The sequence below is a fragment of the Sphingobacterium sp. SGL-16 genome (assembly GCF_011043515.1).
Taxonomy (GTDB): Bacteria; Bacteroidota; Bacteroidia; order Sphingobacteriales; family Sphingobacteriaceae; genus Sphingobacterium; species Sphingobacterium litopenaei.
Map to the genome: position 1 here is coordinate 1 of NZ_JAAKGQ010000019.1, position 57,671 is coordinate 57,671.

The following is a 57,671-nucleotide window of genomic DNA, read 5'->3' on the forward strand; positions in this document are numbered from 1 at the left end:
GATGTGTAAATGATGAATTAAAGAATATATGCAAACTACAACACACTAGACACAGGTCTGTAAATAACTTCTTATTGAATATTTTGGGAGCTTTAGCTGCCTATGCTTTCTTCCCTAAAAAACCTTCTCTAAATATTCAGTTTCAACAGCAAGAAAAGCAATTATTCCTTGCTGCTTAAACCGAACTCACGTTAAAATAAAAGCGTTCAGGAGTCAGTTTAGAGGGGTTGGTGATATTAATTTTTTCCTATTCAGATTGACTAAATTATTTGCTTAGTCCACAACTTTTGTACATGATCCTAAATCGAACCCTGCGGGTTCTCATCCCTTGGGTCTGCTAATTAGAAAATGTTGTGAAATATATTTCTGAGGTGGTGTATAACAAAAAAGCTCAATCTTTCGATTAAGCTTTTCAAAGTCTTGGCGGAAGGGGCGGGATTCGAACCCGCGGTACCGTTTCCAGTACGACAGTTTAGCAAACTGTTCCTTTCGGCCTCTCAGGCACCCTTCCGTGTTTCGACATTGCAAACATAAAGCAAAAAATCGATTCTACAAACTTTAAAGCGAGTTTTTTTAATATTTTTTTGTCGTTTCTTATTAACAATCTGAGAGTCAATAATAATGCTTTTTGGCTTGTTTAATCTTTTCTTTTGTTGATATCGTAATCGATGCGCACATGATAGATACTCATCAACATATTTTTAAATATTGTACTCACATCGCTAATATCTTTCAGCGTAATATTCGCATTGCTGAACTGTTTCTGCGCTAATTTATGGTCTACAATCTTGTCCACAAGGTTGCTGATGGAATCTTTTGTAGGCTCTTTCAACGATCTTGCGGCTGCTTCTACCGAATCGGCAATCATCAATACCGCTGTTTCTTTGGAAAATGGGATAGGACCAGGGTAGTGGAAAAGTGTTTCATCCACCAGCTTATCTGGATTATTCTGAATAAACTCATTGTAGAAATAATCCACACGCGTCGTACCGTGATGTGTCTTTATGAAATCAATAATAACCTCAGGCAATTGATGACGCTTGGCAATCTCAATACCTTTAAGCACATGCGAAATAATAATCTGCGCGCTTTGTTCTGACGTCAGTTCTTGATGCGGGTTGGTACCAGTCTTTTGATTTTCGATAAAATATAGCGGATTGACGATTTTTCCAATATCATGGTATAAAGCGCCCGCGCGAACCAATAGGGAGTTTCCGCCAATTTTGTAAATCGCAGCTTCCGCTAAATTGGCTACTTGCAAAGAGTGCTGGAATGTTCCAGGAGCTTTTAAAGATAGCTCACGCAATAATTTGGAGTTGGAATTGGTTAATTCCATTAAGGTCAAATCGGACACTATACCAAATAACTTTTCGAAAGCATAAATTAATGGATACGCCAATAAAGTTAAACCTACACTGACAAAAAAAGGTAAAATATCGCCCCAATAAATGCTGGTGAATGAACCGTTACGCGTCAATACCAAACCAATATGTCCGATGATATAAGTCGCTAAGATCAGTAAACTGGAAATAAGGAACTGTTCGCGCTTTACCATAGTCTTGATACTGTAAATCGCCACTAACCCAGACATAAATTGTAAAAACACAAAGTCGTAACTGTTTGGAACAAACAATGCCGTAATCAACACCATTAAGAGGTGAATATTTAAGGCAACACGCGTATCAAAAAGAATACGGAAGATGATCGGAACACCACAATACGGAATAAAATACAGACTGGACACACGAAGATGCAATGCCCAAGAAAATACCCCAAGCATTCCGATAATTACGATATAGATAATGGCCAATAAACGGTTGTTGTTGTAAATGTTTTTTCGGAAGAAAAACAAAAACACCATCAATAAGCTCATCGCTAAACCTACAACTAAGAATTGTCCCAAGGAGACATAAGTCTTATTACCCGAAATGCGAGCTTCATCTTCAAAGACTTTACGTAAGGATTCCAATTTTTGATAGGTGTCGTTGTTGACAATTTTATCTTTTTCAGCGATTAATTCACCTTTTTGAACCATACCACGCGTGGTGGAAATATTACTTAGCGCTGTTTGTTCAATTTTATTCGTTAAAGACTCGTTAAAGATATAATTAACTGTAATGTAGTTTTTCAGGACTTCTTCCAACCAACGTTTCTTACTGATCGTGGCATCTTTCTCCAATGCATGATGCGCGTATTCTATAGCGGATTCTATCGTAAAACAGTCCGCTGTATTTTTCTGTGTAGCAAGGTTATTATCAATTAAAGTAAAGTTATAGTTTGCTTCAGTTTCACTCACTTTTTCAGAATCCTCACCTTTATTTTGGTACCTGTTATTTAGCGAAAGAATACCGCGAGTGTACACGTAAGACAGGATATCTACACCTTTTTGCTTATACTTTTGAATATCCAAAGAAGGAACGGTATCCATTTGGCTGCTTTGCCATTTTTCGGCGATATCCGTCGTAAAAAGATCGATTTGTTCTTTGCTAACGGAAGATTGCAGATTATATACGGGCTGTACCGTCTTCAAAATATGCTGACGGTCACGGTCCAGCTCTTCTTTAGTTTTGTTGATAGCAAAATTGTAAGGAGAAACTAGATTCTCATGATTCCAGGCTTTTCCTTTTTGGAATTCATACTCAAATCGAGGTTGTTTGGGAAGAAACAGACAAATTAAAAATACGGTAAGTACAAGCATCCCATATTTCAGCACAGGGGAATCGTTCTTCCATTTATTATCTATATAGTTGATCTTAAGTTTTGCCACGCACTATAAAAATTGAGTAGTATACAATGATATAAACAAAAGTAATTAATTCTGTCCTTAATCTTGTAGTCTCGCAGATTATTAAGGAAATGTCAATAAGTAGATTTTGTTTGATAACGGAAAATTTTCGAAGTATCTTTGTGCAAAATTTTAATAAAAGATATTCATGTCAAATAATAAACATTTAATTGCTCCTTCGGTTTTAGCGGCAGACTTCGGGAATTTAGCGAGAGATGTTCAGATGGTTAATGCGAGTGAAGCAGACTGGTTTCACATCGATATTATGGACGGTGTTTTTGTTCCAAATATTTCTTTTGGCTTTCCGGTGATGAGCGCTATTGCGAAACACGCACAAAAACCTTTGGATGTGCACCTGATGATTGTAGATCCAGATCGTTACTTGAAAACGTGTAAAGATAATGGTGCTGAAGTGATTACGGTTCATTATGAGGCATGTACACATTTGCACCGCACGCTAGCGGCAATCAAAGAATTAGGTTGTAAAGCAGGGGTAGCATTGAACCCGCATACACCAGTTCAATTATTGAAAGATGTGATCCAAGATATTGACTTGGTATGTATCATGTCTGTAAACCCTGGTTTCGGCGGTCAAAAATTCATTTCACATACCTACACTAAAATCAAAGAATTGCGTGCACTTGCTTCAGGTGTTAATGATGATTTATTGATTGAAATTGATGGTGGAGTGACTACAGCAAATGCTGCTCAATTATTAGAAGCTGGAGCCGATGTATTGGTGGCTGGTTCTTTTGTATTTACTGCCGAAGATCCTATAGCAACTATAGCATCCTTGAAAGCGGTGGATATAACATTAAAACAAGCATAAACGAAATAAAGGCGGCAAATCGAAGGAAATGCCGCCTTTGTTTTTTAAAGGAATTAAATCGTCAAATTCTAATTTGTTTAGAATAATTCCAAATTAAGTTTGCCGTATTGACGACTTGTTATTAGCTGTTGATTTTTAGTATTTTTGTGCGCGAATTGACTTGCTGATAAATAATAAAACGTACAGCAAACGAGGGAAGTAAGGGGCTAGAAAATGCTGGATAGTGGGTAATCGTTATTCAATTTTTGTTTTAGCTTATTTTGTAACACATCAGGTAGTTTGAGGAATTTGACTTTTCAAACTGCTTTAAATTTTAGAAGACTAAATATATGAGTATTTACAACGATTACGTACAAGAGGTTGTAGAACGAAAAGGTCAAGGATTACATCCTAAACCAATTGACGGAGCAGAACTTTTGAGCGAAGTTATTGCCCAAATCAAAGACACAAACAATGAACACAGAGAAGAGTCTCTACGTTTGTTCATTTACAACACATTGCCTGGTACTACTCCTGCGGCAGCTGTGAAAGCTCAATTCTTAAAAGAAATTATTTTAGGTCAAGAAGTAGTTGCGGAGATCACACCAACTTTCGCATTTGAGTTATTGTCTCATATGAAAGGTGGTCCTTCCATCAAAGTATTATTAGACATCGCATTAGGTGCTGATGAGGCTGTTGCAAAACAAGCTGCTGAAGTATTGAAAACACAAGTTTTCTTGTACGATGCCGATACTAATCGTTTGAAAGTTGCTTACGAAACGGGTAATGCTATCGCAAAAGATATCTTAGAGAGCTATGCGAAAGCAGAATTCTTTACCAAATTACCTGAAGTTCCAGAAGAAATTAAAGTAGTTACTTACATTGCTGCTGAAGGTGATATCTCTACGGATTTATTGTCTCCAGGTAACCAAGCGCACTCTCGTTCTGACCGTGAATTGCATGGTAAATGTATGATTACTCCTGCTGCACAAGAGGAAATCAAGGCATTACAAGCTTTACATCCTGATGCTAGCGTGATGTTGATCGCTGAAAAAGGTACTATGGGTGTAGGTTCTTCACGTATGTCGGGTGTAAATAACGTAGCACTTTGGACAGGTAAACAAGCTTCTCCATACATTCCTTTCGTCAATATCGCACCTATCGTAGCGGGTACAAATGGTATTTCACCTATTTTCTTAACTACAGTTGATGTAACGGGTGGTATCGGTATCGACTTACAAAACTGGGTGAAGAAAACTGACGAAAACGGTAACGTAGTTCGTGATGAAAACGGTGATGTAATTTTAGAACAAGCTTACTCTGTAGCTACAGGTACAGTATTGACTATTAATACAAAAACTAAAAAATTATACAACGGTGATGTTGAATTAAAAGATATTTCTAAATCATTCACACCACAAAAATTAGAGTTTATCAAAGCAGGTGGTTCTTACGCTATCGTATTTGGTAAAAAAATCCAAACTTTCGCTGCTCAAACTTTAGGTATTGAAGCTCCTCAAGTATTTGCGCCAGCAAAAGAAATCACTAAAGAAGGTGTAGGCTTAACTGCTGTGGAGAAAATTTTCAACAAAAATGCAGTAGGTGTTGCTCCAGGTAAAACATTACACGCTGGTTCTGACGTTCGTGTGAAAGTGAACATTGTAGGTTCGCAAGATACTACAGGTTTAATGACAGCACAAGAGTTAGAAGCGATGGCTGCTACAGTTATTGCGCCTAGCGTAGACGGTGCTTACCAATCAGGTTGTCACACAGCATCAGTATGGGATAAAAAAGCGCAAGCTAATATTCCTAAATTGATGAAATTCATGAATGAATTTGGTGTAATCACAGCGCGTGACCCTAAAGGTGAATATCACTCTATGACTGACGTTATTCACAAAGTATTGAATGATATTACAGTGGACGAATGGGCTATCATCATCGGTGGTGACTCGCACACGCGTATGTCTAAAGGTGTAGCATTCGGTGCTGACTCTGGTACTGTAGCTTTAGCTTTAGCGACTGGTGAAGCTTCTATGCCAATTCCTGAGTCTGTGAAAGTGACTTTCAAAGGTCAAATGAAAGAGCACATGGACTTCCGTGACGTGGTGCATGCTACACAATTACAAATGTTGCAACAATTCGATGGTGAGAATGTATTCCAAGGTCGTATCATCGAGGTTCATATCGGTACTTTATTAGCGGATCAAGCGTTCACATTTACAGACTGGACTGCAGAAATGAAAGCGAAAGCTTCTATCTGTATTTCTCAAGATGAGACTTTAATCCAATCGTTAGAAATTGCTAAGTCACGTATCCAAATCATGATTGATAAAGGTATGGACAACAAAAACCAAGTATTACAAGGTTTAATTGACAAAGCAAACAAACGTATCGCAGAAATCCGTTCTGGTGAGAAACCAGCTTTACAACCTGATGCTAATGCTTCTTATTATGCTGAGGTGGTAGTGGATTTGGACATTATCGATGAGCCAATGATCGCTGACCCAGATGTAAACAATGCTGATGTTTCTAAACGTTATACACACGACGTAATTCGTGGATTATCATACTACGGAGCTGATAAAAAAGTAGATTTAGGTTTCGTTGGTTCTTGTATGGTACACAAAGATGACTTAAAAATCGTTTCTCAAATTCTTAAGAATGTAGAAGCGGAAAAAGGTTATGTATCATTCAATGCACCGTTAGTAGTTGCTGCGCCAACTTACAATATCATTGATGAGTTGAAAGCGGAAGGTGACTGGGAATTCTTACAAAAATACTCTGGTTTCGAATTCAACGATGCATTGCCAAAAACTGCAGCCCGTACAGAATACGAAAACATTATGTACTTAGAGCGTCCTGGTTGTAACTTATGTATGGGTAACCAAGAGAAAGCGGCTAAAGGTGATACCGTATTAGCTACTTCGACTCGTCTTTTCCAAGGCCGTGTAGTAGAAGATAGAGATGGTAAAAAAGGTGAATCTTTATTAGCTTCTACTCCAGTAGTTGTATTATCAGCTATCTTAGGTCGTATCCCTACTGTAGAAGAGTACAAATCAGCTGTGAAAGGTATCAACTTAACGAAGTTCGCCCCAATCCCGACTAAATAGTTCGTTCTTAGAAATTTACTATATAAAGCGAGGTTTCCCGATAGACGAACCTCGCTTTTTTGTTGTGTACACTTAAGAGTATATATATATTTATTCCTTTAATTGGTAATTTCTAATTATAATTCCCTTATCAGGAACTTTGTCTCCTTTTGTTTGTTAAAGAATAAATAACCTAATTTAATTAGAATTATTTTAAATTCAGTAAATGACAATTTCTAAACTAAACTTATTAAAAAATAATAGTAAATTGTCTTGTCAATTTTAGAATTAAATTATAATAAGAGATATGGCTTTTGATATAGACATGATCAAAAAAGTTTATTCTCAATACGATGAGCGCATTGCTGCTGCTCGTCAAGTTGTGAATAAACCCTTGACACTTTCAGAGAAAATTTTGTACGCACACCTTTGGGATGGTAGTGCTACTGAGGCGTACGAGCGCGGAAAATCTTATGTGGATTTCGCTCCAGACCGTGTGGCGATGCAAGATGCAACAGCGCAAATGGCACTATTGCAATTTATGCAAGCTGGACGCGCTAAAGTTGCTGTTCCTTCAACGGTACACTGTGATCACTTAATCCAAGCGAAAGAAGGTGCGGAAAAGGATTTGACTCGTGCTAAGAACGAAAGTTCCGAAGTATTTAATTTCTTGAGTTCTGTTTCCAACAAATATGGTATCGGTTTCTGGAAACCAGGTGCTGGTATTATTCACCAAGTAGTATTGGAAAACTACGCTTTCCCAGGTGGTATGATGATCGGTACGGATTCACACACGGTGAATGCTGGCGGTCTAGGTATGGTGGCAATCGGTGTTGGTGGTGCTGATGCTTGTGACGTGATGGCGGGTTTACCGTGGGAACTTAAATTTCCAAAATTAATCGGTGTTAAATTAACTGGTAAATTATCGGGATGGGCAGCACCAAAAGATGTAATTTTGAAAGTAGCGGGTATCTTAACTGTAAAAGGTGGTACTGGTGCTATCGTAGAATATTTTGGTGAGGGTGCTGAATCTTTGTCTTGTACAGGTAAAGGTACTATCTGTAATATGGGTGCAGAGATTGGTGCTACGACATCTACTTTCGGATATGACGAATCGATGGAACGTTATTTACGTGCTACAGGTCGTGCCGAAGTTGCGGATGCAGCAAATGCTATCAAACAACATTTGACAGCTGACCCTGAAGTTTATGCGGATCCAGAACAATATTTCGATCAAATTATTGAAATCAATTTATCGGAGTTAGAGCCATCATTGAATGGTCCTTTTACACCAGATTTATATACTCCAGTGTCACGCATGCGTGAAGAGGCACAAAAGAACGGTTGGCCTTTGAAAGTAGAATGGGGCTTAATCGGTTCTTGTACGAACTCTTCTTATGAGGATTTGACACGTGCGGCTTCAATCGCAAAACAAGCTATTGACAAAGGTTTGGTAACAAAAGCAGAATTTGGTATCAATCCAGGTTCGGAGCAAGTACGTTACACAGCAGATCGTGATGGTTTATTGAAAACCTTCGAAGATTTGAATGCGACAATCTTTACAAATGCATGTGGACCATGTATTGGTATGTGGGATCGTGCAGGAGCGGAGAAACAAGAGAAAAACACTATTGTACACTCATTCAACCGTAACTTTGCGAAGCGTGCCGATGGTAACCCAAATACTTATGCATTCGTAACTTCACCAGAAATGGTAGCAGCTATTGCTATTTCAGGGGATTTAGGTTTTAACCCTGTTACGGATACATTGACTAATAGAAATGGTGAGCAAGTGAAATTAGATCCACCTACCGGTGAAGAATTACCAGCATTAGGCTTTGATGTAGAGGATGCAGGTTACCAAGCGCCAGCGGAAGATGGTTCTTCGGTAGTGGTAGAGGTGTCTCCAACTTCAGACCGTTTGCAATTATTAGCGCCATTTGCTGCTTGGGAAGGAACAGACTTAACTGGTTTGAAATTATTAATCAAAACTAAAGGTAAAACAACGACTGACCACATTTCTATGGCAGGTCCTTGGTTGAAATATCGTGGTCACTTGGATAATATCTCGAACAACTTGTTAATTGGTGCCGTTAACTTCTTCAATGATAAAACAGACAATGTTAAAAATCAATTGACAGGCGAGTACGGTGCTGTACCAGCTACACAACGTGCATATAAAGCTGCTGGAATTGGTTCTATCATCGTGGGTGATGAAAACTATGGTGAAGGTTCTTCACGTGAGCATGCGGCTATGGAGCCTCGTCACCTTGGTGTGCGTTCGGTATTGGTAAAATCTTTTGCACGTATTCACGAAACGAACTTGAAAAAACAAGGTATGTTGGCTTTGACATTCTTGAATAAAGATGATTATGATAAAGTGCAAGAAAACGATAACATCGATATTGTGGGCTTGACTACTTTCGCTCCAAATACACCATTGACTATAGTGTTGAATCATGAAGACGGCTCAAAAGATGAAATCTTGGCGAACCATACGTATAATGCACAACAAATCGAATGGTTTAAAGCTGGTGGCGCATTGAATATTATTCGCGCGAACCAAGCGAAATAGTTATTTATAACATCTTAAAAAGCAAACCCCGACAGATTTTTTCTGTCGGGGTTTGCTTTTTAAGAAGATTATTATTGTAAATACGGCATTATTTATGAGTAGAGTTAATAGCTAACTATTGCGATTATGAACTTCAGATTATTACTCATCATAATTTTGATTCCATTTTATACCTTCGGGCAAGAAGTTATTACTTCTGGTGATGCCTTATACAGAACCACTTTCAGTTTGATAAATGGCTCCATTATGGAAGCAACTATCAAAAATTCCAAAACATCAAAGAGTAAAACGTCAAAAACCAAAGCTAAAATCAAAGATCTGACTTTTGAACGCTCAGAAAATCTGAGTAAAGAAATCCAAAAAAAAATTATTGCGAGTATGATTAGAATACAGCCTGAGCTAAAAGGTCCATTGGTTAAATCTTTTGAGAATAATAAGCTTCGAAATCAGTTTGATAGGCTATTAGCCGGATATAATTATTCAGCAACTGATATGGCCGACGTGGTAACAGCCTATTTAGTAATTTCTTGGCAAATCGTGCATAACAAGAATTTTGACGATAAAAATGGATTTAATGCAGTTCGAACTTGGGTAAGAGATATTCTCTTGAAAAGTGAGCAACTAGCCGTAATGGATAATGCTACGAAACAACTCTACGCAAAGGCATATGGCTACCAAACCATGTTGTGTTTTAACTCGTACAAAACTTTAATTGCCAAAAGTGATCAAAAAGGATTAGATCATTTAAGGAACAATTTGTATAAAAGTGTAAGAGATAGCTTTATCGATCTTAAATCTGTAAAATTAACCCACACAGGATTCGTCAAAATTTAATTTATCATTCTGTCTATTTTCTTATATTTAAGTATTATAAACTTAAATAAAAAAGCTAATGGGCCTTTTTGATAAATTAAGAAATGAATTTATTGATATCATTGAATGGGTAGACAACAGCCAGGACACCATCGTATGGAAATTTCCTAGATATCAGAACGAAATAAAAATGGGGGCACAGTTGACTGTTCGTGAAGGTCAAGCTGTTGTATTCATGAATGAAGGTGTGATTGCTGATGTATTTAGCGCAGGAAGATACGAACTCAGCACACAGAATATGCCTATCCTTACCACTTTAAGAGGTTGGAAATATGGTTTCAATAGCCCTTTCAAAGCGGATGTATTTTTTGTTAGCTTACGCCAATTCACAAATCAGAAGTGGGGAACGAAAAATCCGATTATGTTGCGTGATGCGGAATTTGGTCCAGTCCGTCTACGTGCTTTTGGAACCTATTCATTTAGTGTAAAAGATCCAGCAGTATTTTTGAAAGAAATAGCAGCTACAAATCCTGATTTTTCGGTTGAAAACATCAACGAGCAGCTGCGTAATTTAGCGGTATCACGGGGTATGGATGCTATCGCGGAATCTAAAATTCCAGTTCTGGATTTGGCATCCAATTACGATGAAGTTTCAAAAGTTATTCAAGACAAAATATCTCCTGAATTTAATGAAATAGGACTTAACCTGAACAAATTCCTAATTGAGAATATTTCCTTGCCAGAAGAAGTAGAGAAAATTTTGGACAAACGTAGCAGTATGGGAATAGTGGGAGATATGGGGGCTTTTGCGCAATTCCAAGCTGCAAATGCAATGGAAAAGGCTGCTGAAAATCCAAACGGGGGCGGAATTATGGGCGCTGGCATGGGAGCAGGTATGGGAATGGGCATGATGGGGCAGATGGGTAATGTCTTTCAGGAACGTAAGTTCGAAGGCAATCCTCAACAGCAGGCTTCTTCTGCACCACCGCCAATTCCTGGTCAGACACAAGTAAGTTTTTATTACGTCAGTCAGGGACAACAACAAGGGCCTGTCTCATTAGTTGAATTACAAAATTTGGTTTCCACTGGAGCTGTTCAGAAAGATACATTAGTATGGTATGCAGGTCTAGCAGCTTGGGAAAAAGCCGGAGATAACGCCGAAGTAGCTTCTTTATTCCAAAATACACCTCCTCCAATTCCAGGAGTTTAATTCGTTTGGGAAACTATGTCTTTTGAAGATAAAACTGCGGAGATTAAGAAAAATTTGCAATGTGCTGGCTGTGGTGCGCCTTTGCATTACTTGCCAGGCACTTCATTTATGTTGTGTTCGTATTGTGGTGCTAAGAATGAGATCCCTCAAATGGATGTCACACAGCTTACGCTCAATTTGACACCAATTCCAATAGAAGACTATTCAGCTGCTTTAGCCAACAAAAAGGTTGATGTGCTGCATCAAGAAACAGAAATAGCAAGTTGTACGAATTGTGGTGCAAGTACGACTTTAGATTCTCACATTGTATCTACTAATTGTCCATTTTGTGCTTCGCCTTTGGTAATTGATCATCATACCGAGCGAGTTATTCGCCCTAACGCACTATTGCCTTTCGGAATAGATTATAAAATCGCTTTAGCCAATCTTAAAAAGTGGGGAAAGACACTTTGGTTTGCTCCAAATGATTTGAAATACGTGCTGGATGCGCATTCGGTCAATGGATTAAAAGGCTTATATATACCGTATTGGAGTTATAATGCTTTCGTAGAATCAGAATACGAAGGGGAAAGGGGGGATTATTATTATGAAAATCGAACAGTGCGCGATAATGATGGTAAAACCCGTACCATCCAAGAGCGAAGAACTAGATGGCGCCGTACCTCTGGTGTAGTTTCAGGTCAGTTAGAAGATATTTTGATTAGTGCGTCTACATCATTGTCTCAGTCTGATGCTAACAAAGTTAATTCTTGGAATTTAGAAAAATTAGTTCCTTTTGACGAGAAATATTTATCAGGTTTTCTGGCGCAAACTTTCCAAAAGAATCATCAGGATGGTTTTGAGCTGGCGAAAGAAGTGATTGATCAAGAAGTGCAATATTGGATTCGTCGGGATATTGGTGGGGATGAGCAACGAATACGAGATTATGATATGGAGCTCAGTGATGTCACCTTACGCTATATTTTATTGCCCTTATATATGTCTTCCTATCAATATAAAAATAAGACTTATAGTGTACTAATCAATGCGTTCTCTGGTAGAGTGTATGGTGCTCGACCATATAGTTTTTGGAAAATATTCTTCTTAGTTGTCACTATCTTAATTGTATTAGCTATATATTTTGCCACTACTGGATCTTAACTTTAGTCCTTTTGTCAGATATACCACTTTGGCGCGGTTATTGTTGTATATATAACAAATGATTAAAAGAAAGGTAAAATATGATCAAAAAACAAAAGGAAAAACAACACCTCGTGACAAGAAGCCCGTACATGTATTATGTAACTAACTGGGGATTCGTAGAACAACCAACCAAACCAGAACAAAAACAAAATCAGAAACGTTAACAACGGAGTTAACTTTCTGATGAAAGTTAAAAATGATGTGCTTTTCCATACGAAAGCATTTTTTTGTTTATAGACCTTCCTAATTCCCTTTTTTTCTTCTTAACAATTTTTAACTAAACCCAGATTAAACAATTTGATTGTTTTCGCATCTATTGTGATATAAAGTTTATAATTAAAAAAGAAGGGAGAACATTAAAATGAAAAAGTTTTTATCTATTGCAATACTATTATCAGGAATTACATTTGGTGCATTTGCTCAAGAGGGAGCTCGCAAACCTGTAGATAAAAAATCATATGTACGCAAGGAGTTTGTTCGCAAGGACATGGTAAAAATGACACCAGAACAAATTGCTAAAAAACGTACAGATCAGCTTGAAAAAGAATTGAAATTGACTTCAAAACAACGTAATGAAGTGTACAAATTACAATTGGATCAAGCTAAGAAATTTAAAAAACAACAAGACGCTCGTGTTAAAGATCGTGAGAAAGCACGTAAAGAGCATTTAGCACAACGTGAGAAATTTGAAAAAATTCTTACACAAGAGCAACGCTCAATATTAAAAAATAAAATGGCGAAACGTTCGGAGCATAACTTCAAAAGAGGGGATGAGCGCAAAAAAAACTTCGATCGTCGCGATGATTCAAAACGTAGAATAGAAGGTAAAAGAACAGACCGTGATCGTAGAGTAGGTTAGTTTAATATAGTTTATTAGTTGGTTAGTTAATGAAAAGCCTTAATCGAAAGATTAAGGCTTTTGTATGTTATTAAGATTTTTGTTCTTCTTTAAAGTAAGCTCGAATCTTGAGTTCGTCTTCTTTGATTTGATGTTGTAATGCTTCTAAACTATCAAAACGCTCATCTTCGCGAATAAATTTCTTGAATCGAATACGAACAGTTCTGCTGTAAAGATCTTCGTCAAAATCTAGTAGATTGACTTCAATCTTGCGGTTCATACCGTCAACAGTCGGTCTTGTTCCAATATAACACATACCTATCCCTCGTTTAAGGATTTCAGTTTCCTGAAAATCGCCAGAAACAACATGAGGTACATGGGGATAAATATCCACTTCCACAGCATAAATTCCATAAGCTGGAATCAATTTATGTGATTCATGAACATTTAGATTCGCTGTTGGGAAACCAATTTGGCGACCTATTTGGTCACCTTTTTCTACAGTTCCAGTCAATTCAAAAGGATAACCTAAATAGCGATTAGCAATATCAATATCCCCTTTAATTAATGCTTCACGAATACGCGTTGAAGATACAGCTACATCTTCTATATCTTGTTTAGCAATTTCTTGCACCTGAAAATCAAAAATATGCGAGAAGTGAACTAAATCTTTGATGGAACCTTTGCGATCTTTGCCAAAATGATGGTCATAACCGATGATTATCGTTTTTGTACCTAATTTTTCTATCAGTACATTGCGAATGTATTCTTCTGGGGACATATTAGAAAAATCGCGAGTAAAAGGTGTTATAATCAAATGATCTAATCCACACAAGGCTAATTGATGTGCTTTCTCCTCGATATCATTGATCAGACGAAGGCTGTCATCACTTGGATTGATAATCAAACGAGGGTGAGGAAAAAAAGTTAATAATACTGTTTCGCCACCTGTCTCTTTTGCACAATCTACCAATTGCTTTAGTATCTTTTGATGACCAATATGCACACCATCAAAAGTACCAATCGTTACAATGGCATTTTTTAGGGGCTCAAACTCTTCTAAGCTTCTATATATTTTCATCGGATATACTATACAGTTTGTGTTGTTTCAGCCTTTTGAGCTCGGATAGCGGCGATTAATTCTTCTAAATTCCATGCCTTATCCACATGAAAATCGCCACTCATCGTACGGCGCAAACTCGATAAATGAGAACCATTATTTAAAGCTTTTCCAAAATCGTGTGCTATCGAGCGGATATATGTTCCTTTAGAACATTTGATTTTGAAATATACTAAAGGTAATTCTATCTTTTCTATTTCAAATTTTTGAATAGTAACTTGTCTTATTTTTAAAGCTACTTCTTCGCCACGTCTCGCTTTCTCGTACGCACGTTCACCATCAATCTGAACAGCAGAATGTGCTGGAGGATATTGTTCAATATCACCTTCAAAAGATTTTGCCGCAGCGTAGATTTGTTCTTTGGTGATACCCGAAATATCGAAAGTTTGATCAATTTCAGTTTCTAGGTCGTAAGATGGAGTAGTGGCACCCAATGTAATAGTTCCTGTATATTCTTTATCTTCCGCCTGGAATGAATCGATTTGTTTTGTTAATTTACCTGTACAGACAATCAACAAACCTGACGCTAAGGGATCTAAAGTTCCGGCATGGCCTACTTTCAATTTTAGTGGTTTCATCGTATTACGAAGTTTGCCCACTACATCAAAACTTGTCCACGTTATTGGTTTGTCGACCAATAAAACTTCTCCTTCAGCGAAAGCGAATACTTTGTCTGTTTTTTGAATTTCTTCCATTAAATAATCTGTAAGCTATGACCACTTAAAAGCATAGCTATAATCACTAACCCAACCACAATTCTATACCAACCAAACATTTTGAATCCATATTTGGTCAATAAATCTATAAATGTCTTGATGGCAATAATGGCAACCACAAAGCCAACAAGGTTTCCTACAATAAGTAAGTTAATTTCTTCTCCAGTGAACGTATGTCCTTCCTTGAAGAATTTGTACAATTTAACGACAGAAGCCCCCAACATCATGGGAATAGCCAAAAAGAATGAAAATTCTGCAGCTGCTTTGCGTGTTAATTTTTGTGTCATACCACCCACAATCGTACTCGCCGAACGAGATGTGCCTGGTATTAAGGCCAAACATTGATAGCATCCGATAATAAAAGCTTGTTTGAAAGAAATATCATCCGACGATTCTGTAGTAGGTTTATTAAACCATTTGTCTACGAATAATAAGATCACACCACCAATAACTAGCATAACACCAACCATCAATGGGCTTTCTAATAAAGAATCAATAAAATCATTAAATACTAAACCTAAAATGGAAGCTGGAATAGCTGCCACAACAAGTTTGTAATAGAAATCCATTGATTTGAAAAATCTTTTCCAGTATAATACTAAAACGGAAAGAATAGTACCTAATTGTATAACGATAGTAAATAACTTGACAAATGCTGATGGTTCTAATCCCATCAACGCAGTGCCAATAATCATATGTCCAGTGGAAGAAACAGGTAAAAATTCGGTAAGGCCTTCTATTATTGCTAATATAATAGCTTCAAAATAACTCATTAGGTAAAAAAGAAAATTTATTTTTTGGGTTTATACAATATTGCTACGAATCCGATGGCAAATCCTAAAACGACAACTAGTGGTGCTAAAGTGATTTTAGTAAAACTATAAATGTCTTTAGTACCCATCATTAGTAAGAAACCAATTGCCACGACGATAATGCTAGCAATAAAGATGAGATAATTTACTTTTTGGAATACAAAAACCGAAGTCTTTTTATCCGAATTTGAAATTGTTTTATTTTCTGCCATAATTTTAAATCACAAAGGATTAATTTTTGATTTGATATTAACGATAAAGGCTATGCGATTTAGCTTTTAAATATTTCGTTACCGCAAAGTAAGTACTCAATGCTGAGATTAAAATACCTAATCCCACTACGACAATAAAGATAGCCACAAATTGTCCCCAGTTTTGTAAGAAAATTAATTCTGGAACTTGTTTTTGCGCAAACTGTAATGTGAAAATCAATAGTAAAATAGCAATTAATGCACCAATTAAGCCATGAATAATACCATAAATGATGTAGGGCTTGCGGATGAAACCTTTAGTTGCCCCAATTAATTGCATACTTTTAATCAAGAAACGTTGCGAATAAATCGCTAAACGAATGGTATTATTAATCAATGCTATTGCAATAACCAATAAAATAACCGTGAAAGCTAATACCACGATGGAGATAATGCGAATGTTTTTGTTCACCATATCAATCAAAGATTCCTGATAAACAATCTCTTTTACGCGACTATTTTTAGCAACTTTATCAATAAAAGGCTGAATACTGTCTGCATTTGCATATTGCTCTTTCAAGTAAATATCGATAGATGGTAATAGGGGATTTGTGCCCAAATATTCGACGAAATCTTCACCCAAATCTTCTTTTAGGTTTTTCGCAGCCAACTCTTTGGATACATATTCCGTACGCAAGACGTATTCTTCTTTTTCCAAATCTTTCTGTAAGGATAGTACATCGCCCTCATTGACATTATCATTTACGATTACATTCAATACGATGTTTTCTTTTACATACTTCGAAAGATTCTTTGCATGCACTAAGATTAACCCTAAAAGTCCTGTCATTAGCAATACCAATGCAATACTAATTACAGTTGAAATGTATACTGATTTTGTTTTTTTTCTTGGAGAGCCTTGTTCTATTACTGACATAAAGCTTGTGTTTTTAATTAGTGCGAAAGTAACGATTTCTGATGATTTTCGGGGAATAAATGTCAACTAATATGCGACGTTATGTTATAATTTAACATTTATTTACTTTTTATGGATGCGGGGAGTGACTCCATATCTCAAAATAATCCGTTTGTCGAAAAGTAATATTCAAAATTTGCCTTAAAATCGCTATTTTCGCAATTCTTTTATAAGGTACTAGAAATGGATTATTCGCATAAATCAATTGAGCAAAAGTGGCAAAAATTCTGGGCTGAAAACGGTACATTCAAAACCGCGGAGTCTACAGAAAAGCCTAAATATTATGTTTTGGATATGTTCCCTTATCCATCTGGAGCAGGGTTGCACGTAGGGCACCCACTGGGTTACATCGCTTCAGATATTTTTTCACGTTACAAAAGATTAAAAGGTTTCAACGTATTGCACCCAATGGGCTATGACTCATTCGGACTTCCAGCTGAACAATACGCTATCCAAACTGGACAGCACCCAGCGATCACGACGGAAACAAACATTAATCGTTATCGTGAGCAATTAGATAATATTGGTTTTTCGTACGATTGGTCTCGTGAAGTGCGTACTTCAGATCCTTCTTACTACAAGTGGACGCAATGGATTTTTATGCAATTGTTCAATGCTTGGTACAACAAAGAAACGGATAAAGCAGAGTCAATTGAAACTTTAATTGCGAAGTTTGAAACTGCTGGTTCACAAAATATTAATGCGGAATCAGATGAAGATGTGTTGACTTTCACAGCTGAGGAGTGGAAAGCATTTTCGGAAGAAGAACAACAAAGAGAATTATTAAAATATAGATTAGCTTATCTACGCGAATCTACTGTAAACTGGTGCGCTGCATTGGGTACAGTATTGGCAAATGATGAGGTCATCAATGGGGTATCTGAGCGTGGTGGTTATCCAGTAGAGCAAAAGAAAATGATGCAATGGTCTATGCGAATCACCGCATATGCTGACCGTTTGTTGCGTGGTTTGGATACTATCGATTGGCCCGAGCCTTTGATTGAGATGCAACGCAACTGGATTGGTAAATCTGTAGGTGCATCTGTTAAGTTTTCAGTTCCTCAATTGGATACGAATATTGAAGTTTTCACGACTCGTGTTGATACTATTTTTGGTGTTTCATTTATTGTATTAGCGCCCGAACATGAGTTAGTTTCTGCTTTAACTACTGATGCTCAAAAAGCTGAAATAGAGTTTTATATCGATAAAACTTCGAAGAAATCGGAATTGGATCGTATGGCTGATACGAAGACAGTTTCAGGTGCTTTCACAGGCTCTTATGCGAAACATCCAATCACAGGTGAAGACGTACAAATCTGGATTGCGGATTATGTATTAGCTGGATACGGAACAGGTGCTGTTATGGCGGTTCCTTCAGGTGACCAACGTGATTATGTATTCGCAAAACATTTCAATTTGCCTATTATTCCGATTTCGGATTCTCAAAATATTGAAGATGAAGCTGATCCAAATAAGGGTGGAAAATACATCAATTCGGGATTTATCAATGGCATGACTTACCAAGAAGCTGTTCCTGCTTTGATTGCGAAGTTGGAGGAGTTGAAATTGGGTAAAGCAAAAATCAACTTCCGTATGCGTGATGCGATCTTTGGTCGTCAACGCTATTGGGGAGAGCCAGTTCCGGTTTATTTCAAAAATGGTTTGCCTTATTTGATTAAAGAAGAGGAATTGCCTTTATTGCTTCCTGAAGTGGATAAATATTTGCCAACTGAAACAGGTGAGCCACCTCTAGGTCGTGCCGAAAACTGGAAATACCAAGATCAGTATGAGTATGAATTGAGTACGATGCCAGGATGGGCAGGTTCGTCATGGTATTGGTTCCGCTATATGGATCCTAAAAATGCGGAGAGCTTTGCTTCTAAAGAGGCTACTAATTATTGGAAAGCTGTGGATTTATACATTGGTGGTTCTGAGCACGCTACAGGTCACTTGTTGTACTCGCGCTTCTGGAACAAATTCTTGAAAGATTTAGGTTTCCACAATGAAGAAGAGCCTTTCAAAAAATTAATCAACCAAGGTATGATTCAAGGTCGTTCGAACTTTGTGTACCGTGTGTTGGACGAAGAAGGAAGAGGAACGAATAAGTTTGTGTCTTTAGGTTTAAGAGATCAATACAACACAATTCCATTGCATGTGGACGTAAATATCGTGAGCAACGATATTTTGGATACGGAGAAATTCAAGTCTTTCCGTCCTGATTTTGCGGATGCAGAATTTGTGTTAGAAGATGGTAAATACATCTGTGGTACAGAGGTGGAGAAGATGTCAAAATCAAAATTCAACGTTGTAAATCCGGATGATATTATCGCGAATTTCGGTGCGGATACATTACGTTTATACGAAATGTTCTTAGGTCCTTTGGAACAGTCAAAACCTTGGAACACAAATGGAATAGAGGGTGTATATAAATTCTTACGTAAGGTGTGGCGCTTGTTCCATGATGCGGAAGGAAACTTCAATGTATCGGACGAAGAACCTACGAAAGCGGAATACAAAGCCTTACACAAAATCATCAAAAAAGTAGAAGATGATATCGAACGTTTCTCGTTCAATACTTCGGTTTCTGCCTTTATGATTTGTGTGAATGAATTAACGGATTTAAAATGTAATAAACGTAAAATCCTTCAGGATTTAATCGTTGTGTTAGAACCTTATGCTCCGCATATCACAGAAGAGCTTTGGGAATTATTGGGTAATGAGGCAGGAACTATTTCTTACGCAGTATATCCTAAGTTCAATCCTGAATATTTGGTAGAATCAGAATTTGCGTATCCAGTATCTGTGAATGGTAAGATGAAAATGAATCTTCCGTTGGCATTACATTTAGATGCGAAAGCGGTAGAAGAAATTGTCTTAGCGAATCTAGATGTACAACGTTATTTAGATGGAAAAGCTGTGAAGAAGCTCATCTTTGTAAAAGGTAAGATTATAAATATCGTAGTTTAAGTAAACTTACAGCCATAAAAGAAAGCCTCGAAATTTTTATTTCAAGGCTTTTTTTCTATTTATCATCTTTTACGGAGAAGATATTAAGGAGTTTTTTGAGTCTATTTTTGAGTGAAATTTTAACTCTAATTTCACCTATCCATGTTTCTTCTAGTACTATAATTGGATTTTTGTTGTTTTTAATTTCTACACTTTTTGTATCAAAACCAAGGGATGCCACATTTATTATTAATGGATTGTTCTTTTTTAGTTCTGGAAATTTTAATTTAAAATATCCATTTAAATCAATTAGTGCAGTGTCAGCATTATAATTGTTAGTTACATACCCGTAATTAATTACTTCCCCTCTATTTGATTTGACTTGACCTGTAATGATAACTTCAGTTAACTTATTTGGTTGTGAAAAAACAGGTTTGCTTAAACTCAATAATGAAATAATTCCTGCTGCTTTAAGCCAAATGCTAAAGTTAGATTTTCTTTTTTTAGCTATTTGAGTATAGCTAACCTTACCACAAACTTTCTGATTGGACTTTTGGATATAGACCACAATATCTTTTGTTTCCCAATTGGTGAAATCTACCACTTCCGTATTGCAGACTTTGCACATTCTTCCAAGTTCGGAAGGAGACATGTCATTGTATTTTTCTGTGCAGGGATTGGGGATGTTTACTTTCATGTAGTAGGCTTATATTTTAGCTAAATATACTCGAAATTTAGCTTTTTTTTGAATAATCAACCCAACATGAGTATCTTGATGGTTTAATTGATTCGAAAGAATAAGTCCGAATCAATTTTTTACTAGTCATTATATATCAAGCAAAACCTATGAAATCTAAGCTGAAGCTTTTTTTATTGTTATTATTTTTACCGAGCTTTCTTCTAGCTCAAAAACTTCCGAAGAAAAAAGAAGTCCTTCGTGTTCTCAATCTGTCCAATACCTATTGGCAGGAAAAAAATCCTGCTGAAAAGTGGGCGTTCTGGGATATTGCGGCTTACCATACTGGAAATATAGAAGCTTATAAAATTACCAAGAATAAGAACTTTTTGGATTATTCAATTCGTTGGGCTGAACACAATGAATGGAAAGGTGCAAAATCGAATAATAAATCTGAATGGAAATATAGTTATGGAGAAAAAGACGATTATGTGTTGTTTGGTGATTGGCAGATTTGTTTTCAAACCTATATAGATTTATACCATTTAGCACCTGCGGATCACAAAATAGCTCGCACTAAAGAAGTCATGTCTTATCAGGTTAGTACAGCACAAAATGATTATTGGTGGTGGGCAGATGGTCTATATATGGTGATGCCCGTAATGACCAAATTGTATAAGTTGACAGGTGAAGAAATCTATTTGGATAAGTTGAATACATACTTTGAATATGCGAATAGCATCATGTTTGATGCTGAAGAAAATCTTTACTACCGAGATGCTAAGTACGTGTTTCCTAAACATAAATCAGCAAATGGTATGAAGGACTTTTGGGCTAGAGGTGACGGTTGGGTGCTTGCTGGATTAGCGAAAGTTTTACAGGATTTACCTAAAGATTCTAAATATAGAGCGTCGTTCGAAGAAAAATATGTTAAGATGGCTAAAGCAGTGAAAAATGCGCAACAGCCTGAAGGTTATTGGACGCGTAGTATGTTGGATAAAGATCATGCTCCAGGTCCAGAAACTAGTGGTACGGCTTTTTTTACTTATGGGATTTTGTGGGGTATTAACAATGGTTATTTGAGCAAAAAAGAATATTTACCTGCTGTTCAAAAATCTTGGAATTACTTAACGAAAGTAGCTCTACAACAAAATGGACATTTGGGGTATGTGCAACCCATTGGCGAACGTGCTATTCCAGGTCAAATTGTAGATCAGAATTCTACAGCACCTTTTGGGGTAGGAGCATTCTTATTAGCTGCTTCTGAAATGTATCGTTTAGTCAAATAATTGAAAATCATGTATACTAAGAACTTTAAATATATATTCTCATTTTTATTCTGTGTCATTCTATTGCATGTAGAAGCGCAAACTGTCTTCGAAGTTAAGAATCCAGATAAACAACTAAGTCCATTGACAGGGATGAATAGAGAGCATTGGAAAGATGCAGCAAAATATTTGTTGAATGGCGCTTTTTCGTATGTCAATACAATTGATGATCCATTTATTTTTCCGAAACAACCAGGACGTAGCTATCCCCGTGATGGAAAACATAATGCTACGGAATTGCTAGAAGGTTTATGTAGAACTTTATTTCTAGCTTCTCCTTTGTTAAAGGAGGAACCGAATTTGAAATTAAATAATATTGCTTTAGCAGAATATTATAGAAACCAAATTGTAAAGCTTTCAGATCCAAAAAGTCAGACTTATATTGCACATCGCGCAAAAAATGGAGGTCCTAGTCAGATTTTGGTTGAATTTGGTGCATTGTCTATTTCGTTGAAAGCTGCGCAAGAAGTATTATGGGATCCATTGTCAAAAGAACAGAAAGATCAATTGGCAGCTCTGATGTTAAGTTATGGCGATGGACCGACTATTGATATGAATTGGCGGTTCTTTAATATTTTTATCCTGAGTTTTTTCAAGGATCAGGGGTATAAGGTTAATGAAGCTAAACTTGAAGAGCTTTTGCAAAAGGTACTTAAAGATTATAAAGGTCAAGGTTGGTACACGGATAGTCCTTTCTATGATTACTACAGTATGTGGGCTTTTCAGATGTTTGGAGGTCTTTGGTCAGATATGTTTGGTCAGAAATACTATCCACAATATGCGAGTCAATTTATGAACAATTTGCGTGATTTAGCAGATACTTATCCATATATGTTTGATCAGAAGGGACACATGATTATGTTTGGTCGTAGTATCGCTTACCGAATGGGCGCGACAAGTCCTTTACCATTGTTGGCTCATTTGAAAAATAAGGAAGGGATTAACTTTGGATGGATGAGACGAATTGCTTCGGGCACAGTTTTGCAATTTCTTGAGCATCCAGAATTTTTAAAGGATGGACTTCCAACATTAGGATTCTATGGGCCTTTTGAACCTGCTGTACAAGAATATAGCTGTAGAGCAAGTGTATTTTGGTTAGGTAAGGTGTTTATTACTTCTTTATTATTGCCAAAGGATAACATTTTCTGGACCGCGAAAGAAAATAATGGCGCCTGGGAAAAGGAAATTCCAAAGGCAAAACTAGTTCAAAAATATTCCGAAGGATCTAATGTGTTAATTACAGATTATGGTAATATTGGTGCTTCTGAAATACGTGCTTGGGCAGGAACTTGGAAGATGGGTTATTATGAAGGAACAGAAAATTATACCAAACTTTCTTATAGCAGTATATTCCCTTGGCAAGCTGATTCCAAGGATGGTACTGTCTCGATGAATTATGCAATTTCAAAAGCAGATAATACGTATGAGACCTTCCGTTATTATGTGTTTCAGAATTATGCGGATAACGTATATAAAAGAAGGGCAATCTGGGCTGCAGATACTACAGTACAAATAAAATTGGCAGACGTAATGCAATCAAATGGTATTGTGCGAAGAGATACCTTATTAAATGCTAAAGGTAAGAAAGTGAATTTTGGACATTATGCTTTACCTGAATTCGCAGGGAAGACAGTAATACAAAAAGAACAAAAAATTGGTGGACTTCAGGCAACAATTATTGACAATGGAAAATATCAATTGGCTTTAATTCCCAAAAAAGGCTGGGATAGCGTAAATGTTGTGAAATCTACAGGTTTGCATCCAGAATCGAATGTAAGTTATGTGATTCAAGCTTCAGCGGATATTAAAGAAGATAAACATGTCTTCGAAACGATTTTACTCTTCAAAAATTCTGGGGAGAAATGGTCTAAAGCAGATTTGCAAAAATAACTAAAATGCCTTCAATAATATGAAGGCATTTTTATTTGGAAGTTATTAATCAATCAATAATTTTAATAAATCGTATTGCGCCTGCCAAACATCTTGTTTGGCTTTTTTGTAGCTCATCAGCACTTGGCTGTAATCTGTTAAAAGAATTCTTCCAGCTTTATAAGCTTCTTGTTGCTCTTGTTTATTCTGCAAAGCTAAAGTTTCTATTTTTTTATACGCTTCCAGTTTCTTCTCCGCAGCGGAGATTTTAAGTTTATTTTGCGTATTGTCAATTTCTTCATTGCGCGTAATTTCCTGGATTTGTTTGTCGATTAATTCGGCATTCAAAGAAATTTTGCGAATCGTTGGCTGTGAGGTGAAATATCCTGAAAGGGGAATGCGTAATGCCAGATTGACAAAGCTATTTCCAAACCATTCTTCTTTTCGTGCAAGTTTAAGTTCGTTGCTGAAATATTGTTCTCCTAAATAACCATTGAATGTTAAAGTAGGGAGCAATTGTTTCCTAACAGAAGCTAATTGCAGTTCCGAAATGCTTTTATCCACCTCAAGGGATTTGATGTCGTAATTTGTATTATCAAAACCTTGAATATTCCTTAGAATTTCCTCAAAATTAGAAGACAATTGCTGTATCGAATCTAGATTAGTGTATTTTCTTAATTCTTGGTCAGCTTCTTTCAACACAGACCAAGCTTCATAAACCTGAATATTATGTCTTTCTAATTCTTGTTGGGCTGCTATATAGCTCGATGAAAGTTCTCTACCTGCCTCGTATCTGGCTTTGCTGATTGACACAAGTTCTTCGTAAAATTGGGTGTCTTCTTGCGTAGAATTGTACTGTTCTGTAGCAAAAACAATAGAGGCGTAAGCTAGCGTAGCGTCTTTTTTCCAGTTTTGTAAAGTAAGTTGTTGATCGAGTTCTGATTTCTGAATTTCTAATTCTTTCTGACGCTCTTCAACTTTTCTGGTTGGATTAAAAATATTCCATTCGACTTGCACGCCTGCTTTTGATGACCATTTGGTTGCAAATTTTAAAGGAATAATTGCGCCTTCCTGCGCATTTGGATCAAACGCAATAGCCGGAACTGGGGTTGTCGGAATTATTAAATTTCGTTGTAGGTTTGCATCTATATAAAAAACTGGGATACGATTGGTTTTTATTTCCAAAAGTTCTTGTTGCGCTATTCTAGATTGCAGTTGATTTTGTTGGTATTTAAGGTTTTGATTCGCATTTTGCCATAGTTGTTCAATACTCAAAGTTTGACCTTGAACAGAGAAAGGAAATGCAAGTAATATATATGGAATTATTTTTTTCATAGTTTAAAAAACTGATGCTGGTTCAAGTTTAGCTATTTTACGAACGGCAAATAAGGATCCTCCGACAGATATAAGAAGTGTAATAAATAGCAGAAACAATGAAAATCCTAAAGTAATATCTATTGCTAATCCAGAATTAGCCACACCAAATTTGAATCCGTATAATAATAACATTGCTATAGCATAGCCTATAATGGCATATAAAAAGGCTTGTGCAATGATTAGTTTGTTGACATAGCCTTTGGTAGCGCCAATAGCTTTTAAGGTGCCATAATCTTTAATTCTGTCCAATGCAGAAGAATAAAGTGTTAATCCTATAATAAAGAAACCACTTATCATCGCAAATACCACCAAAGTACCAAAGCTCATACCCATATTGGAACTTATCAAAATCTCTTTAACAGTTGAATTTTTTAGTTTCTGCGCATCCCAAGCACGCAATTGCGGGAACAGTTGTTGTATATCTTGCTGAACCTGAGCTTTTGAAACCGTATCATTTAAATTAGCTATGATAATACTTACTTTAGAAGGAGAGGCATTCCCCAAAACATAGGCATCTTCCATTGAAGTATACATCAAACTAGCCCCGAACGCCTGCGCATTTTTAGTAATTACGGCTATTTTGGCACTTTTTCCATTGATTTCAATAGGTTTGTTTAAGAAAATGTCTGTTTTCCATGTTTTGGCATTGTACATTTCTGCTGATACCGAAAAAGGTTGTACTAAATCCGAAATATGACCTTCTTCGATCTTTTCCTGAACTGGTCCCATTATAAATTGAGGTGAATTCGTGCCCACTAAAGTAACACCTGCCGTTTTACCATCTAAGAACGAAGCCTGGCCTGCAGTAAGTACCACAGGATGTGTAGATTCTATACCCGGAAGACTCCCAATTTGCTGTACCAAACGCTGATCAATAGCGTTGACAGCATTGATATTTGTACTTTGCGCTTCGATGATCCAAAGTTGATTATCTGTAACTGGGGCATTGCCCACAAGATTTCCCATTAAACCCATCAAAAAGAAAAGTAAGCTTAGTTGCTGACCAATCAAAAAGATACTGATTACAATAGCAGTGACAATACCAATACTTTTGGCGCGATCGTATTTGATAAATTTAAAAGCTAACCCAAGCATATTATCTTATTCTAATACTGCAATCTACTTTTGCATTGATGGTTAAATTCTTACCTTGGTCAAGACGGATCTTTATTTTTCGAACCCTTCTATCTTCGCCTTCGTTTGCACTTTCGTACAAAATGGATTTATTCGATAGAATCGGATTTGCATAGAATATCGTTCCTTGACCTAACGTATCTTTTCTACCCACAGGAGATATAATTACTTTCTGTCCGAACTGAATGTCATTTGCAAAAAGTTCATCCACTTCAGCTTCAATAATGGGATTTTCGATATTGATAATTTTTCCCAATTCCTGCGAAGAACCTATACTTTGACCTAATTTAGCCGTAAGATCAGTTATAATTCCTGTACTTGCCGCTTTGACTGTGAAGTCTGAAATTATATTTTGTGCTTTATTGATTTGAATTTGTTGTTCTGATTCAGTCAATTTCTGTGCACTAAGTTGCTTGCGTAAACCACGTAAGTTTGCTTCTTGCTGTTGCCAATTGGAGTAATCGGTTTCTAATTTTTCTTTAGTTTCGGCATTTTTGGCAACCAAGAGTTTTGAAGTTTCGTATTTTTCTTTTAGCTCTCGGGCATAAATTTCTGCTTTGGCAATATCCTCCGCTATGGTTTTGTTTTGTGCTCGAAGACTATTCAGTTGTGCTGTTGCTTGTTTTACATCCAATGAAGAATTCCCATATTCCAATTCGAATAGTATTTGATCTTTTTGAACAGAATCTCCTTCTTGTACAAATAGTTTAGCTATTCTACCTGCTGTAGCACTAGAGATAATAGCATAATCTTCCGCCGGCACTACTTTACCAATCGCTTTGACTTCATTGACCTCTTGCAGTATCTGTTCATTTGTTTTGCTATTTTCATTTTCCTTTTTGTCGGACGAACAAGCATACGCCAATGAACCCAGTATTAAAATTAAACACAGGTTATTTATAATCTTCTTCATTTTTGATGGTATTGGAAACTTGACCTTCTTCCACATATATAACTTTGTCTGCAAACTTCCGTAAGCGCAGATCGTGGGTAACAATAATAATAGCTTTGCCGCTGGTCGCTAAAGATTTTAATTCGTTCATAATTACTTCAGCACTTTTAGAATCTAAAGACGCGGTAGGCTCATCGCAAAGTATCATAGATGGATTTGTCACTAATGCACGAGCAATTGCCACTCGCTGCTTTTGTCCTCCGCTTAATTTTTTTGGAAGGTTGTACATCCTTTCTCCTAAGCCAACTTCATGCAATGCTTTTTTTGCTTTTTCTGTGGCTTCAGCTTTTGGAATACCTTGTAAAATCATGGGTTGCTTGACATTTTCAAGTGCATTAAGAGGTTCGATGAGGTTGAATTGTTGAAATACAAAGCCAATTTCGCGAAGACGAAGATGTGCTAAATCTGATTCTTTCAGTTTAGTTACTTCTTTTTCTTTGTAAAAGACTTGGCCCGAAGTAGGGTAGATGACGCAACCCAGAATGGAAAGTAAAGTAGTCTTTCCACTTCCGGATGGCCCCATAATTAGTGTCAATTTGTTTGTCTCAAAACTAATAGTAGTTTTATCTAAAGCTGTGATGGTCGTATCGCCAGTTTGGTAAATTTTGTTTACATCTATAAGTTTTACGATTTCTTTTTCCATCAGTAGAACTCGACTAAGTGTGAAAGTTTTTGAGACACAATAAATATACTAAATATTTAATTCTCCTTCACGTCCAACATCTACTTTTTGACCTGTTACAGCTGCTGAAGCCACTTTTACTAGCGTCATAAATTTGTTGGTCTTGGTATCCCAATAGTGTGCATCCAAAGGTGTTACTTTTAATACACGAATAGTTGGATCTTCTTTTCCTCTTTCAAAGTAGACTTCCACAAATTTGCTCCAATACTTTTCAATGCGTTCTTGATCTCTGCTTGCTTCGGCAATACCATCAATGCTTACAAATGTGTATGATCCGGGATCTCCAAAAGCTAAAGAAATCTTAGGATCCACCTCAAGATTCTTATATGTTTCACTGTCAGATGATATCAAATACCAGATATTACCTTCTTCATCCACCTCTTGACGACTCATAGGAGTCTTATAAGGGTATTGTGCTCCTTTCGGGTAGGTGATCATCATCGCTACGTCAATACTATCAATCAATTCTCTTAATTTTTCGATAGCTTCTTGATTACTTAAATTTTCTGTACTCATATCTATATGTTTTGATATAAAACAATTTTAACCCCCAATATGTTCTATAGGTGGAGGTCAATATTTATGATTTTACAATTAAATCCCACTATCTATGTCGATACACCACTGGGAAAAGGGCACGCTTTATTTATAATTGATTATGGAATGCATCAAAACTCATGCTGGGTAGTTACCTTGGAGAGCAATGGAATTGTCAAGCATTTTGATGCAAACGATGTTATTATTTGTACAAACTTCACTTATCATATCAACAACGAAAGAAATGGTTTCGAAGTGGAACATGCGTCGTGATTGTTATGCAATGGGTGAAAAAACAAAAGGTTGGAAATGTATTCCAACCTTTTGTTTTTTTATGAAAGGAAGATTATAATCCTTTTGCTTTTGCTTCATTCCAGAATACATCCATTTCTTCCAAAGACATATCCTGCAATTTCAATTCTCTTGTAGCAGCTTGTTCTTCTAAATAAGTAAATCGGCGAATGAATTTCTTATTAGTACGTTCTAAAGCATTTTCGGGATTGATTCCAATATGTCTGGCGTAATTCGTCAATGCAAAAAGTAGGTCCCCAAATTCCTGTTCTGCTTTTTCAATATCAATATTCGTGTTTTCGACGATGTTGTATTCCGTTTTGAACTCTTGCAATTCTTCTTCAACCTTTTTCCAAACTTCCCTTTTATCATCCCAATCAAAACCAACACCACGCACTTTATCTTGGATACGGTAAGCTTTTACTAGCGCAGGAAGACTTTTGGGTACTCCCGAAAGAACTGATTTATTGCCTTCTTTCAATTTGATTTGTTCCCAATTGGCTTTGACATCTTCGTCATCATTAACTTGAATGTCTCCATAAATATGGGGATGTCGAGTGATTAATTTATCACAAACTGAATTTAAGGCATCGGTGATGTCAAATGCATTTTGTTCTTCGGCAATTTTAGCATAGAAGACCATGTGCATGAGCAGGTCGCCTAATTCCTTTTTGACTTCGTCAAGATCATTTTCCAATATAGCATCCGCTAATTCATACATCTCTTCGATAGTGAGATGGCGAAGACTTTCCATCGTTTGTTTTTTGTCCCAAGGACATTCGATGCGTAAGGTATTCATTACATCTACTAATCGTTGAAAAGCGGAGGATGGAGTGTACTGAGTTTCGGGAGCTTGATGTGCCATAGTAATTTGATTGTGTACAAATTTACGATAAATGAAGTTAATCTAAACACTATGCTATACTTATCTGTTATACTGCTATAATAATACGAGAACTATGGAAACTAAATATGATTATCTCACTACAGCTGCGGCTTTAGAAGAATTAAAAGAATTAGGCTACGATAAAGATTTTAATATCGATTTTGATGAATTGCTTTTCTATGCAGAAGATTATGTGATAGACTATTTGTATAGATACGAAGGTATTACAGACCCAAGTGACGAATCAACAGTTTATGGACTACGTAATGTCAAGTCAGGAACAAAAGGCGTATTTGTGGTTGGAGATTTATCTTTGGTAGAAGGAAAAAAACGAGATATCATTATTAACTTAGAGATTAAATCAAAATCTCAAGCTTAAATGATCGATTTATACATGATAATTTTGGGATGTAATCTTAAAAACCGTTTTACAGAACAACATGATGTGTTTTTTGATATAGCTCCTTCCATAAAAGAACTAAAACAAAATATGTATGATTTTTGGCCCGAAGCTGGAGAAAAATTACACATTGATTCGTACAGAACTGTTCGAAAAGTTGATCAATATAAAATTCAGATCGTTAATAAAGATGAAACCATTAAAGATAATGGTCTTCATCTTTATTTTTTGAATTTGGGTGGCTATAAGCCGCAGGATATGGAAGAATATCATTATAAGCAACTTGTCGTGGCTACTTCAATGGCAGAAGCCATAGCTAAAGCGAAAAAAGATGTATTTTGGAGTCACCATAAGGAGCCACACGTGGACAATAAATATGGAATAGATGTAGATGATGCTTATTTAGTTGATGATATGTTAAGTCCAGATTTTAGGTTTAAATATAAAATCCATATTACCGCAAATGATGAAAATTTAGCTGAAGATGAATTGCATATAGGCTATTTAAAATTAAGCCGATTAAATTAGGAGAATTAAATTTGCCTATCTTTTGTCTAAATAATTCTGTTTCTTTGGATTATTAATCTATTATTTTGTTATGTTAGAATCTTTTCTTGAAAACGAACATTTTCATTCCATCTTAACTTCAATTGCTTGTGGTGCTATCGTAGGTTTAGAACGCGAATACAAAAATAAATCTGCAGGTTTTCGTACGGTTATATTAATATGTTTTGGGGCAACGATCTTTACATTGGCTTCTCGAATGGGAAATATGTCAGATGATCGAATTGCAGCGAATATTGTTACAGGAATAGGTTTCCTTGGTGCAGGTGTGATTTATCAGGGAAAGTTTTCAGTTCAAGGTTTAACTACTGCCGCTGTTATTTGGACGATGGCTGCTATTGGAATGGTTGTGGGATTTGGTAATCATTTGGCAGGAATTTGTTTAGCTATTGCTATGGTAGTTATTTTATCTTTATTTCAAAAAATTGAAACCTTACTGGCTTCTATTTTCTTGACAAGAACCATTCACATTACTTTCAAAGATAATTCTATCGAGCATCTACGCTCCTTAGAACAATTTTTGGAAACACACGAAGTCGAAGCGACAAGGAAAGGTATGGAAAAGGATGAAAATAGGTTAGAGGTAGTTTTTGAAGTTTCTGGAAAGCGTAAAAATGTGAGAAAACTAAATGAATCTATTATTCAGTTGGAATATGTCTATGCGTTTAGCAATATGTAAAAACTAAAAATGCGCTCCATATTGGGAGCGCATTTTTAATATAAGTTATTTTTATTCCTACCAGAAAGCAATATATAATGCCGCTGTAAGTCCAATTACGATCAAAGATAAAACCAGAAAAGTAGGGGACATTCGGAACATTTTTGTATCGATTTCCAGCCCATTAGGAACTACACCTTTTGCATTCTCATAAAGACTGATAATCACCATACCAATTACACAGAATAAGAATACAATAGTCATTCTATCCATAAATGGAATCTCATATACTCCATCCACAGGAATAGCAAAATTGATAACAGAAAGGAATTCTAAATCCATCAACTGACCAGAGAATTTCAATATTACAGAGAAAATGAAACCACCGATTGTTGCGAATAGTGCAGCGTTTGATGTTGTTTTCTTCCAGAAGAAACCTAAGATAAACATCGCGAAGATACCTGGAGAAACAAAACCTGTATATTCCTGGATGTATTGGAAACCTTGTTTTCCTTCACCCATTAAGGCGTTACCAACTACTAATGCAAGTAATGTTCCTAATAACATAGAAACGATAACAGAGATCTTTCCTACGTTCACCAATTTACTTTCACTCGCATCCTTGTTGATTGCTTTTTTGTAGATATCTAAAGTAAAGATAGTGGCAATACTGTTTGCTTTACCCGCTAATGAAGCTACGATAGCTGCTGTTAATGCTGCAAATGAAAGACCTTTTAATCCTGTAGGCAATAATGTTAATAGTGCTGAGTAAGCTTTGTTTGGATCTTGAGCACCGCTACTCGTTAACAATAAATCAGGGTTAATAGCGCTCATATCATTTTTAATGATGTAATATACCGCGATACCTGGAATTACAACGATTAGAGGCATTAACATTTTTAGGAATGCAGCAAATAAAAGACCATTACGTGCTGTAGGTAAAGAAGCACCTAAAGCGCGTTGTGTAATATACTGATTACATCCCCAGTAACTTAAATTCGCAATCCAAAGACCACCAATTAACACACTGATCCCTGGAAGATCCATATACCCGTGCTTGTCTGGTGTAAAAATCATATCGAAATGTTCTGAAGCTCCTGTTTGTAATTTAGAAAGACCAGAGAAAAATCCTTGACCTTCCGAAACAATATCTAAAGCAATATAAGTAGCTACAAAACCTCCAATTACTAACACTAATACCTGGATTACATCAGTGTAACCGATTACTTTCATACCACCTAATGTGATAATAACGGCAAATATGGAAAGTAAGATAATACATGTACTCACATCTATACCCGAGATACCTGCTATCGCTACAGCACCTAAAAATAGAATAGACATTAAATTTACCACGATGTACAACATCAACCAGAATACCGCCATAATCATGGCTACCGTGCTGTTGTAGCGCTGATGAAGGAATTGTGGCATCGTGAATATCTTATTTTTAAGATATACAGGCATGAAGAATATCGCCACCACAATCAGCGTAATAGCTGCCATCCACTCATAGGCTGCAATAGCAAGTCCTACGGTGTAGCCTGAGCCACTCATACCGATGAATTGTTCGGCTGAAATGTTGGAGGCAATTAAGGAAGCTCCAATAGCCCACCAAGTAAGGGAACCTTCAGCTAAGAAATAATCTTTTGAATCTTGAACTGCTGATTTCTTTTTATAGTAAATGTATAATCCGTAGCCCGCTACAATTACAAAATAGACTATAAATACAATGTAATCTTGAATTTGCATAATATTAAATTGGTTGTTAGTTTAGGGTGATTAAAGGATTTCATGTGTCCCGTTTGATATAGAAACCTTAATCGGGATTAAATTTAAATTAAATTTATTAAAATACAAATTACTTAATTTATCAATTACATTTTGTGATTTTCCTTTTTCAATAATATTGATCGTGCATCCACCAAATCCACCGCCCATCATACGTGCTCCCGCAACTTCAGGGTAAGTAGAAACAGTGGATACTAAAAAGTCTAATTCTTCACAGCTTACTTCATACTCTTTACTCAAGGCCCAATGCGCAGCGTATAAAAGCTGACCTAATGTTTTAATATCATTGGATTTTAAAGCTTCAGCAGCTTTCAATAGGCGTTCGTTTTCTTCTACTACGAATCTTGCTTTTTGATAATATTCTACTGAGACAGGTTTTACCAATTCGTCCAATTGTGCTAATGTCACATCGCGAAGAGATTCTACTTCGGCATATTTTTCTTTTACTAAAGCTACTGCTGATTCACAAGCCTCACGTCTTTTGTTATAAGCAGAAGATGCAAGAGAATGTTTTACATTCGTATTCAATAATAAAATTTCGTAGCCATCTAATTCAATAGGAATATATTCGTAATCCAAACTGCGACAATCCAATTTGATTAAGCTATTATCTTGTCCAAATACAGAAGCAAATTGGTCCATGATTCCGCAACGAACGCCTACAGCCTCATGCTCTGTTTGCTGTCCAACCTTTGCAATGTCTAATTTGCTAAGATTCAAGTCAAATAATTTACTCAAAGCAAAAGAAGTGGCGCAAGTTAACGCTGCTGATGAGGATAATCCTGATCCCAGGGGAACATTACCGACAACCACAAGATTATATCCAGAAATTTTATCAGACTTTTTGCTCAATATACGTGTAACGCCTAATATATAATTCGTCCAAAGTTCTGGGCCGAATGTAAGTGAAGTCGTATCTGTATCATATTTTTCATTGTAATCAATAGAAAATAACTCGATTTTGTCATCTTCTCTTGCTGAAATTCCAATGTACACACCTTTATCAATGGCGGCTGGCAATACAAATCCATTGTTATAATCTGTATGCTCACCAATCACATTAATTCTCCCTGGTGACTTTACAATAATTTGAGGTTCACTATTAAAAACACGTTGAAAGGTGTCTTTAATTTGGTTATCTAAACTCATATTTACGCTTTTTTATAATGTATAGTGCTTTGTTTTTTAATAATGTCAGCTGCGGTTTCAGGTGTGATATCACGTTGAGGACCGCCTAGCATTTCGTATCCAACCATAAATTTTTTTACGGATGCCGAACGAAGGAGAGGAGGATAGAAGTGCATATGCCAATGCCATTCTGGATGTTCTCCGTCATTTACTGGAGATTGATGCATACCTCCCGAATACGGAAATGATGTGCTAAATATATTGTCATAACGAATAGTCAATTCTTGTAATGTCTTAGCCAGATCTTCTTTTTCTTCAGCTGTGAATAGACTGATGTTTTGAATATGACGTTTGCTGATAATGATTGTTTCAAAAGGCCAAGTTGCCCAATAAGGAACTAATGCTACGAAATGGGTATTATCTATTATGATTCTTTCTTTAAGACAAAGTTCAAGATCTAGGTAGGCTTTAAGCAACGATACACCATTTTTCTCAAAATACTCTTTCTGTCTAGCTGTCTCGATCAAAATCTCATTTGGCAATGAACTCTGAGACCAAATCTGTCCATGGGGATGCGGATTGCTACATCCCATGATAGCACCTTTGTTTTCGAAAATTTGAATGTATTTGATCCAATCTTTTTGAGATAATTCCACGAATTCATTTTGCCAAAGATCCACTACTTTCAATATTGATGGAACATCCATCTCAGGTAATGTTAAATCGTGTCTCGGTGAGAATGTGATTACTTTACAAATTCCTCGCTCTGCTGTAGCTTGAAGTAGATCTGCGTTGTTATATGTCCCTTCGGATGTGTTTTCTAGAATAGCAGAAAAATCGTTTGTAAATACGTACGTGTCTTTATAATCTGGGTTTTCCGTACCGTCAGCTCTTTTGTTGGATGGGCATAAATAACACGTAGGATCGTATTGCGGTCGATCATCTGTCGCTACATCTTCAACTTTACCTTGCCAAGGTCTGTTGTTTCTGTGTGGCGAAACTAATACTTTTTCACCCGTCAATATATTTAGACGGTGGTGAGGTTGATTAAGGTCTAACATGTGAGTAAGTTTATTGGGGGAGCAATTTAGCAAAAAACTTGGTTTGTTTTAATACATAATTAATTTTTTTATGCTCATAAAGCAAAAGGGGCTTCAATATAATTGAAAGCCCCTTTTCGAGATAAATATCTAGTGTGTGATATTTCTTAGAATGTGAATTTCACTGAACCGCTCCAAGTACGTCCCCAACCTACTAATACGTAGTTTGAAGTATTAATACCTTTCCAGTACTCAGTAGTGGCTGTAGCATCCATATTTGAAGTAGCATCAGATAAATAGAATTTATCAAATAAGTTATTCACGTTTACACGGAAACTAATTGCGTTTTTATCGCTGATTTGTACTTTGTAAGATATACCAGCATCTACTAAATCGTAGTTTGGCAATTTCAAAGTAGCAGCGTTTGAAGGCAATGAACCGTATAATCTTTCGAATCTTCTGTAATCTCCGTCCACTGATAATCCGTTGGAGATGAAGAATTTTAGACCAGCACCATAAGATGTTTGAGCAGCATCACCTACTTTGATACCAGTAAGGTCTCTTTGTGTTTCTTCTAATACTTCACGGTCTTCATTACGTAAGATTGAGTTAGAGATACCTTCGTATTTCCAGTCACCTACTGATCCGAAACCTTTAACTTGTAAGAAAGAAAATGGTTTTGCAGCAACTTCTAATTCCAAACCTTTGTGGTCTTGTTTTACACCGTAGTTTGTAGTATAGATAATTTCACCTAATTGAAGGTTTTTACCCATTGCAGTGTATTTGTTTACAGCACTTTGGTTTGCAGTTTGTGAACTACCAGTTACACGGTTAGCCCAAGTAGTTTTGTAAGCATTTACAGCAACATCTACGTATCTAGAATTGTATTTATAACCTAGTTCTAAACCTAAGATTTCTTCGTTAATAGCGTAAGGATTTACAACATTTGTGTAATAAGCGAAGATGTTATTTTGGTATGGTTGACGTGAGTAGAAACCAGCGTTACCAAAAATTGTATGTCCACCTAAAGTATAGCTCAAACCACCTTTTACGTTGTAACCAAAGTTGTTAACGTCTTCAGAGTCTTGATTTCCTTCAGTATATTGGAATACGTCTTTACGGCTATTGTGTTGTTGTGATAATGAACCTTGGAAGAATGCAGTGAAACCGTTTTTAGCGTATTCGATTTGACCGAATAAACCAGCATAGCGGATGATTTGGTTGTAATCCCATGCTAATCTATCTTCGATAGAAGATGGTTTGTCAGTCCAAGTTTTCCAAGGATTCGTAGAGAATTCATTAGAAACATTAGTAAGACCTGGTAAAAATACATTACCTGTATGTGCAATGCTAGAAGCACCTAATAAGTCAGTTACTTGTCTGTAGTGTTCACCTTTGTAATCACGTAAATCGAAACCAACATTAAAGTTTAAGTTTTCGTTCAACTCACGGTTGTAATTTGAAACGATACCATACCATTGGTGGTTGTTTACGTCAGCTGCTAAATAAGGAACTTTTGCAGAAGTAGCATCCGTACGAGAAGATTGACCACCACCACGTGCCATTGAAGCATATACTACAGTTCCTAGAGTTGATTTATCTGAAATTTTCCAGTCCCAGTTTAAGTTAGCTACTGGTTTGTGGTAGTAGTTTTTACGGTAGTTAGTTTCTGTACCGTTTACAATTACCACATTGTCATTGTATTTTCTACCTTCAGATAAGAATTTTGATAATCTACCAGTGTAACCTTGATTGTGCCATTGTGGAGCACCAGTTACCATTAAGTTTAAGTTGTGGTTCTCGTTTACTTTGTATCCAACAGATAAGAAGTAGTTTTGACCAGCACCTTCTGTTTTGTTCATGTAACCATCACCTCTCCAGTCTGTGAACATTGCTGATACAGCGAAACCATTTTTCATCAAACCAGTGTTGTAAGCGATAGTTGATCTACGCAACATGTCATTACCTACAGTACGTTTTACAAAACCACCTTCTTTCATATCAGTAGATTTTGTAACAAAGTTAATTGTACCACCTACAGAGGAAATAGCTAATTTAGAAGAACCTAAACCACGTTGGATTTGTACCAATGAAGAAATGTCCGAAAGACCACTCCAGTTAGACCAGTACACACGACCGTTGTCCATACCATTGATAGGCTGACCATTCAATAAGAATGCAGTGTTTGATTGGTCGAAACCACGTGTAGTCATTGACGACTCACCAAAACCTTTAGCTTGACCACCTACATATACTGAAGGTGTATTAACTAAAGTAGCTGAGATATCTTGCCCACCTACTTTCTCTTCAATCTCTTGTTGTTTGATTGTAGATACAGCGATTGGAGTTTTACGACCTTCTGCAATATCAATCAAATTTCTACCTACAACAATAATTTCATCAAGTGATTGCTCAGATGTAGGTACTAAAATAATTGTACCGATAGGAGCTGTAGAAGAGAAATTAATTTGTTGAGTTTCGTGGCCGATGAATTTGATTTGAAGTTGGCCGTTGGATTGGTTTGTAGTCAGAGAGAAGTTGCCGTTAGCATCTGTTGAGGTGCCTTCTTTACTTCCAGCGACTAAAATTGTGGCACCAGCAACTGGCTGTTTGCCATCGGTTACTTTACCAGTGATTACCTGTTGGGCTAATGCAACATTACTGGTAAGCATGAATGCCACAGAGGCATACAAGAGGGTAGATTTTTTGTTCATCTTTTTGAGATAAATATTAAATTGGTTGCAAAGGTAACTTATTTTTTTTGAAGTGTAAAATAATGTTAAATCATAACTAAAAGCTATTTAAAAAGTTGTTTAAAAAAGTCAATAATTAATTTATAAATGCCATTAATTTCATTTGAAACTATATTAATATACACGGTAAGAATTTGATTCTTAATAAGAATGTTTGTTAAACAACAATGAAGATAGCCGATGATTATAAAAGTCATGTAAATGTAATTTTTTTACACAATGAGAACTTTTCTTAACTCTAATGTTGAAGAAAAAAAAATATTTATTTGAGAATATTTTAATTAAATAACCTTTGTTTTTTTGGATTAAGATAATATGCCATATTTTTTTATCTTTTCTTCAAAAGTCAGTAGATTATGAATATGTTAAGTTTTTGAGATGTGTTAAAATTTGTTAAAATAAATCCTAATTTTACACCATCATTAGCTAAACAAAACAAAACCGCATGAAAAAAAATCTACTTTTTTTTGCGCTGCTATTATCCAGCTATGGCATAGTAGAAGCACAAGTTACCACCAGTAGTCTTAATGGTGTAGTTACCCAAACCACAGGCCAATTTACTGCAGGCGCCACCATTAAAGCAACGCACTTACCCTCAGGAACAGTTTACTCAAGCTCAGCAAATGCGCAGGGACGTTTCAATGTTTCGAATATGCGTGTGGGTGGGCCTTACCGTATTGAGGTGAGTTATGTAGGGCAGGACAAATTAGTATACAATGATGTATACTTACAACTAGGTCAGCCTTTTATACTAAACCCTGTGTTTGGTGAGGCAGCTACAGCCTTGGACGAAGTAACTATTACAGGTAGTCGTCGTAAAAGTGACAAAAATGGTGCTTCCACAGTGGTAGGTCGTTCACAGATAGAAAACTTACCTTCTATTTCTCGTAGTGTTAACGACTTAACACGTTTAACTCCACAAGCAAATGGTACAGCCATTGGAGGTGGTAACTACCGTGCAAACAATTTTACGGTCGATGGGGCTAACTTTAATAATCAATTTGGTATAGGACAAAATGTTCCTGCAAATGGATCTCCTATATCTATTGATGCAATTGAACAGATTGTCGTTAATGTGACACCTTTTGATGTACGTCAATCGGGGTTTACAGGTGCGGCAGTGAATGCTGTTACTCGATCTGGACGTAATGATTTTTTTGGTTCCGCTTTTTATACAGGACGCTCAGACCACCAACAAGGTGTACGTGTTAAAGATCGTCAAGTGGCAATAAACGAAATGCAAGAAAAACAATATGGTTTTAGTTTAGGTGGCCCTATTATTAAGAACAAATTATTTTTCTTTGTAAACTTAGAGCAAAATAAAACTACAGAACCAGGCCCAACTAAAGTTGCAGATGATGCTAACAATATACAATTTGGGTCAGGTAATACATCTATAGCAAGACCTACATATCAATTTTTGGATGAAGTACGCAATTATTTAATTTCTAAATATGGTTATGATCCAGGTGTTTATCAAGGTTATTCAAATAAGAGTAATAATGATAAGGTATTTGCAAAAATCGACTGGAATATAGCAGATAATCATAAAGTAAATTTTAGGTATAATCAAGTTAAAGGTAAGTCTCCTTCACAAATTAGTAATTCATTTACAGGTTCGGGATTGTCTAATCTAAGTCGTACAGGTTCAAATGCATTACACTTCTCTAATTCAAACTATTTCCAAGAAACCAATTTGTATTCTGGAGTAGTGGAGTATACTGGTAAATGGGGGAATACAAATAATACATTGCGTGCAGCCTACGTACATCAAAACGAACCTCGTTCATCAGCGGGTGATGACTTTCCTTTAGTTGATATTAAAGATGGAAATAATATCATTACTACGTTTGGTTATGAGCCGTTTACATATGGAAATTTACGTGATGTGAAAACTTTGACATTATACTATGATGGAGTATGGTCCGTTGAAAATCATCAAATTACTTATGGCGCACAATATGAAGGGAGTACAACTAAAAATGGTTTCCAACGCTTTGGTGCAGGATACTATTTATATAATTCATGGAGTGACTTTGTAAATGGAAATAAAGCAGCGAATTATGTGTTGACTTTCCCACTAACAGAAGATGGCTCACAAGCTTTTCCTTCTTTTAAATTTGCTCAATATTCTGCTTTCATCCAAGATGAATATTCAGTTAACAGTAAATTGAAATTAACTGCAGGTTTACGAGTTGAAATGCCTACTTTCCCAAATATCTCTGCAATGAAGACTCATCCTTTAGTGGAGCAATTGACATTTGCTGACGGTATTAAATTGAATACAGGAGCGACTCCAAAATCAAGAATAATGGTTTCACCTCGTGTGGCATTTAATTATGATGCGTATGGGGATAGATCCTTAATTTTCCGTGGAGGTTCAGGTGTGTTTACAGGTCGTATTCCATTTGTATGGATAGTAGCACAATCGGGTGATGCGGGTATGTTGCAGTATACACAGATTTTTGCGAATAATGCTATTCCAGATTTTAATCCAAATATCAAAGCTAATTTCCCAAGTCCTCTTCCAGCTGCAGGTAGTTCGATTCCTAGCAGTGTTTCAGCAATGGATAGAAATTTGAAATTCCCTTCGACATGGAAGTCTTATTTGGCTGTTGATCATACTTTACCTGGTGGTATTATCGGGACAATAGAAGCTATCTACAACAAAGATATTAATGCGGTGGTAGCTAAAAATGTGAATTTAGTTGAACCTACTCAATTGGACATTGCAGGGTATGGTGATACTCGATTCATTTACCCTAATGCAACAGCAGATAAATATATTAATAAATTGAATTCTGCAGGTCAAGCTGTTGCAAATGGAACAAATCGTTTTGATCCTACATATATGACTAATGCAAAGGGGGGACATTATTATTCTGTCACAGCCCAATTGCAAAAAAATAACTGGAATGGACTTTCTGCTTCCTTATCTTATACTTATTCAGCGGCTAAAAACTTCGGTGATGGAGCGGGAGACCAAATTGCCAATTTATGGTCAATTCCTCCAACCAACACAGGTAATCCAAATGTTCCATCTTTAGGATATACGACCAATATTGTTCCACACCGTGTGGTGGGATTTGCTTCTTATACTAATAGTTGGATAGGAAACTTAAATACAACAATGACATTATTCTATTCAGGATCTTCTACGGGTAGAATGAGTTATGTTTATGCTGGTGATTTTAATAGAGACGGTAATAGTAATAATAATGATCTTATTTATATTCCGAAAGATGCATCCGAAATCCAATTTGTTGACATAGCTTCTGGAAATAATAACTATGGAGGAAGAGGTTATACAGCACAGGAGCAATCAGAAATTTTCTTCGATTTGGTAAATAATGATGATTATTTAAAGACAAGAAAAGGTAAATATGCTGAACGTAATGGTGGTATTATGCCTTGGAGAAATCAATTTGATTTTCGTTTAGCGCAAGAGTTATATAAAAATATAGCGGGAGGAAATAATTCTTTAGAATTTTTCTGGGATGTATTCAATATTGGCAACTTGTTCAATTCTAATTGGGGAATATATAAGTCAGCTAGTACGCAATTGTTAAGACCTCAAAATACAAGTGCTATCACACCTGATGGAACCACAAAACCTAGATTCCAATTGAATTATAACAACGGAGATATCATAAGATCTACAACATTTAATAATGAATCTATATCATCTACATATTACATGCAGTTTGGTATAAAATTCAAATTCAATTAATAGAAAGCATTTGAGTTATTTTAAATAATTCTCAAAGCTAATTACTAAACAAAAGCAAGGAAGCCCCGAATTTTCGGGGCTTCCACATTTTAAAGAAGTGTGTGTGTTATTATGTATTAAGCTAAATCAAATCTGTCTGCATTCATTACTTTATTCCAAGCAGCAACGAAATCGTTAACAAATTTATCTTTTGCATCTGCAGAAGCGTATACTTCAGCAATTGATCTTAATTCAGAATTTGATCCAAATACCAAATCATTACGTGTGCCAGTCCATTTTGCTTGTCCTGTTTTGCGATCTGTACCTAAATAAGTTTCTTTAGATTGATCCATCGCTTTCCACTGCGTGGCCATGTCCAATAGATTCACAAAGAAGTCATTTGTTAATTGACCAGGTCGATCGGTGAAAATACCGTGATTTGAATTATTGAAATTGATGTTAATAGCACGTAGACCACCAAATAATACAGTTAATTCTGGAATTGTCAAGTCTAATAATTGTGCTTTGTCAATTAATAATTCCTCAGTAGAGACTGCAGGATTGTTGTATTTGCGGTAGTTTCTAAATCCATCAGCCACCGGTTCTAGCCATTTGAATCCATCCACATCAGTTTGTTCTTGTGAAGCATCTGTACGACCAGGAGCAAAAGGAACTGTAATGTTATGACCTGCCTCTCTAGCTGCTTTCTCGATAGCTGCTGCACCACCTAAAACAATTAGGTCTGCTAATGATACTTGTTTGCCTGATTGGCTAAACTTAGCTTGTAAACCTTCTAAAGCAGTTAAAACTTTACCTAATTGAACAGGGTTGTTTACTTCCCAGTGTCTCATAGGTTCTAAACGGATACGTGCACCGTTAGCACCACCGCGCTTATCCGAATTACGGTATGTAGAAGCCGAAGCCCAAGCTGTAGACACTAATTCTGAAACAGATAAACCTAAACCAAGAATTTTTTCTTTTAATATAGCAATATCAGAATCACTTAATGTGTAGTTCTCAGCTTTTGGAAGCGGGTCTTGCCATACAAAATCTTCTGCTGGAACTTCTGAACCTAAATAACGAGATTTTGGTCCCATATCACGGTGTGTCAACTTAAACCAAGCTTTTGCAAATGCATCAGCGAATTCGTCTGGATTTTCTAAGAAACGACGACCAATTTTCTCATATTCTGGATCGAAACGTAAAGCTAAATCCGAAGTAAGCATTGTCGGTCTAATTTTTTTGTTTGGATCGTGTGCATGAGGAATGATTTCACCTACATTCTTAGCGACCCATTGATGTGCTCCTGCAGGCGATTTTGTCAATTCCCATTCGAATCCATATAAGTAGCTCAAGAATAAGTTAGACCATTCTGTAGGCTTACTTGTCCAAGTTACTTCTAATCCTGATGTAATGGTATCGGCACCTTTACCTGTTCCGTACGAGTTAGCCCATCCCAGCCCTTGTGCTTCTAAATCCGAACCTTCTGGATCAGATGCAACATGATCCGCTGAAGCAGCCCCGTGTGTTTTTCCGAAGGTGTGACCACCAGCTATCAAAGCTAATGTTTCTTCATCATTCATACCCATTCGGCTAAATGTATCGCGAATGTCTTTAGCTGAAGCAATAGGGTCAGGGTTGCCATCTGGTCCTTCAGGGTTTACATAGATAAGCCCCATTTGTACCGCTGCTAATGGATTTTCTAAATCTCGAGACTGGTGTTTTTCGCTGTTTGTATCTTCAACGATAATTGTTCCATCATCTTCATCGCTATTTACACCTGTGGAACCACCTTTACCGTATCGAAGATCACCACCTAACCAAGTTCTTTCTGAGCCCCAATACACATCTTGGTTTGGTTCCCACACGTCTGCACGACCACCGCCAAAACCTAGAGGCTTGAAGCCCATAGATTCTAAGGCTACATTACCTGTTAGAATCATTAAATCTGCCCAAGAAATTTTGCGACCATATTTTTGTTTGATAGGCCATAGTAAACGACGTGCCTTATCTAAGGATACGTTGTCAGGCCATGAATTCAATGGTGCAAATCGTTGTTGACCTTGGCCACCGCCACCACGTCCGTCTTGTATACGGTACGTTCCAGCGCTATGCCAAGCCATACGGATAAATAATGGACCGTAATGTCCAAAGTCAGCAGGCCACCAATCTTGTGAATCTGTCATTAAAGCATGAAGATCCGCTTTCAAGGCATCTAAATCTAATGATTGAAACTCCTTCGCATAATCAAAATCTTCACCCATTGGGTTAGTTTTGGTATCATGTTGCTTTAGGATATGTAAGTTAAGCTGGTTTGGCCACCAATCTTTATTTTGGGTACCACGTCCGGCTGCATTATTTTTTTGCATGGATCCATTGTGAAATGGGCATTTGCTGATGTCATTTGAACCGTTTTCCATATTCTAATTGATTAAATTTTTTTATTATTTGTGTTTGTGATTTGATATAAAATTAAGCAGAAAACTCTGAGTAATAAAATAATAAAACTTTATTCAATATAGTTATAATTTATAATACGTTTATATGTTATTAATTTTTATCTATATTTATTGCTAAAATAAGATTGCAAAATGTTTTAAAACTTGGATTCTTATAAAAGAAGAATATATATTAAATCAGCTTTAAAAGAGTTTCAAAGTAGTAAGATAGGTATTTACTAAATGATAACTCCGCTAAGGAAGAACTTGGAATAGGGATATAAAAAAAAGTCCTCCAGAAATCTGAAGGACTTTGAAAGAAGTACGCCAAAAGGGATTCGAACCCCTGACCGACGGTTTAGAAAACCGTTGCTCTATCCAGCTGAGCTATTGGCGCTTCCCTTTCGGTAGTACAAAAGTAGTATTTTGTAGATTATTTCCAAAATATATATGCCAAATTTTGCTTATATTTCAATAACTATTTGCTAGACAATTGAATAAATTTTACTGAATTTCTTAATCTAGATTAAGAAATCGAATAGCAAGGGCAATCTATCTTTGTAGGACACAGAAATAAATAATATTCATCATTTAATATAGACTTAATTATGGCAAATTGGCAATTAGACCCAGCACACAGTGAATTAGAATTTAAAGTTCGTCACATGATGATTTCTACTGTAAAAGGACAGTTTAAATCATTTGAAGTAAATTTAGAAAATGCTTCCGATGACTTGACTCAAGCACAGGTAGAAGTAAAAATAGAAGTCGATTCTATCGATACTAAAAATGATCAACGCGATCAGCATTTAAAAAGCTCAGACTTTTTTGATTCAGCAAGCAATCAATTTATAACTTTCAAGTCTACTTCAGTGGCAAAAGAAGATGACGATGAATATAAAGTAACTGGCGACCTTACGATCAAAGGAATTTCTAAATCTATTACTGTAGATGTAGAATTTGGAGGTGTTGCAAAGGATCCTTGGGGTAATGATAAAGTGGGATATACGGTAAGTGGTAAAATAAATAGAACGGATTTTGATTTAACTTGGAATGCGGCTTTAGAAACAGGAGGGGTAATGGTGTCAGAAGAAGTGAAATTTTCAGCAGATTTACAATTTGTAAAATCTTAATATCCAGCGGAATGTTGTTCTAATGCCCTTTAAAAGCATTTTATTTTAAAATAAATTTTGCAAATCAGGGTAGAATTTCTACTTTTGTGGCGGAGAGTTGGCAGAGTGGTCGAATGCGGCGGTCTTGAAAACCGTTAACTGTCACAGGTTCGGGGGTTCGAATCCCTCACTCTCCGCAGAAAATGCTTCATCGAAAGATGGAGCTTTTTGCATTTATCCCCCCTTCAAGAACTTAAATCTCAAAACATTTTTGAGTAGAAGCTTTATCCCTCCTGTATAGCCAGTTTTATACGATAATTTCTGTATATGATTGTTACTTATTCCTTTTCCTGAAAGATTAAAGGTTGATTATGTGTGAGATTACGGTTTCCCGTATTTAGGAAGAATTGATTTATAGTATGTTTACACGAATGCCAATATGTCTTAATTTTTAGTTAATAGCTGAATAAATATTTAAGCATATAAATTTTACAAGATAACTATGAGAACAGAAATTATAAATGCAATTAAAAATCAACAGATAATTAAATTATATTATGAAGGAGAATTAAGAATAGTAGAACCTTATTGTTATGGAAAGACTACAGTGGGTAATGAAGGCTTGCGAGCTTATCAAATTTGTGGATATTCTTCGTCTGAATCAATAGGATGGAAAATGTTTGATTTGGGTAGAGCCGATGATGTTGCTATTACAGAACACAATTTTATAATTAGAACTGGCTATAAAAAGGGAGAAAAAGGAATGTCTGTTATTTTCGCTGAAATTTGATTATGTAAAAAATATAGAAATTCGGGACGATGTGCATTGGGCTAGTCCTTTGAAATAGGTGTGGATTATATAATTGGAGAGTTGAGGATCGTTAAGGACTTGAAGAAGACTTATATGAATCCTTCGAAAAGCAGTAATTAAACATAGTAAACCAAAGAAGACTGGGGTTTATGGAATGAATTTAATCCCTCGTGTAAAGGCTAATATTTAGAAATACTACTCTTAAATAAAAAAGGTCTTAAATACTTTAAGACCTTCATGGCAAATTTATATTTGGGATTTAATTTCTGTATTGTTGATGAGCAATAAGCTCATAGGTGTTTTCCGTGTTGTGCTTTATTAATATCAAGGTATAATACATTCCTGTACTCAAATTGATATCTTTTTCAGCTAAAGTGTCACCTGCACTATTTTTAGCTATTAATTTCTTTTGACCTGATAATTGTGATACAAATTTGAAGCTATTATTTGAAAGCGTATTGCCATCGTAGGTACGGTTTGCAAAAACTTCATTTTCTCCTATGTATAAATCAACATTAATCTTGTCGTAAGCTAGATTCACAAAACGAATCCCCGAATTAGTAGATAAGTTATTTAGTAATGTATCACTGACCACATGCTGACCTACTTTATTTTCAGCTTTTGAAAAAACGATGGAGGTATATAAAAGGCTATCTTTAATAGTGTAGGTACTGTCGATTAGAATTTTGTTGGTAGGGTCTATAGTTTGAATTTTTCTGTTTCCTGGGTAGAGATAAACAAAATTGATTCCTTTAAATGGAAGCGGATTATTCATGGTCTGAATAAAGTTGTTGTCCGCTTTGTGAATAATGGAATTAGAACCTGTATGCACATTAATCATTGTGAAACCCGCTTGAGGAATGTTAGGAGAATTAAGATCATCCTTCAGGCAACTTGTCATCACAAATGAGCATGCAATTGCTAAAAAAAGTAATTTTAAAATATGTGTATTCATAAGACTGTTGTTTTAATGCTTTTATAGATAAAACGCAAGAACAACATGTTTAGCTACACATATACTAAGAAAGGCATCCCATTTTTATGAGATGCCTTTCAAATAAGAGTTTAAGTTGATTATATTATTGTAAATATACCTTCCAGGTTAATGATATTTCCTAATCTGAAATTTAATATATTTTTTTGTAGCTATCTAGCTATAGCTTATCTATTTGTGCGTTTTTCTTACCTAATGCTGAAAGGTAGGTATAACCTAGAGTTCCAGCCAGTAAAGATGCTACAAGTATAGCTAATTTTGCTTCTTCGATATGTAAAGCGTCTGAGAAAGAAAGCATAGCTACGAAAATAGACATCGTAAAACCAATACCTCCGAGTAATCCTACACCAAACATATGTTTCCAGCCTGCGCCTTCAGGTAAGGAGGATAAACCAGATTTGACACATAGCCAACAGGTCAAAAGAATTCCTACAGATTTACCCACAATAAGTCCCAAAATAATACCTAATCCCATTGGTGACGTAAGACCGCCTAACATATCTGTACTTAAGACAATAGCCGTATTGACAAAAGCAAAAATCGGAATAATAATAAAGTTCACAGGTTTAGCTAATAGATGCTCTAATTTTTCTAATGGAGACTCTTTCTCGTCTGGAGTTGTAGGTAAAGTCATCGCAGTAAGTACACCCGCAATGGTGGCGTGAATACCCGAGTGATGGATAAAGTACCACATAAAAATTCCAGGAATGATATAAGCTAGGATGTTCTTTACTCCAAATTTGTTGAAGGCTAATTGTAAGGCGAAAATTCCTCCAGCATACAATAAATAAGTATAATGTAAATCGGAAGAATAGAAAATAGCAATTACGAGAATAGCTAATAAATCGTCCACGATAGCTAAAGCTGCTAAAAATACTTTTAAGCTTGCTGGTACACGTTTGTCCAACATCGATATTACCGCTAAAGCGAAAGCAATATCAGTAGCCATTGGGATACCCCAACCATGATGCGTATCTGCATTATGGTTAAATATGGCATAGATAGCAGCAGGCAATAAAGCACCACCAATGGCAGCGAAGATTGGAAGTGCAGCTTTTTTAGGTGAAGCTAATTCTCCTTCTACTAATTCGCGTTTGATTTCTAATCCTACTAATAGAAAGAAAATAGCCATAAGACCATCGTCAATCCATTGTTTTATACTGTAATTAAGTTGAATAGATTCATTTTCAAAACCTAACGTAGTAGATAAAAAGGTAAGTAAACCTTCTCCTAAAGGTGAATTGGCAATAATTAAAGCTAAGACAACGCAAATAAATAAAATTATTCCTCCGCCAGTGCTGGACTCGAAAAACTCTTTGAATGTACGTAAATTAATAAGTTTTGACATGATATGTTTTTGTGATTTCTGATTGTAAAAGTAATTAACTTTTGTATTTAAACCATTTTATAAGCTCTTTGTAGCTGGCTTTTTTTCCATACATTAATATGCCTACACGATAAATACGCGCTGCAAACCATGTAGTTAGAATAAATCCTAGGATTAATAAAATTGCCGAAATAATGATTTGCCACGTTGGAACTCCAAAAGGTATTCTAACTAACATAGCAATTGGAGAGGTAAAAGGAATAAAGCTTAACCACATTGCGACCGAACCATGTGGGTTGTTTATTAACACTCCAAAAGAAAGGGCATAAGTTAATAATAAGGGCATTGTAATAGGAAGTGTAAACTGTGAAGCTTCGGTTTCACTATCTACTGCCGAACCTACTGCCGCAAATAATGCACTATATATAAGGTAGCCTCCCAAGAAGAACACAAAAAAGCAAACTACTATCTCCGTTAAATTCAAGGTTTGTAATAAGCCTATAATTTCAGCGAATGTTTCTCCATCAAAAGAAGAGGAAGTTTGATCTATTGGTGTATCCGCCATCCCAATCTGTTGCGTTTTGTTTTGCATCAGTTGATTTGCCAAATCTTCTTTTGAAACAATAGTGCTGGATGCTATACCTGCTAAGGTAATAGAAACAATAATCCATAGCGCAAACTGCGTCAAACCGACTAAACCAATACCTATAATTTTTCCCATCATGAGCTGAAATGGCTTTACTGACGAAATTATAACCTCAATAATACGGCTGTTTTTTTCTTCAATAATACCCCGCATGACTTGGGAGCCATATAAGAATAAAGAAATATATACCAGAATCGACAGGGCCAACGAAATAGCCATGGCAACTTCCGTGTTGGATTCTGTGGCGGTTCCATCTTTAATTTCTTTGGATTTGATAACCACATTGGATTTAATAGCGCGACGCATATCTTTAGTTATGCCATAAGATTCATATTTTTTGTCCTTAATTATACGATTAAGGCTGTCGCGAATCTCAGCTTCAGTCGAAATGTTTGGTTTGTCTACAGACAAAAATTCTACAGATTCACGATCGTAAAAATCTCTCGGGATATGAAGAATACTTGTATTGTCTTTTGCTGAGTTGATACTCTTTATCTGTTGTTGTATATCTTGATTTTCTTTCAGATAAGTAACGTTTTTTGAAGAATTTAATTTGTTGATGACATCATTAGTGTCATCCACGATATAGACTACAGTGTGACTTTCGTCAAAGCTTTTTTTCGTTAGAAAAATAACGCCGACGTACATGGCTATAAAAAATAACGGTACTAAAAAAGTCGTAAGTAAAAAGGATTTTTTGCGAACACGTGTCAAATATTCACGTTGTATGATAAGTTTAATTTTGTTCATGAATGATTTCCTGCGTTTGTGTTACCTTTTCAATAAAAATATCGTGAATAGTTGGAATAATTTCCTTGACTTGATTAATCATGACTTGCGGAATGAGATAGTTCAAAACGTCATTCAGCTGATATGGCGAATTAATTTTGATTTTTATCTCCACATGATCTTGTTGTGCCGTCAATTCCAACAAATCATAGAGTGGGTTTTCGTGGCTGACCAATTTTCCAGTAGGTGTAAATTCAATAAAGTATGATTGGTTTTGGTATTGTTTTTTGATCTCTTTTACCGAACCATCCAACACTTTCTTAGATTTATTAATCAAAGCAATGTTATCGCACAGCTCTTCTACGGTTTCCATTCGGTGGGTAGAGTAGATGATAGTAGAGCCATTTTTATTTAATTCGAGTATTTCGTCTTGTATGATTTGTGCATTGACAGGGTCGAAGCCAGAGAAAGGTTCGTCCAATATAATGAGCTTAGGTTCATGTAGAATAGTTGCTATAAACTGAACCTTTTGTTGCATTCCTTTGCTTAGATCTTCAATTTTTTTGTCCCACCAAGTGGTAATGTCTAATTTCTCAAACCAATATTGCAGACGTTTTTTCGCTTCAGATTTACTTAAGCCTTTTAACTGGGCTAAATATATCATCTGCTCGCCGACTTTCATCTTTTTGTATAATCCTCTCTCTTCTGGAAGGTAGCCGATTTGTTCGATATGTTTAGGCGAAAGAAGTTCATTATCAAAATATATTTCTCCAGAATCAGGAGCAGTTATTTGATTGATAATACGTATTAAGGAAGTTTTACCAGCCCCATTAGGCCCAAGGAGTCCAAAGATTTTTCCTTCAGGAATATCTATCGAGACATCGTCTAATGCACGGTGATTGGCGTACTGTTTAACTATGTTTTTTAAGATTAACATTTTTTAATAATAGGTCGACTAAAATACTAATTATTACCCGATGTTCGATGTGGTAAATTGCCTGCTTTTAGATTTCTTAAAATAAATTCTACCTTTGTTTTATGCTAGTAAAATCCGCAGAATTTGTTTGTAGCAATACACAGGTCGATAAATTGCCTGCTCCGAATCTACCCGAATATGCTTTTATCGGTAGATCGAACGTGGGTAAATCTTCGTTAATCAATGCTTTGACGAATCGTAAAGGTTTGGCGAAAACCTCCCAAAGACCAGGTAAAACGCAGCTTATTAATCACTTTATTATTAATGATAATTGGTATTTGGTCGATTTACCAGGGTATGGTTATGCCCAAACATCCAAAAAAAACAGAGAAGATTGGGGTAAATTCATACGTTATTATTTAACGAGAAGAGAAAATCTACAATGTATTTTTGTGCTAATCGATTCGCGTTTAGAACCCCAGAAGATAGATTTGGACTTTTGTTGTTGGTTAGGAGAGAAGGGATTACCTTTTATGTTGATTTTCACCAAGGGTGATAAACAATCTAATGTGAAGTCCGATCAAAATATGGCAAAGTTCAAAAGAGCTCTGCTGAAATGGTTTGAGGAAGTGCCAAGAAGATTTTTGACTTCTTCTGAAGAGAAAGTTGGTTTAGAACCAATATTAGAAGCTATCGACGAAATAAATGCCGGTTTTGAGCCACCAATTGTTACAGAGGAGATATGAAAAAATACATGTCTTTAGTGCTTTTTGCACACAGTATATTTGCTTTACCTTTTGCCTTTATAGGATTTTTCTTAGCCGTTAGTACGACGGCTTTTGAGTTTCAATGGTCTTTGTTGGGCTTGATGCTGGTTTGTATGGTTACAGCGCGTAATGCCGCTATGGCATTCAATCGTTATTTGGACAGAGATATTGATGCGTTGAATCCACGAACAGCTGTGCGAGATATTCCGGCAGGACGTATAAGCCCTAAACAAGCACTTACTTTTACGGTTATTAACTGTATCATCTTTATTGGAGCGACCTATTTTATCAACCCAATGTGTCTTGCATTATCGCCCGTGGCTTTATTTGTGGTATTGTTTTACTCGTATATGAAACGTATTTCACCACTTTGCCATTTGGTTTTAGGCTTAGGGCTTGGTTTAGCTCCTGTAGGTGCTTATATGGTTGTTACAGGACAATTTCATATTGTTCCAATATTTTATGGACTGGCTGTTTTGACTTGGGTAAGCGGATTTGACATTATTTACGCGTTACAAGACGAAGAATTTGACAGAGCGAATGGACTGAATTCTATTCCAGCAAATTTTGGAGGACCAAAAGCTTTGAAAATTTCGGAAGTGCTGCATGTACTTTCATTTATTTTGGTATTACTTCCTGCTTTTTATACTGAAGTGGGACTTTTATATTATCTAGGAGTGGCATTTTATGGTATATTATTAATATATCAACACCGTATTGTCAGTCCCACAGATTTGTCCCGTGTGGATAGAGCTTTTATGACAACGAATGGTATTGCATCGGTCATATTTGCTGTATTTTACTTGTTGGATATCGTGAGTGGACACTGGCTTTTTTAAAAGAATAATTAGGTTTATTGATAAAAAATATTGTCATTCCATTTTGAAATAATAATATTTGCAGAAATCTTAACATATTAAATGGCTAAAAATTTATTAATTGTGGAGTCGCCTGCGAAGGCAAAAACGATAGAGGGTTATCTAGGGAGTGACTTTTTGGTAAAGTCAAGTTATGGGCATATTCGTGATTTGGTGAAAACCGATGATGCAATTGATACCGATAATAAGTTTAAACAAAAGTATGAGGTTCCAGCTGATAAAAAGGCTGTGGTCAGTGAATTAAAGAAATTAGCAAAGGCTGCAGAGACAGTTTGGTTAGCATCCGATGAGGACCGCGAGGGAGAAGCTATTTCTTGGCACTTGTTTGATACATTAGGACTAAAAGATGATAATACCAAGCGTATTGTCTTTCACGAAATCACCAAACCAGCGATTCTTAAAGCCATTGAATCACCGCGTAAGATTGATTATAACTTAGTAAATGCACAGCAAGCACGTCGTGTATTGGATAGATTGGTAGGTTTTGAATTGTCGCCAGTATTATGGCGCAAAGTGAAGCCTTCACTTTCGGCAGGTCGTGTACAGTCAGTAGCTGTACGTTTGATTGTGGAACGTGAGCGTGAAATTAATAGATTTACGCCAGAAGCATCGTTTAAGATTGTTGCAATATTTAATACAGGTAAAGCTAGAGAATCTTTCAAAGCCGAATTGCCCCATCGATTTGCGAAAAAGGACGAAGCAGAGAAATTCTTGAATGACTGTATTAATGCAGCTTATTCGGTTACGAACTTAGAGAAAAAGCCAGCAAAACGAAATCCTGCAGCACCTTTTACTACTTCTACCTTGCAACAAGAGGCAAGTAGAAAGTTAGGGTATTCTGTAGCGCGTACGATGCAAGTTGCACAACGTCTATACGAAGCAGGACATATCACCTATATGCGTACGGATTCCGTAAACTTATCGGATACGGCAATTCAAGGTGCACAAGATGAGATTCTAAAAGCTTATGGTGAAAAATATCATAAAAAGCGTCAATATAAAACGAAGTCTAGTGGAGCTCAAGAAGCACACGAGGCTATTCGTCCAACCTATTTTGCGAATCACAGTATCTCGGCAGATCCATCAGAAGTTCGTTTGTACGAATTGATCTGGAAGCGTGCTATTGCTTCGCAAATGAGTGAAGCAGAATTTGAGAAGACTGTTGCAAAAATCTCTGTTTCAACACGTAGTGAAGAATTGACTGCTACAGGTGAAATCATGAAATTTGATGGTTTCTTGAAAGTGTATATGGAGTCAGTGGACGATGATAATGATAATACCGTTGATGAGGATTCTGATAATGCCTTATTGCCACCATTGGAAGTGGGGCAAGCATTGAATCTAAACGATATGACGGCGACAGAGCGTTTCTCACGACCTCCAGCACGTTTTACGGAAGCTTCATTGGTTAAGAAATTAGAAGAATTGGGTATTGGCCGTCCTTCTACCTATGCACCGACGATTTCAACTATACAAAATCGTGGTTATGTGGTGAAAGAAGATCGTGACGGTAAACCAAGAGATTATAAAGTGTTGACTTTAAAAGAAGGTCAGGTTTCAGAAGTTACGAAAACAGAAATGACTGGTGTAGAGCGCAGTAAAATGTTCCCTACCGATATCGGTGTTTTGGTGAATGACTTCTTGGTAGAACACTTCAAAGGTATTGTAGACTTCAATTTCACAGCGAAAGTAGAACGAGAGTTTGACGAAATCGCACAAGGAAATAAAGAGTGGACGGACATGTTGGAAAATTTCTACAGACCATTCCATCACGAAGTAGAAGATACGTTAGAAAATGCAGAACGTGCTTCACACGAACGTGAATTGGGTGTTGATCCAGTTTCAGGCAAGCCAGTGAGTGTGCGTGTAGGTCGTTTCGGTCCTTTGGTGCAGATCGGTTCCCAAGATGACGAAGAAAAACCTGTGTTTGCTTCGTTACGTAAAGGACAAATGATTGAAACCATTACTTTCGAAGAAGCGATGGAATTATTCAAGTTGCCAAAGAAAGTAGGAGAGTTCGAAGAGAAAGAAATGACAGTAGCTATTGGTCGTTTTGGACCTTATATCCGTCACAATTCAGCGTTCTATTCTTTGCCAAAAGGATTGGATCCATTGGATGTGACGCAAGAACAGGCTATTGAAATTATTCAAACTAAACGTCAAAAGGATATCGAGAAAGTGATTCGTGTTTTCGAAGAAAACCCAGAAGCACAAATCGAAAATGGACGTTGGGGACCTTTCGTCCGTTTTGGAAAACAAAACTTGAAAATCCCTAAAGGAACAGATGTCAATACGATTACGTACGAGGATGTGTTGAAATGGGCTGCTGAAGATCCAAAAGCTCCTAAAGCGAAAGCAACAAAAGCTACGGCTAAAACAACTGTAAAAAAGACAACAGCGAAGAAAACAACAACAAAGGCTGCGACGAAAAAGAAATAAGTATGAAGAAGGATTTGCCTGTTAATATAGTTGAAGATATTTCCATTGCGGTAGTATTAGAAAATGCTACGCCTGATTCCAAAAGTTGGACTGTATATTTGGTAAATGAGAAAAATGTAGCCTTAACGAATGTTTTGGTTTCTTCCAAAGGCTACGGCCAAAAGGAAGGAAGAGAAGTGAAAACTACTACGCTACGACATTTCTTGGGTGACGTATCTGCCCACTCCGCTGTACAGATTGAGGTGATTGATACGCAAGTTTTCGGGTTGACTAATGAATATTGGTTGAGCTATTATATTGAGAATACGATTTACGACAAAAAATATATTTTCCTTCCAGAAAGTATCGTCGATGAGAATCTATCGAAGGTTCCATTGGTAAATAAGCCAGGAGTAATTATTGGAGGGAATAACTAAGATGGCAAGAGAGAATTTTATTATTGCAATAGATGGTTTTTCTTCTTGTGGAAAGAGCACCGTTGCAAAAGCTATTGCTAAGAAGTTAAATTTTGTATTTGTGGATAGTGGAGCGATGTACCGTGCGGTGACGCTTTACTTTTTACGCAACAGAATCGATTTTAATGATACAGAAGCTATAAATAAAGCTTTAGAAAATATTCATATTGATTTTATCCCCAATACGGAGAAAACACAAATTCTACTAAATGGTGAGGATATTTCGGATGAAATCCGCCAAATGGAAGTCTCAGAGAAGGTAAGTGAAGTAAGCGCAATCAAAGAAGTACGTCATGCCATGGTGGCACAACAACAAAAATTGGGTGCACGCCGTGATATCGTGATGGATGGTCGTGATATTGGTACGACAGTATTTCCAGATGCCGATTTGAAAATCTTTATGACTGCTGATCCACTTGTGCGTGCTAATCGTCGTTTTGCCGAATTGACAGCTAAAGGCGAAACTGTTACTTTGGAAGAGATAATTGAAAATCTAGCGCATCGTGATCATATCGATAGCACACGGGAAGAAAGCCCATTGCGACAAGCGGAAGATGCTATTGTTTTGGACAATTCGAATTTGACACAAGAAGCACAGTTGGATTTTGTCTTAGAAGAATACAATAAAAGAAAATAAGAACAGATAAGCCTTTTGAGAATCATCGAAAGGCTTTTTTATCTTTACTTTGCGGCATCCAAGAGCTCCTGGATATTAAACTTCTTCATACGCATAAAGGCTTGGGTAACTTTGGAAGCGGTAGAAGGATTACTCATCAATTCGCTGAGTATAGCAGGAACAATCTGCCAGGATACTCCAAATTTATCATCCAGCCAACCACAACAATTATAAATGCCGCCTTCACCTAATTTTTCCCAATAATGGTCAATTTCTTCCTGGGTATCACAGGTAACGACATAAGAATTGGCAGGAGAGAACTTATACTTTGGACCACCATTCAACGCCATAAAGCGTGTGTTATTTAATTCAAAAATCGTAACCATAGGATTCTGCGAGAGGATTTTTGAGTTTTTAAAGATAGTGCAGTAAAATTCAGCTGCTACTTGTGCTAGACCATCAAACCACAAGCATGGATATATTGTGTGTGTCATAAAGGCTATTTATTTGAATAAATAATTCTGTCTATAAGCAGTTTTTGAGTTAGATAAAAATAATGAATTATGCACAGTTAGGATTCAAAACGTAAAAATAAGTTAAACATAAAGATTTATTACAAATTGTAAAAGACTTTTTGGATCTTAGTCAAAAGTCTTTTTTATTGATACAGACCGCTACATGATGAACCGTAAATCCTTTATTCGCAATACTTCAGCATTATTTGCAGCTTCTTTTATTTCAGAGAGCTTTGCTTCCTCTGCTCATAACTGTCCGTCCACTTCAACTGCTCCTCTGAAATTGAAAAAGGGGATCAGTTACTATATGATAAAAGAAGATTTGTCCGTGGCTGATAAATTCAAGTTGGTAAAGGATTTAGGATTTGATGGAATAGAAATCAATTCTCCAGGTACATTGGATATTAACGAACTCTTAAAAGCTCAGGATCTTTCGGGTGTGGAGATATTGGGCACCGTGAATAAAGATCATTGGTCCAAGCCGCTTTCTAGTCCTGAGGGATCTGTACAGCAATTTATCGTAGATTCTATCGCGAAATCTATAGAAGAGACGAAGCAACTAGGAGGAGATACTGTTTTGGTAGTTCCTGGAGTAGTTAATGCACAAGTGTCATACGAAAATGCTTACCATACCGCACAAAAGAATATCCGTAAGCTGATTCCTTATGCGGAAAAACACAAAGTGAAAATCGCCTTGGAAAATGTTTGGAACAATTTTATCCTAAGCCCTGTAGAAGCCAAACGTTTTGTAGATGAAATTAATCATCCTTTGGTGGGATGGTATTTTGATGTGGGCAATGTGTTGCGTTATGGTTGGCCTGAACATTGGATTGAGACTTTAGGTAATCGTATTTTCAAGGTGCATATCAAAGAATTTAGCCGTAAGGTTATGAATGAGCAGGGGCTAGGTAAAGGTTTTGGTGTACCACTAACAGAGGGCGATATTGATTGGAAAGTAGTGATCCAGGCTCTACAAAAAATCAATTACAAAGGGGAATACATGGTTCTGGAATTAGGAAGCGGCGATCGAGCGCAATTGCAAGATTTTTCTAACAGATTGGATAAGATTATTGGGTATAATGTGTAAAGAGGAATGGTTGAGGAAGAGATTAAGAACAAAAATCAAAGACATTAGATGTAAGACAATAAATAGGTGTAAGATATCAAAAAATACAGGCTTTAAAATAAT

At 36.4% G+C, this 57,671-nt stretch carries 46 protein-coding genes, 3 tRNA genes and 1 pseudogene; 25 read left to right on the plus strand and 25 right to left on the minus strand.

The window, feature by feature from the left end; translation table 11 throughout:
• A pseudogene (locus G5B32_RS17320) lies at window positions 1–179 on the plus strand (IS982 family transposase); the annotation flags it as partial.
• Window positions 180–421: 242 nt separating this feature from the next.
• On the opposite strand, the gene G5B32_RS08350 reads toward G5B32_RS17320, so the two are convergent.
• Together G5B32_RS08350 and G5B32_RS08355 are read right to left on the minus strand one after the other, a co-directional pair.
• Window positions 422–511 (minus strand) — tRNA-Ser (locus G5B32_RS08350).
• Between the two features lie 126 nt (window positions 512–637).
• Window positions 638–2,767, minus strand: a complete 2,130-nt coding sequence (locus G5B32_RS08355; protein WP_165291089.1) for an HD family phosphohydrolase — start codon at window positions 2,765–2,767, stop codon at window positions 638–640.
• A 166-nt stretch (window positions 2,768–2,933) separates the two neighbouring features.
• On the opposite strand from G5B32_RS08355, the gene rpe reads away from it, so the two are divergent.
• The 8 genes from rpe to G5B32_RS08390 all read left to right on the plus strand — a co-directional run bounded on the left by rpe (window position 2,934) and on the right by G5B32_RS08390 (window position 13,324).
• Window positions 2,934–3,614: a ribulose-phosphate 3-epimerase gene (gene rpe / locus G5B32_RS08360; RefSeq protein WP_165291090.1), complete on the plus strand. Its 681-nt coding sequence runs from the start codon at window positions 2,934–2,936 to the stop codon at window positions 3,612–3,614.
• A 329-nt stretch (window positions 3,615–3,943) separates the two neighbouring features.
• Window positions 3,944–6,706, plus strand: a complete 2,763-nt coding sequence (locus tag G5B32_RS08365; RefSeq protein ID WP_165291091.1) for a bifunctional aconitate hydratase 2/2-methylisocitrate dehydratase — start codon at window positions 3,944–3,946, stop codon at window positions 6,704–6,706.
• Window positions 6,707–6,992: 286 nt separating this feature from the next.
• On the plus strand, window positions 6,993–9,260 hold the full coding sequence (locus tag G5B32_RS08370; protein ID WP_165291092.1) for an aconitate hydratase: 2,268 nt from the start codon (window positions 6,993–6,995) through the stop codon (window positions 9,258–9,260).
• A 126-nt stretch (window positions 9,261–9,386) separates the two neighbouring features.
• Complete coding sequence (locus G5B32_RS08375) at window positions 9,387–10,094, plus strand: DUF6683 family protein (RefSeq protein ID WP_165291093.1); 708 nt, start codon at window positions 9,387–9,389, stop codon at window positions 10,092–10,094.
• A gap of 58 nt (window positions 10,095–10,152) precedes the next feature.
• Window positions 10,153–11,283 carry an SPFH domain-containing protein gene (locus G5B32_RS08380; RefSeq protein WP_165291094.1) on the plus strand — a complete coding sequence of 377 codons (1,131 nt, stop codon included), beginning with the start codon at window positions 10,153–10,155 and terminating at the stop codon, window positions 11,281–11,283.
• Window positions 11,284–11,298: 15 nt separating this feature from the next.
• Window positions 11,299–12,423: a zinc finger domain-containing protein gene (locus G5B32_RS08385; RefSeq protein ID WP_165291095.1), complete on the plus strand. Its 1,125-nt coding sequence runs from the start codon at window positions 11,299–11,301 to the stop codon at window positions 12,421–12,423.
• An 80-nt stretch (window positions 12,424–12,503) separates the two neighbouring features.
• On the plus strand, window positions 12,504–12,629 hold the full coding sequence (locus tag G5B32_RS17470; protein WP_262886431.1) for a hypothetical protein: 126 nt from the start codon (window positions 12,504–12,506) through the stop codon (window positions 12,627–12,629).
• A 197-nt stretch (window positions 12,630–12,826) separates the two neighbouring features.
• Window positions 12,827–13,324: a hypothetical protein gene (locus G5B32_RS08390; RefSeq protein ID WP_165291096.1), complete on the plus strand. Its 498-nt coding sequence runs from the start codon at window positions 12,827–12,829 to the stop codon at window positions 13,322–13,324.
• 70 nt (window positions 13,325–13,394) lie between these two features.
• Here the strand turns inward: G5B32_RS08390 and G5B32_RS08395 are convergent, their stop codons facing one another.
• The 5 genes from G5B32_RS08395 to G5B32_RS08415 are packed head-to-tail and all read right to left on the minus strand — an operon-like array spanning window position 13,395 to window position 17,079.
• Window positions 13,395–14,384: a bifunctional riboflavin kinase/FAD synthetase gene (locus G5B32_RS08395; protein ID WP_165291097.1), complete on the minus strand. Its 990-nt coding sequence runs from the start codon at window positions 14,382–14,384 to the stop codon at window positions 13,395–13,397.
• An 8-nt stretch (window positions 14,385–14,392) separates the two neighbouring features.
• Window positions 14,393–15,118, minus strand: a complete 726-nt coding sequence (gene truB, locus G5B32_RS08400) for a tRNA pseudouridine(55) synthase TruB (protein WP_165291098.1) — start codon at window positions 15,116–15,118, stop codon at window positions 14,393–14,395.
• Window positions 15,118–15,912, minus strand: a complete 795-nt coding sequence (locus G5B32_RS08405) for an undecaprenyl-diphosphate phosphatase (protein WP_165291099.1) — start codon at window positions 15,910–15,912, stop codon at window positions 15,118–15,120. The genes truB and G5B32_RS08405 overlap by 1 nt, the downstream gene beginning before the upstream one ends.
• A 17-nt stretch (window positions 15,913–15,929) precedes the next feature.
• Entirely contained in the window at window positions 15,930–16,163 is a 234-nt protein-coding gene (locus tag G5B32_RS08410; RefSeq protein ID WP_165291100.1) for a DUF3098 domain-containing protein, read from the minus strand.
• 37 nt (window positions 16,164–16,200) lie between these two features.
• Window positions 16,201–17,079, minus strand: a complete 879-nt coding sequence (locus G5B32_RS08415; protein WP_165291101.1) for a cell division protein FtsX — start codon at window positions 17,077–17,079, stop codon at window positions 16,201–16,203.
• Window positions 17,080–17,301: 222 nt separating this feature from the next.
• Between G5B32_RS08415 and leuS the strand changes: the two genes are divergently transcribed.
• Window positions 17,302–20,085, plus strand: a complete 2,784-nt coding sequence (gene leuS, locus G5B32_RS08420; protein WP_165291102.1) for a leucine--tRNA ligase — start codon at window positions 17,302–17,304, stop codon at window positions 20,083–20,085.
• 55 nt (window positions 20,086–20,140) lie between these two features.
• Here the strand turns inward: leuS and G5B32_RS08425 are convergent, their stop codons facing one another.
• The gene (locus tag G5B32_RS08425; RefSeq protein ID WP_165291103.1) at window positions 20,141–20,761 is read right to left on the minus strand and encodes a hypothetical protein; all 621 of its coding nucleotides are present in this window, start codon (window positions 20,759–20,761) and stop codon (window positions 20,141–20,143) included.
• Window positions 20,762–20,910: 149 nt separating this feature from the next.
• Between G5B32_RS08425 and G5B32_RS08430 the strand changes: the two genes are divergently transcribed.
• On the plus strand, window positions 20,911–22,029 hold the full coding sequence (locus tag G5B32_RS08430) for a glycoside hydrolase family 88 protein (protein ID WP_165291104.1): 1,119 nt from the start codon (window positions 20,911–20,913) through the stop codon (window positions 22,027–22,029).
• Between the two features lie 9 nt (window positions 22,030–22,038).
• On the plus strand, window positions 22,039–23,958 hold the full coding sequence (locus G5B32_RS08435) for a DUF2264 domain-containing protein (RefSeq protein WP_165291105.1): 1,920 nt from the start codon (window positions 22,039–22,041) through the stop codon (window positions 23,956–23,958).
• Between the two features lie 45 nt (window positions 23,959–24,003).
• Here the strand turns inward: G5B32_RS08435 and G5B32_RS08440 are convergent, their stop codons facing one another.
• The 6 genes from G5B32_RS08440 to mazG all read right to left on the minus strand — a co-directional run bounded on the left by G5B32_RS08440 (window position 24,004) and on the right by mazG (window position 29,775).
• The gene (locus G5B32_RS08440) at window positions 24,004–25,272 is read right to left on the minus strand and encodes a TolC family protein (protein WP_165291106.1); all 1,269 of its coding nucleotides are present in this window, start codon (window positions 25,270–25,272) and stop codon (window positions 24,004–24,006) included.
• Window positions 25,273–25,275: 3 nt separating this feature from the next.
• Window positions 25,276–26,409: an ABC transporter permease gene (locus G5B32_RS08445; protein WP_165291107.1), complete on the minus strand. Its 1,134-nt coding sequence runs from the start codon at window positions 26,407–26,409 to the stop codon at window positions 25,276–25,278.
• Window position 26,410: 1 nt separating this feature from the next.
• Entirely contained in the window at window positions 26,411–27,361 is a 951-nt protein-coding gene (locus G5B32_RS08450; RefSeq protein ID WP_165291108.1) for an efflux RND transporter periplasmic adaptor subunit, read from the minus strand.
• Entirely contained in the window at window positions 27,342–28,043 is a 702-nt protein-coding gene (locus G5B32_RS08455) for an ABC transporter ATP-binding protein (RefSeq protein WP_165291109.1), read from the minus strand. The genes G5B32_RS08450 and G5B32_RS08455 overlap by 20 nt, the downstream gene beginning before the upstream one ends.
• 48 nt (window positions 28,044–28,091) lie before the next feature.
• The gene (locus G5B32_RS08460; RefSeq protein WP_165291110.1) at window positions 28,092–28,598 is read right to left on the minus strand and encodes a pyridoxamine 5'-phosphate oxidase family protein; all 507 of its coding nucleotides are present in this window, start codon (window positions 28,596–28,598) and stop codon (window positions 28,092–28,094) included.
• 367 nt (window positions 28,599–28,965) lie between these two features.
• Window positions 28,966–29,775 carry a nucleoside triphosphate pyrophosphohydrolase gene (gene mazG / locus G5B32_RS08470; protein ID WP_165291111.1) on the minus strand — a complete coding sequence of 270 codons (810 nt, stop codon included), beginning with the start codon at window positions 29,773–29,775 and terminating at the stop codon, window positions 28,966–28,968.
• A gap of 94 nt (window positions 29,776–29,869) precedes the next feature.
• Between mazG and G5B32_RS08475 the strand changes: the two genes are divergently transcribed.
• The 3 genes from G5B32_RS08475 (at window position 29,870) to G5B32_RS08485 (ending at window position 31,439) form a co-directional block, all read left to right on the plus strand.
• Window positions 29,870–30,175: a hypothetical protein gene (locus tag G5B32_RS08475; RefSeq protein WP_165291112.1), complete on the plus strand. Its 306-nt coding sequence runs from the start codon at window positions 29,870–29,872 to the stop codon at window positions 30,173–30,175.
• Window positions 30,176–30,724: a DUF1543 domain-containing protein gene (locus G5B32_RS08480; RefSeq protein ID WP_206366845.1), complete on the plus strand. Its 549-nt coding sequence runs from the start codon at window positions 30,176–30,178 to the stop codon at window positions 30,722–30,724.
• 70 nt (window positions 30,725–30,794) lie between these two features.
• Window positions 30,795–31,439 carry an MgtC/SapB family protein gene (locus G5B32_RS08485; protein WP_165291113.1) on the plus strand — a complete coding sequence of 215 codons (645 nt, stop codon included), beginning with the start codon at window positions 30,795–30,797 and terminating at the stop codon, window positions 31,437–31,439.
• A gap of 57 nt (window positions 31,440–31,496) precedes the next feature.
• On the opposite strand, the gene G5B32_RS08490 is transcribed toward G5B32_RS08485, so the two are convergent.
• The 4 genes from G5B32_RS08490 to G5B32_RS08505 form a co-directional block, all read right to left on the minus strand.
• Entirely contained in the window at window positions 31,497–33,170 is a 1,674-nt protein-coding gene (locus G5B32_RS08490; protein WP_165291114.1) for a sodium/sugar symporter, read from the minus strand.
• 30 nt (window positions 33,171–33,200) lie between these two features.
• Window positions 33,201–34,358 (minus strand): galactokinase, encoded by a 1,158-nt coding sequence (gene galK, locus G5B32_RS08495; RefSeq protein ID WP_165291115.1) that lies wholly within the window; start codon window positions 34,356–34,358, stop codon window positions 33,201–33,203.
• A gap of 2 nt (window positions 34,359–34,360) precedes the next feature.
• On the minus strand, window positions 34,361–35,398 hold the full coding sequence (locus tag G5B32_RS08500) for a UDP-glucose--hexose-1-phosphate uridylyltransferase (RefSeq protein WP_165291116.1): 1,038 nt from the start codon (window positions 35,396–35,398) through the stop codon (window positions 34,361–34,363).
• A gap of 146 nt (window positions 35,399–35,544) precedes the next feature.
• Window positions 35,545–38,091, minus strand: a complete 2,547-nt coding sequence (locus G5B32_RS08505; RefSeq protein ID WP_206366846.1) for a TonB-dependent receptor — start codon at window positions 38,089–38,091, stop codon at window positions 35,545–35,547.
• A gap of 484 nt (window positions 38,092–38,575) precedes the next feature.
• Here G5B32_RS08505 and G5B32_RS08510 point away from each other — a divergent pair, with 484 nt between their 5' ends.
• Complete coding sequence (locus G5B32_RS08510) at window positions 38,576–41,860, plus strand: carboxypeptidase regulatory-like domain-containing protein (RefSeq protein ID WP_165291117.1); 3,285 nt, start codon at window positions 38,576–38,578, stop codon at window positions 41,858–41,860.
• A 116-nt stretch (window positions 41,861–41,976) separates the two neighbouring features.
• Here the strand turns inward: G5B32_RS08510 and katG are convergent, their stop codons facing one another.
• Window positions 41,977–44,259 (minus strand): catalase/peroxidase HPI, encoded by a 2,283-nt coding sequence (gene katG, locus G5B32_RS08515; protein ID WP_165291118.1) that lies wholly within the window; start codon window positions 44,257–44,259, stop codon window positions 41,977–41,979.
• A 341-nt stretch (window positions 44,260–44,600) separates the two neighbouring features.
• Window positions 44,601–44,674, minus strand: a tRNA-Arg gene (locus tag G5B32_RS08520).
• A gap of 211 nt (window positions 44,675–44,885) precedes the next feature.
• Here G5B32_RS08520 and G5B32_RS08525 point away from each other — a divergent pair.
• From G5B32_RS08525 to G5B32_RS08535, 3 genes are all read left to right on the plus strand, one after another.
• Window positions 44,886–45,410 carry a YceI family protein gene (locus G5B32_RS08525; protein WP_165291119.1) on the plus strand — a complete coding sequence of 175 codons (525 nt, stop codon included), beginning with the start codon at window positions 44,886–44,888 and terminating at the stop codon, window positions 45,408–45,410.
• Window positions 45,411–45,501: 91 nt separating this feature from the next.
• Window positions 45,502–45,586 (plus strand) — tRNA-Ser (locus G5B32_RS08530).
• A 305-nt stretch (window positions 45,587–45,891) separates the two neighbouring features.
• Complete coding sequence (locus G5B32_RS08535; RefSeq protein WP_165291120.1) at window positions 45,892–46,179, plus strand: hypothetical protein; 288 nt, start codon at window positions 45,892–45,894, stop codon at window positions 46,177–46,179.
• 280 nt (window positions 46,180–46,459) lie between these two features.
• Here G5B32_RS08535 and G5B32_RS08540 read toward each other — a convergent pair whose 3' ends face one another.
• The 4 genes from G5B32_RS08540 to G5B32_RS08555 form a co-directional block, all read right to left on the minus strand.
• Complete coding sequence (locus tag G5B32_RS08540; protein ID WP_165291121.1) at window positions 46,460–47,155, minus strand: DUF4397 domain-containing protein; 696 nt, start codon at window positions 47,153–47,155, stop codon at window positions 46,460–46,462.
• A gap of 199 nt (window positions 47,156–47,354) precedes the next feature.
• Window positions 47,355–48,542 (minus strand): Na+/H+ antiporter NhaA, encoded by a 1,188-nt coding sequence (nhaA, locus tag G5B32_RS08545; RefSeq protein ID WP_165291122.1) that lies wholly within the window; start codon window positions 48,540–48,542, stop codon window positions 47,355–47,357.
• Window positions 48,543–48,576: 34 nt separating this feature from the next.
• Entirely contained in the window at window positions 48,577–49,917 is a 1,341-nt protein-coding gene (locus G5B32_RS08550; protein ID WP_165291123.1) for an ABC transporter permease, read from the minus strand.
• On the minus strand, window positions 49,904–50,833 hold the full coding sequence (locus G5B32_RS08555) for an ABC transporter ATP-binding protein (protein ID WP_165291124.1): 930 nt from the start codon (window positions 50,831–50,833) through the stop codon (window positions 49,904–49,906). Before G5B32_RS08555 ends, G5B32_RS08550 begins: the two co-directional genes overlap by 14 nt.
• A gap of 101 nt (window positions 50,834–50,934) precedes the next feature.
• On the opposite strand from G5B32_RS08555, the gene yihA reads away from it, so the two are divergent.
• The 5 genes from yihA (at window position 50,935) to cmk (ending at window position 55,988) form a co-directional block, all read left to right on the plus strand.
• Window positions 50,935–51,558 (plus strand): ribosome biogenesis GTP-binding protein YihA/YsxC, encoded by a 624-nt coding sequence (yihA, locus tag G5B32_RS08560; RefSeq protein ID WP_165291125.1) that lies wholly within the window; start codon window positions 50,935–50,937, stop codon window positions 51,556–51,558.
• Window positions 51,555–52,418 carry a UbiA-like polyprenyltransferase gene (locus G5B32_RS08565; RefSeq protein WP_165291126.1) on the plus strand — a complete coding sequence of 288 codons (864 nt, stop codon included), beginning with the start codon at window positions 51,555–51,557 and terminating at the stop codon, window positions 52,416–52,418. Before yihA ends, G5B32_RS08565 begins: the two co-directional genes overlap by 4 nt.
• Window positions 52,419–52,499: 81 nt before the next feature.
• Window positions 52,500–54,896, plus strand: a complete 2,397-nt coding sequence (gene topA / locus G5B32_RS08570) for a type I DNA topoisomerase (protein ID WP_165291127.1) — start codon at window positions 52,500–52,502, stop codon at window positions 54,894–54,896.
• Between the two features lie 2 nt (window positions 54,897–54,898).
• Window positions 54,899–55,312: a hypothetical protein gene (locus tag G5B32_RS08575; protein ID WP_165291128.1), complete on the plus strand. Its 414-nt coding sequence runs from the start codon at window positions 54,899–54,901 to the stop codon at window positions 55,310–55,312.
• A 1-nt stretch (window position 55,313) separates the two neighbouring features.
• Window positions 55,314–55,988 (plus strand): (d)CMP kinase, encoded by a 675-nt coding sequence (gene cmk, locus G5B32_RS08580; RefSeq protein WP_165291129.1) that lies wholly within the window; start codon window positions 55,314–55,316, stop codon window positions 55,986–55,988.
• A gap of 44 nt (window positions 55,989–56,032) precedes the next feature.
• On the opposite strand, the gene G5B32_RS08585 is transcribed toward cmk, so the two are convergent.
• Window positions 56,033–56,461: a VOC family protein gene (locus G5B32_RS08585; protein WP_165291130.1), complete on the minus strand. Its 429-nt coding sequence runs from the start codon at window positions 56,459–56,461 to the stop codon at window positions 56,033–56,035.
• Between the two features lie 184 nt (window positions 56,462–56,645).
• On the opposite strand from G5B32_RS08585, the gene G5B32_RS08590 reads away from it, so the two are divergent.
• Window positions 56,646–57,569: a sugar phosphate isomerase/epimerase family protein gene (locus G5B32_RS08590; protein ID WP_206366847.1), complete on the plus strand. Its 924-nt coding sequence runs from the start codon at window positions 56,646–56,648 to the stop codon at window positions 57,567–57,569.
• Window positions 57,570–57,671: the final 102 nt, after the last annotated feature.

Coding starts and splice junctions, on each gene's coding strand:
- rpe (WP_165291090.1), top strand. CDS start 2,934: ATGTCAAATAATAAACATTTAATTGCTCCTTCGGTTTTAGCGGCAGAC.
- G5B32_RS08365 (WP_165291091.1), top strand. CDS start 3,944: ATGAGTATTTACAACGATTACGTACAAGAGGTTGTAGAACGAAAAGGT.
- G5B32_RS08370 (WP_165291092.1), top strand. CDS start 6,993: ATGGCTTTTGATATAGACATGATCAAAAAAGTTTATTCTCAATACGAT.
- G5B32_RS08375 (WP_165291093.1), top strand. CDS start 9,387: ATGAACTTCAGATTATTACTCATCATAATTTTGATTCCATTTTATACC.
- G5B32_RS08380 (WP_165291094.1), top strand. CDS start 10,153: ATGGGCCTTTTTGATAAATTAAGAAATGAATTTATTGATATCATTGAA.
- G5B32_RS08385 (WP_165291095.1), top strand. CDS start 11,299: ATGTCTTTTGAAGATAAAACTGCGGAGATTAAGAAAAATTTGCAATGT.
- G5B32_RS17470 (WP_262886431.1), top strand. CDS start 12,504: ATGATCAAAAAACAAAAGGAAAAACAACACCTCGTGACAAGAAGCCCG.
- G5B32_RS08390 (WP_165291096.1), top strand. CDS start 12,827: ATGAAAAAGTTTTTATCTATTGCAATACTATTATCAGGAATTACATTT.
- G5B32_RS08395 (WP_165291097.1), bottom strand. CDS start 14,384: ATGAAAATATATAGAAGCTTAGAAGAGTTTGAGCCCCTAAAAAATGCC.
- truB (WP_165291098.1), bottom strand. CDS start 15,118: ATGGAAGAAATTCAAAAAACAGACAAAGTATTCGCTTTCGCTGAAGGA.
- G5B32_RS08405 (WP_165291099.1), bottom strand. CDS start 15,912: ATGAGTTATTTTGAAGCTATTATATTAGCAATAATAGAAGGCCTTACC.
- G5B32_RS08410 (WP_165291100.1), bottom strand. CDS start 16,163: ATGGCAGAAAATAAAACAATTTCAAATTCGGATAAAAAGACTTCGGTT.
- G5B32_RS08415 (WP_165291101.1), bottom strand. CDS start 17,079: ATGTCAGTAATAGAACAAGGCTCTCCAAGAAAAAAAACAAAATCAGTA.
- leuS (WP_165291102.1), top strand. CDS start 17,302: ATGGATTATTCGCATAAATCAATTGAGCAAAAGTGGCAAAAATTCTGG.
- G5B32_RS08425 (WP_165291103.1), bottom strand. CDS start 20,761: ATGAAAGTAAACATCCCCAATCCCTGCACAGAAAAATACAATGACATG.
- G5B32_RS08430 (WP_165291104.1), top strand. CDS start 20,911: ATGAAATCTAAGCTGAAGCTTTTTTTATTGTTATTATTTTTACCGAGC.
- G5B32_RS08435 (WP_165291105.1), top strand. CDS start 22,039: ATGTATACTAAGAACTTTAAATATATATTCTCATTTTTATTCTGTGTC.
- G5B32_RS08440 (WP_165291106.1), bottom strand. CDS start 25,272: ATGAAAAAAATAATTCCATATATATTACTTGCATTTCCTTTCTCTGTT.
- G5B32_RS08445 (WP_165291107.1), bottom strand. CDS start 26,409: ATGCTTGGGTTAGCTTTTAAATTTATCAAATACGATCGCGCCAAAAGT.
- G5B32_RS08450 (WP_165291108.1), bottom strand. CDS start 27,361: ATGAAGAAGATTATAAATAACCTGTGTTTAATTTTAATACTGGGTTCA.
- G5B32_RS08455 (WP_165291109.1), bottom strand. CDS start 28,043: ATGGAAAAAGAAATCGTAAAACTTATAGATGTAAACAAAATTTACCAA.
- G5B32_RS08460 (WP_165291110.1), bottom strand. CDS start 28,598: ATGAGTACAGAAAATTTAAGTAATCAAGAAGCTATCGAAAAATTAAGA.
- mazG (WP_165291111.1), bottom strand. CDS start 29,775: ATGGCACATCAAGCTCCCGAAACTCAGTACACTCCATCCTCCGCTTTT.
- G5B32_RS08475 (WP_165291112.1), top strand. CDS start 29,870: ATGGAAACTAAATATGATTATCTCACTACAGCTGCGGCTTTAGAAGAA.
- G5B32_RS08480 (WP_206366845.1), top strand. CDS start 30,176: ATGATCGATTTATACATGATAATTTTGGGATGTAATCTTAAAAACCGT.
- G5B32_RS08485 (WP_165291113.1), top strand. CDS start 30,795: ATGTTAGAATCTTTTCTTGAAAACGAACATTTTCATTCCATCTTAACT.
- G5B32_RS08490 (WP_165291114.1), bottom strand. CDS start 33,170: ATGCAAATTCAAGATTACATTGTATTTATAGTCTATTTTGTAATTGTA.
- galK (WP_165291115.1), bottom strand. CDS start 34,358: ATGAGTTTAGATAACCAAATTAAAGACACCTTTCAACGTGTTTTTAAT.
- G5B32_RS08500 (WP_165291116.1), bottom strand. CDS start 35,398: ATGTTAGACCTTAATCAACCTCACCACCGTCTAAATATATTGACGGGT.
- G5B32_RS08505 (WP_206366846.1), bottom strand. CDS start 38,091: ATGAACAAAAAATCTACCCTCTTGTATGCCTCTGTGGCATTCATGCTT.
- G5B32_RS08510 (WP_165291117.1), top strand. CDS start 38,576: ATGAAAAAAAATCTACTTTTTTTTGCGCTGCTATTATCCAGCTATGGC.
- katG (WP_165291118.1), bottom strand. CDS start 44,259: ATGGAAAACGGTTCAAATGACATCAGCAAATGCCCATTTCACAATGGA.
- G5B32_RS08525 (WP_165291119.1), top strand. CDS start 44,886: ATGGCAAATTGGCAATTAGACCCAGCACACAGTGAATTAGAATTTAAA.
- G5B32_RS08535 (WP_165291120.1), top strand. CDS start 45,892: ATGAGAACAGAAATTATAAATGCAATTAAAAATCAACAGATAATTAAA.
- G5B32_RS08540 (WP_165291121.1), bottom strand. CDS start 47,155: ATGAATACACATATTTTAAAATTACTTTTTTTAGCAATTGCATGCTCA.
- nhaA (WP_165291122.1), bottom strand. CDS start 48,542: ATGTCAAAACTTATTAATTTACGTACATTCAAAGAGTTTTTCGAGTCC.
- G5B32_RS08550 (WP_165291123.1), bottom strand. CDS start 49,917: ATGAACAAAATTAAACTTATCATACAACGTGAATATTTGACACGTGTT.
- G5B32_RS08555 (WP_165291124.1), bottom strand. CDS start 50,833: ATGTTAATCTTAAAAAACATAGTTAAACAGTACGCCAATCACCGTGCA.
- yihA (WP_165291125.1), top strand. CDS start 50,935: ATGCTAGTAAAATCCGCAGAATTTGTTTGTAGCAATACACAGGTCGAT.
- G5B32_RS08565 (WP_165291126.1), top strand. CDS start 51,555: ATGAAAAAATACATGTCTTTAGTGCTTTTTGCACACAGTATATTTGCT.
- topA (WP_165291127.1), top strand. CDS start 52,500: ATGGCTAAAAATTTATTAATTGTGGAGTCGCCTGCGAAGGCAAAAACG.
- G5B32_RS08575 (WP_165291128.1), top strand. CDS start 54,899: ATGAAGAAGGATTTGCCTGTTAATATAGTTGAAGATATTTCCATTGCG.
- cmk (WP_165291129.1), top strand. CDS start 55,314: ATGGCAAGAGAGAATTTTATTATTGCAATAGATGGTTTTTCTTCTTGT.
- G5B32_RS08585 (WP_165291130.1), bottom strand. CDS start 56,461: ATGACACACACAATATATCCATGCTTGTGGTTTGATGGTCTAGCACAA.
- G5B32_RS08590 (WP_206366847.1), top strand. CDS start 56,646: ATGATGAACCGTAAATCCTTTATTCGCAATACTTCAGCATTATTTGCA.